The following is a 44,437-nucleotide window of genomic DNA, read 5'->3' as shown; positions in this document are numbered from 1 at the left end:
TGGGGACGTGTGAGCATAAACGAATATCGTAACAGCAATGCCAAACCTTCCTAACAAATCAATGAACTTTGCGCCTTCGGCGCCGGACAGCCTAACGGCTGCCCGGTTATTGAAGCGTTATCTCTTATGAATAAACTACTAAGCATCTTACTGTTTTTGTTATCTCTTTCTGCTCACGCCCAGATGGAGCCCCATCAGTTATGCTATTCAATATCTAGCTATATAAATCTCGATGATGCTGCGATTAGTGAGCTGCAGTCTGTTACAGATAAGTATTACCAAAAAGCTTTTGCACAAGCTCCTGAAATTGCAAAGGGCTTTGCTAAACTTCCAGACAATTGGTTAAAACAATCTTTACTAGCAGGTTTAGCTACATGTTATCTCGAAGGAATCAATGTTGAGATAGACATGGAAAAAGGAAAGCAATTACTTTCTGAAGCAGCCGCAATTGGTAGTAAAGAAGCAGCACATAGGCTTGCCAGCATACGTATGTTGATGTCCCCTGATCCAGAAGAGAAGCGTCTAGGGTTTGAATATCTTAATCATGAATTTGCAGAAGGTTCTGCTTATGCTGCCGGGAAGTTAGGATGGGCTTATCAGCACGGGTTTGGTGTTACTCCAGATATAAACAAGGCTTTAGAGCTATATCATTATGCTGCTGAGAAGGGGATGACCTACTGGCAATATTTACTCGCGCACGCATATGAAAAAGGATATTTAGGGCTTAAGGTAAATCACGATAAAACTAGCTATTGGCTCAACGATGTACCCAAAGTTCATATAGCAAAGTACGAGTGCTGGGTTGCAAACTATTATGAGAATGGAACATTTCCTCAAAATGAGGAAGAACATCAAAAGTATAGTGAAAAATGCTATTTAGATAACAAGTAAAGGCAACTGACGCATTCTGCGCGGTTGCTTTGAGCGTTAGGGATCAACACCATGTACAAAAAAATCTTAATCTTATCTTTGTTTTTTGTAACCTCACTATCCAGAGCCGATGAAATAATGAATGCTTTAAATGCAATGGATAGCCTCATTAGGGAGACCGGAGATCCAAAGGTCTTCGCTGAGAGTGTTGTTGAAAAGATAAAGAGCGATGAGTGCCGAGATCTAGTGCCGCTTATTCATAAGCAAAGTAAATATTTCAATGATTCAGAGTATTTTTATGCTAAGTGCGTATACCAGTCCCGCCAGTTTGGGAAAATTATAAATACTGAGTATGGGCCAATTGGGTTTGCCCCACTTGGACCAAACGGTAAGCCTCCTCTGCTACCATCACAAAAGGTTTATGTTCAAATCGAGCTAAATGGAAAGGTGCAAGAGAGAGGCATATTCATCAACTTTCTTCCTCTAAATGGGAAGTTTGAAATTGTTGATATCGACTTTATATTTGGAAAGGCTAGATAAGTCCCTAACAAGAAAAGGCAGCATCGCCACTTCGTGGCTGGACGCGCTAACGCGCGCCGCTGCTTTGGGCGTTATAAGCCTTAGGAAGTATGGAAGAATCTATTAGGCATCTGTATTCATTACTGTGCAACTGTGAATACGACAAAGTTCATTGGCTTACCTCAGGAAACCGTTTGTCGGTTGAAGAAATGGCGTGGGCTATATCAGAATATGGAGAAAAACTTATTCCGTATCCTGAACAAGTAAATTTGGACATAATTGAAATTTCAAATTCAGCGTTAAAGTCGTGGAGTGTTACGGCTCCTGTATACACCCATGTAGAAGGGCTATCAGATCTTTCTATCGAATTAACGGTAACCCAAAATGCTCAGGGTAAGTTTACTCTATCGCTGGATGATATTAGGGTGTTGTAGCGGCTTATAAAAAGGCGTTAAAGTAATCGGACACAAAATGCTGGCTGTGTTCGCTTCGCTCATAAGTTTAGTCAGCTATTTTTGTGCCGCTTAACGCGGCGTTAAGTGTACTCTATGGACTGGCACAGAAAACCGATATCTCAATTTCTTTGCAATAAGTTCCTTCAATCTATAGAGGGAATCATTGTTCTTATTTTCTGGGCAATTTATGCAGTGTTCTTTATCTTTGCAGAGGTGGCACCAAAGACTATTTTTCTATCCAGCGCAGAAGCCAGTAGTGCAAAATTCACGGCTGTGTCATACCCACTTATTTTGTTTATATGGTATTGCCGCATATGTGGTAGTGACGATTTTCGAAGTAGTCTTTCTAATACACTGTGGGTAGTTGTCGGTGGCCTTCTACCTTTCTGGTTGGTTTATGGGTAATCGTACACTTAACAAAAACATTAAAGATCACCCTTCGGGCTTGGACCGTCGCTACGCTCCGGCCCTTTATGTAGGGCGTTATGTGACAACCAAACTAATCAATAGGAAATATTGATATGAAAGCAAATGGTAAATGTCTCTGCGGTTCGGTAGAACTAGAAGCGGAGCTATCCTCTACTGAAGCAGCTGCGTGTCATTGTAGTATGTGTAGAAATTGGTCTGGAGGTCCGATGATGGCCATTGAGTGTGGTGACTCTTTGAAAGTATCAGATGAAGCTTCGGTTATTAGGTATCAATCATCTGAGTGGGCAGAAAGGGGGTTTTGTGCGAAGTGTGGAACCCATCTGTTCTATTTCCTAAAACCGGCTAATCAGTACCACATTCCAGCAGGCTTATTGGATATTGAAGCAGAGTACAAGTTTAGTCATCAGATTTTCATTGATGAAAAACCTGAGTACTACAATTTTTCCAATGAAACTCAAAACATGACAGGTTCCGAAGTGTTTGCACATTTTGAGAGTGAGCAGTAAGCACATAACAAGCGCAGGTTACGAAAAACCTTTTCGTTCCTTCGTCACTACAAGTTTTCCGCAACTGCGGGCGTTATGCATAGGTAGAGATCGGAGATGAAGAAAGGAGAGCTAATATTTTTCTGCGGAAAGATGGGGGCCGGAAAATCCACGAAAGCGAGCGAAATCTCGCAGGATAGAAATGCGGTGTTGCTTTCTGAGGATGAGTGGCTTGAGTCGCTCTATCCCAATAAAGTTAGTTCATTGTACGACTATGTTAAATATTCAAATCTGATTAAACCCCAAATTAAAAAGTTGGTACAGTCGATTTTAGCTACTGGAACAGATGTAGTAATGGACTTCCCAGCCAATACCATTTCACAACGAGAATGGTTTCGGGAAATTTACGCAGAAGTTGGTGCGCCGCACCACATGGTGTATCTCGATATACCAAATAATATTTGCCTTGAGCAAATTGCCCAAAGGCGTATTGATCAACCACAGCGGGCTGCTACAGATACTGTGGAGATGTTTGAGGCTGTTACAAAGTTTTTTGCGGCACCAAAGCCAGAAGAGGGCTTTAACATAACCAAAATTGTGCAAAATGTATAACAATGCGCACAAGCAAAGCTGCGCCGCTTTGCTAGGTGTTAGGGGGCTAGAAAGCATGAAGCCAAAAGAGGGAGTTGAACCAAGTCTACTTCATCTGGAAATAAAAAGGGTGTGCCGACTAATTGCGGCTCGTCAATATAACTCATTCGTGAAATGCCCTCCGCGCCATTAATTCTTTAACTGCGCCTTAGAAGGAGTAACATACAGGCCTTCATTTCAAAACTAAGTGATTACCATGACAGTTGACCTGAATAATCATTACGGCCTAAGTCCTACGCATAGTGAAGTGGTCGAAGCGTGTAAAATTATTGAACCATGCGATGCCCTGGACATGGGCTGTTCCAATGGGCGTAACACTTTATACCTGAGCCAGCTTGGCTTTAACGTTGTCGCAGTAGACAACAACCCCAACGCGATTAATATGCTGCAGCACATTGTGAGCGAACAGGATATAGCCAACATTCAGGCGCAGGTGTACGACATCAATAATTCCAGGCTTGGTGTGGATTATGGCTTTATAGCCTGCACTGTCACCCTGATGTTTCTAAACCCAGATCGTATCGAGGCGGTGATTGCCGATATGCAAGAGCGTACTCTGCCCGGTGGTTATAACCTGATTGTTTGCGCTATGAGCACTGAAGAATACCCATGCCCGGTCCGCTTCCCTTTTACCTTAACCAAAGCAGGGCAGTTGCGTGAGGCTTACGAGGGGTGGGAACTGATTAAGTACAATGAGGACGTAGGCACCATGCACAATGGCGTACAGTTGCAGTTTGCGACCATGTTGGCGCGGAAACCTGCCTAGTTAAATGTGCCACCTAACCGGCGCAGTCAGCACCCGTAGTAAGCTGCGCCAAACCCTTAATTCTTAGGAGCTGTAAACAGGCATCATGACGCGAAAAACATTATCGTTGAAAGTCAAAAGAAATAAAGCCGCAAAACCCGTCGATAAGGTGGTCAGAGAGGTCGTTCATGATGACCCACAAAAGCGTTTTTTAAATGGCATAGCTGTCCATCCTTCACCTTGTATTCGCCTGGAATCAGGCTCTCAGCAAGCGACTATGCGAGCGATGGATCTGATCACGCCCATAGGCATGGGGCAGCGGGGGTTAATTGTTGCTCCACCGGGTTCCGGTAAAACAACCATTCTGAAGCATATTTGTCAGTCAGTTGGGCAGGCTTATCCCGAGATAAAGCTATATGCGTTACTCATCGATGAGCGACCGGAAGAGGTGATTGATTTTAAGCGTAGCGTGTCGGCACAAGTGTATGCCTCGTCTTCGGATGAGCGTTATGAGCAACACGTCCGGGTGGCCAATGATCTGCTCAACACCGCCCGCAAGGAGGCCGGCGAAGGTCACAATGTGATGATTGTTATCGATTCTCTGACAAGGCTCTCACGGGTACATAATGCCGAGCGAAAGAGCAGCGGTCGTACTATGTCCGGCGGGCTTGACGCCAGGGCTATGGAGATACCCCGGAAATTGTTCGGTGCTGCCAGAAAGATTGAAAACGGAGGCTCGCTTACCATTTTAGCGACTGTACTGGTTGATACCGGCAGTCGGATGGATCAGGTGATATTTGAGGAGTTCAAGGGCACGGGCAATATGGAAATCGTGTTATCAGGCGAGTTGGCTAATAAACGCATTTTTCCCGCACTTGATATTGCTAAAAGCAGTACGCGCCGTGAGGAGTTGCTTCTGAATTCGAAAGATATCGCCAGTGTAAGAACGCTGCGAAGGGGGCTTACTAGCCTAAAACCTGCAGAGGGTGCCAGAAAACTTGCTGAGTTATTAGCGCAGTACCCGACGAATGCAGAACTGTTGAGTTCTTTGTCGCCAAATAACTAAATACAATGATTCAAAGCCCGTACAGCTAATGTGTTTTAGAAGCATGCAGGGAGGGCTTGCTGGTCATTACAATTAAGAAGGTTCTTCTGGTTTGTTCAAGTCGGGAACCGGTGGTGTTTCTTTGATGCTGACGTGTGCTGAGCGTTGTTAGGATTGCATGAACTAATCTGGAGGAGTCCAGCCTCCTTTAATATGTTTATTACTCCATTTAGCAATTTCCTAAAGAATCGATAAGGTTTCTTTACCTTACTGTGTTAACAAATATTTATATCTCTTGGGTCTCGATTGATACTGCTTTTTTTAACATATTTTCGGATTCAAGCTATTTTTAATAGCTCTGCCAGCCTGTTTGTCGGTATTTTCTCGGGTGAATTAGCGAGTTCGCTGTATGTCTCTCAGGTTTATTCCAGCTTTATGGTTCAAAAGCGTTCAGCGTTGCAACAACCGGCTATTCCGGTAGAATCTTCCGCACTATAACTACACAACATTTCGCTTAATATCTAATAATAGAACAGGAGTCGCTTGTGGAACTCGCATGTCTTGACCTGGAAGGTGTACTGATCCCTGAGATCTGGATCGCTTTTGCTGAAGAAACCGGAATTGAAGAGCTTAAAGCGACTACCCGCGATATTCCCGATTACGATGTGCTGATGAAACAGCGTTTGCGTATTCTGGATGAGCATGGTCTGACTTTGCCACAGATTCAGGCGACTATTGATCGTTTGTCTCCATTGGAGGGGGCCCGTGAGTTTATCGACTGGCTGCGTGAGCGCTTTCAGGTCGTGATTCTGTCTGATACCTTCTATGAGTTTGCTTCCCCGTTAATGAAGCAACTGGGTCACCCAACCCTGCTGTGTCATAAGCTGGAAGTGAACGATGGAGGCCGTATTACGGATTACACATTACGTCAGGTTGACCCTAAGCGTCAGTCGGTACGAGCATTCCAGTTGCTGAACTACCGTGTAATCGCCGCCGGCGATTCCTACAACGATACGACGATGCTTACCCAGGCTGAGTCGGGTATTTTGTTCCATTCCCCGCAGAACGTTATAGACGAGTTTCCTCAGTTCCCTGCGGTGCAAACCTTTGAAGATCTGAAGAAAGAGTTTCTTAAAGCCAGTAATCGTGATCTGTCTCTATAAATAGGTTATGCAGTCTGGCTTTTCTGTATTTTAAACGGTAACTTTGTTGCCGTTTTTTATGTCTTAAACATGGAGTTGTTAAATGTCTCAAGGAAAAGTGATCCTCTCTCTGGCGGTATCTGCTGTTTTACTACAAGGCTGTGCAGGTAGTGCAAATCACGAAGTAATGACTGCGTATAATGCGTCCGATGAATCTCTAAGCTGTGAACAGCTTAGTTACGAGCAGGCTCGGGCTCAGACAGTGATTAATCAGGTGAATGAAGATAAAGATGATGTCTCTGGTGCAGATATTGTCGATGGTATTTTCTGGTTTCCGTTCAATCTCATTGCTAAGAATATGAATTACGAAGATGCTTTGGAGGCTGCTAATGCCCGCATAGCGCGTCTTGATTCATTGCGTAATAGTAACAACTGCTCAGATGAGCAAATGGCTGAAGTCGAAAAAGGCCTGGAAGCAAAATTGACAGAATTAAAAGATCTTAGGGATAAAGATCTGATTTCTGAAGAAGAGTATAAAAAGGCCCGTAAAGATGTTCTTTTTAATGGCTGATGCCAGCTTTGAAAGTTAAACGTTTTTAAAAGCCCCGAATAACGGGGCTTTATATTCTGGCGGTATTCAATCGCTGTTTAACGTCCTTCTGTTGAAATAGCCCTGGTTAGCTAAAATCTTCATCGAGTAGCTGTCTTAATAGCTCGTCTATCTCTTCTGTGCTGTGATCAGCCGCATGTTCACTCCATTCTTCATGGATCTCTTCGAGACGCTTGTCATGCTGTTGGCGTAGTTTGCGCCGCATAGCGCCTGCAATATAACGGGTTTTCTCTTTTTTAGTTTGTAGATTCAGTCTGGGTACTTCAGTGGGGCTGCCATCTTTATCGACCGCAATCATGGTAAGAAAGCAGCTGTTGGTGTGACGCATCGTACGTTCATGAATATTTTCGGACATCACCTTAACACCCACTTCCATCGATGAGCGGCCGGTGTAATTTACCGAAGCGTAAAAAGGTGACCAACTCGCCGACATTGACGGATTCTTTAAAATGAACACTATCGACCGACAGGGTCACTACATAATGGCCGCTGTAATGAGCGGCACAGGCATAGGCAACCTGATCAAGAATCTTGAGCAGAGCACCGCCATGTACCTTGCCTGAGAAGTTGGCCATGTCAGGTGTCATCAACATGGTCATAGAGATGGAATCGTCATTTCGGGTGACAAAGTGATCGCTCATAGGAATCCCTTTTACTATTTACAACCAGTGTAGATAGCAGGGTGATGATCAGAGAGGCAAGTTACCCAAATTGGCAAGCACCGCATTTGTTAATGCGGTGCCATATCGCTAGGAGAGGGATTTTCCAGTTACTGGTAAGGTTTGAGTCAGTATCTGGCGCGCCGTACTGCGGTGGTTTAGCTACTTTGGAATGTTTTTTCCAGCGGGCGTAGTAGATTGTTTACTTTATTGTAAGTTTCCTGATATTCATCGGCTGTTTCAGAGTCGGCAACAATACCTCCGCCTGCCCAGCAGTGAATTTTATCGTTTTGACAGAGTAAGGTGCGAATCGTGATGCTGGTATCCAGTTTCCCACTGAAGCTCAGGTAGCCGATAGAACCGCAATAGATACTGCGTCGGTTAGGTTCCAGCTCATCAATGATCTGCATCGCTCTGATCTTCGGTGCGCCGGTGATAGAACCGCCGGGAAAGCTGTGCTCAAGCAGATCGATCGCTGTATTGCTGCTATCCAGTTGGCCGACAATAGTGCTGACCAGATGATGGACGTTGGCATAGGATTCAACCGCGAAGAGCTTAGGTACCCGCACACTGCCATGCTGACAGACTTTGCTGATATCGTTGCGCATCAGGTCCACAATCATCAGATTTTCTGAACGGTCTTTCTCGCTATCCTGTAGTGCTAATTTAAGCTGCGCATCGGTGGCCGGGTTATCGCCTCTGGGGCGGGTGCCTTTGATCGGTTTTGTGGTCACTTTAGCGCCGCTGACTTCCAGAAACTGCTCAGGGGATAGCGAAAGTATCGCGCCTTTGGTGGTTTCAATATAAGCGGAATAGGGGGTGGGAGCATGCTCTCTTAAAAGCTTGTAGGCTGCCCAGGCATCACCTTCATAATCAGCACTGAAGCGTTGAGCGAAGTTTACCTGATAGCAATCACCTGCCTGTATATAGTCGGCGATCTTAGCCAGTGAGTCATAGTATTGTGCTTCACTCATATTACTTTCAAACAGTGAACGCAAAGCAAATTCTGAGTTAGCTTTAGTGGTCGTCAGATCTGGCGTGATAAACCGTGCTAACAGTGCTTGTGCCTGGTGCTTATCGTGCATTGGCGTGGTGACCAACTGAGTAGTTTTCAGCTCATGGTCGATAATCAGTGCCCAACTGTATATGCCCACCAGCATATCAGGCAGATCGATATCCCGCTGGGTTTGCTCTGGCAGTGTTTCCAGTGAGCGGCCAAGGTCATAAGAAAAATAGCCCAGAATGCCCCCGCAAAAAGGCAGTTCAGTCAGCTCTGGCTGTTGAGGTGTGGGGCAGCGCTGTTGATACTGTTCAAATAGTGTTTGCAGATGACTGAACGGATTGCCTGATAATTGCTGCTCTTCACCGTTACCGCTAATCAGTGTTTGGTTGTCTGAATAGCTCAGCTGTGCAGCGGGATCTGCAGACATAATGTCGTAACGGCCATAGCGTCCGGCTGGTTTGCCGCTATCGAGATAGACCGGTGCAGGCAGGTGGCGTATCGCTTCAAAATACCGGGTGCTGTATTCCAGATAAGGAAGTGAAAAAAGTCTGTACACTCAACAAGCCTTAGTAATGCCTTTAACTACCTGGCAGAGCTTTGTTTAGCAAAGCTCAGTCTGATAAAAACCAATTCAACAAAGTCATATCAGGTGGCGAAAGGTCGGTCCGAAAATAGCCTGAATACAGACTGTTCTGAAAAACGGATTGTAACCAGCCATACCGGTGAAAGCGAGGTGCAACTGTGTTATTTATCCCTGTTAAGGAATATTATTTTGCTACAGGATACTATGCGCGATTATCATCTGGCTTGCCCCAGTGCGACCTGACATTCCATATTAAGTAAGAAGATACTTAAGCTTATGAAACACCCTTACACTATGACTCAGCATCAGCTTAAACTCGCTGATCAGAATATTTCATACCGGCTGTATAAGAATCCGACAGCTGAATCATCCCGCCGACTGGTTATGCTGCATGGTGCCGGTGTTGCAGGCCTTGATACCTGGGGGGCGATGGTGCCGATGTTGACCCAGTGGTCTGAAGTGTTGGTGCCGGATCAGCGCGGTACCGGGTTGACCCGGTACCCGGATGGTGAAGAATATGAGTTCAGCGTTACAGAGCTGGTTAACGATCTTAGTTCGTTGGTGGACCATCTGGGCTGGTGGCAGTTTGATCTGGCCGGTTACTCCATGGGGGGAATGGTCTCGCTGATCTATAAACAACGTTGCCACGATAGGGTGCAGAAACAGTTTCTGATGGAAGCTGCGGTGTTGGATCGTCCCTGTTGGGATTCTACGGTTGTGCTGAGACATCAGTACAGTGCTGCGGCAAATCACCTTAAAGGTCCCGATGCTGATAGGGGTATCAAAACCTTTTTAGATACAATTTCGCCGAACCGTAAAATTACGCCAGCGGTCGAGTTGTTGACAATCCAGCGTCTGGGCGCCCGGCCTTTAGGCTTTGCCAATGCACTTCATTGTGTTACTGAAGCGATCAACAGTATAAACCGTGAAGAACTGGTTGCCGCTCAGGGGGATGTTACCAGCTTTATCGGGGGCTACAGCGTCGATCTGATGCATCAGTATCATCGGGAACTGGCGGAAAGATTGCCAAACTGGCACTACTTTCTGGTACCGGGTACCGATCACTCCTTACCTTTTCAAAAGCCCCGCCAAATTGCCCGCATAATGGCTGCAGAGTTGCAGCGATACCTCTCCTGAGAGAAGCCTGAATGAGTCATTATTACAGCTAAAAGCCCCGTTCTACGGGGCTTTTTGGGTTGTGCTTGCGCTATTAGGATATACCCCTATACTTTTGTAGCATGTCGACAGTTTAAACCATTAGTATTGTTGACGAGTCTAAAAAAGGGTTGTATTGTTAGTCTCAGTTCAAGATTGTCGACAATCCACAAAGAGGGATGCAATGACAGAATTAGCAGAGATTAACGATAGCAGTACTGAGGCACTAACCCTGGCAGATAAGGTTTGTGGTCAGCTGGTTACTGCGATTGTCCGGGGGGATATTCCGCCGGGTCAGAAGATCAGTGAGCCAGAGTTGGCTCGTACTTACGGTATTAGCCGTGGTCCTCTGCGCGAAGCTATTCGTCGTCTTGAAGGTTTACGTCTGGTTGTTCGTATTCCACATGTCGGTGCAAGAGTTGTATCACTGTCTCCGGAAGAGCTGATCGAGATCTATCGTATTCGTGAAGCGCTTGAAGGTATGGCGTGTCGCCTTGCTGCTGACAATATGAACGAAGCTGAGATCGCCAGCTTGCGTGAACTGTTATATCAACACGAAAAGAATATCGAACAGATTGATGGTCGCGCTTACTTTCAAAAAGAGGGCGACCTTGATTTTCATTACCGAATCGTTCAATCCAGCAAAAACTCAAAACTGTTTGAACTACTTGGTGGTGAACTGTATCACCTGGTACGTATGTACCGTTATCAATTCAGCGTTTCTAAATCACGTCCGCAGCGAGCCCTGAAGGAACACCATCGCATTCTTGATGCGATTGAAGAGAGGGATGGCGAGCTGGCAGAACTGCTAATGCGTCGTCATATCAGTCGAGCACGCCGGAACATTGAAGAACGTCTGAATCCAACGAATAAAGAAGAGAGGGAGTAACCCATGAGCAAACTGACCGCAGGCGGCCGTTTCCGCAAAGCACTGGCTGAATCTAACCCATTACAGATCGTTGGTACGACTAACGCATACCATGCAATGATGGCTGAGCGTGTAGGCCACAAAGCTATCTACCTGTCAGGTGGTGGTGTTGCTAACCACTCTTACGGTCTGCCTGATCTGGGTATGACCTCAATGAATGATGTTCTGGCTGATGTAGGTCGTATCACCAGTGCTGTTGAAACGCCACTGATTGTTGATATCGATACCGGTTGGGGTGGCGCATTCAATATCGCTCGCACGGTTAAAGAGATGACTAAATATGGTGCTGCTGGTTGCCATATTGAAGATCAGGTAGCGCAGAAGCGTTGTGGTCACCGTCCTAATAAAGAGATCGTTTCTCTGGAAGAGATGGTTGACCGTGTTAAAGCCGCTGTAGATGCCAAGACCGATGATGATTTCTTCGTTATTGCCCGTACCGATGCGTTCCAGATGGAAGGTCTGAATGCTGCGGTAGAACGTGCTCAGGCATGTCTGGAAGCTGGTGCTGACGGTATCTTTGCTGAAGCTGTTCACACCCTGGATGACTACAAAGCCTTCTCAGATGGTATCAATGGTTCACACCTGTTAGCTAACATCACTGAGTTTGGAGCTACCCCGCTTTATAACACTGCAGAGCTGGCAGAAAACGGCGCCACGATGGTGCTGTACCCACTGTCAGCATTCCGTGCTGCTAACCTGGCGGCACTGAATGTATACGAAGCGCTGCTGCGTGACGGTGATCAGAAAGCCGTTGTAGACACTATGCAGACCCGGATGGATCTGTATGACTTCCTGAACTATCACGACTTTGAGCAGAAGTTAGACGCATTGTTTGAGGAAGGCAAAAACAAGTAATTAAAGCTATTGCGCTTGGAAAGAGGGTGTTAAACATTCACTCGATATGCTCACTTACAAATGTAAGCTCCGCTATCTCCTGAACGTTTGCCTACTTTTTCCTTCGCTCATCACGCTTTAAGAATTACAGCTACTGCATTAGGTCAGTAGTAGAACAACATAACCAGATCGAAAAAAATACTGTAACGGGCTGCCAATTTGTTGTTACTAGCCCGCAAGCAGAAAGGAGAGATAGGATGGCAGAAGCTAAGAAATTAAGTGGTGCAGGTCTGCGTGGTCAGTCTGCTGGTGAAACCGCACTTTGTACTGTTGGTCAGACCGGATCGGGTCTGACGTACCGTGGTTACGATATTAAAGAACTGGCTGATAAAGCCCAGTTTGAAGAAGTAGTTTACCTGCTACTGTACGGCAAGCTGCCAAATCAGGGTGAGCTTGATGCCTATAAAGCCCGCCTGAAAGGTATGCGTTCTCTGCCGGACGCTCTGAAAACAGTATTGGAACAGATTCCGGCTGACGCGCATCCGATGGATGTTATGCGTACCGGTTGTTCAATGCTGGGCAACCTGGAAACTGAAACGGACTTTGCCGATCAGCACGATCATATCGATCGTATGATGGCTGCATTCCCAGGCATCATTAACTACTGGTACAACTTCAGCCATAACGGCAAGCGTATCAATGTGGAAACTGATGCGGATTCTATCGGCGAGCAGTTCCTTTGGACGCTACACGATAAGAAGCCTGAACCTCTTCACGTTGAAGTAATGCATGCCTCGCTGATTCTGTATGCTGAGCATGAGTTCAATGCATCTACCTTTACTGCACGTGTCTGTGCATCAACACTGTCCGATATTCATAGCTGTGTTACAGCTGCAATCGGTTCCCTGCGTGGACCGCTGCACGGTGGTGCTAACGAAGCGGCAATGGCGATGATTGAAAACTGGCGTTCTGCTGAAGAAGCTGAAACCGAAGTTATGGGCATGCTGGAACGTAAAGATAAGATCATGGGCTTTGGCCACGCGATCTATCGTGAATCAGATCCACGTAATGCGATCATCAAAGAATGGTCTAAGAAACTGTCTGAGCAGGTAGGTGATGAATACCTGTATGACGTCTCTGAACGTGTTGAAGCGGTTATGTGGCGTGAGAAGAAGTTGTTCTGTAACGCTGACTTCTTCCATGCATCTGCTTACAACTTCATGGGTATTCCTACAGCGTTGTTTACGCCGATCTTCGTTTGTTCACGTGCTTCAGGCTGGGCCGCTCACGTAATGGAGCAGCGCGCTAACAACCGTATTATCCGTCCATCTGCGGATTACACTGGTCCTGATACTGCCGAGTGGGTTGATATCGCTGATCGCGCCTAAGCTGATCTGCCAGGCTCAGTTCTGAGCCGCCTACAGGGAAGGGGGTAACCCCTTCCTGGATTCAAATTTCAAAATACAGGTGTTATATGAACACTGAATACCGTAAATCTTTAGCCGGTACCGATCTTGATTACTACGACACCCGTGCGGCAGTCGATGCGATCCAGGCCGGTGCTTACGCGGCATTGCCGTACACTTCACGTGTTCTGGCCGAGCAGTTAGTGCGTCGCTGTGATCCAGCGGCACTGACCGACTCCCTGAAGCAACTTATCGAACGTAAGCAGGATCTGGATTTTCCATGGTATCCGGCTCGTGTAGTTTGTCACGATATCCTCGGTCAGACCGCACTGGTTGACCTTGCAGGTCTGCGTGATGCTATCGCTGATCAGGGTGGTGATCCATCGGAGGTCAATCCGGTTGTACCTACTCAGTTGATTGTTGATCACTCTCTGGCAGTTGAAGCACCGGGATTTGATTCGGATGCCTTCCAAAAGAACCGTGATATTGAAGATCGTCGAAATGATGACCGTTTCCACTTTATCAACTGGACTAAAAAAGCATTTAAAAACGTCGACGTGATTCAGCCAGGTAACGGCATCATGCACCAGATCAACCTGGAGAAGATGTCTCCAGTGATCCAGGCGCGCGATGGTGTTGCTTTCCCTGATACCTGTGTTGGTACCGACAGTCATACCCCGCATGTTGATGCGCTGGGTGTAATCGCGATCGGTGTCGGTGGTCTGGAAGCCGAAACCGTTATGTTGGGTCGTCCATCTATGATGCGTCTACCGGACATTATCGGTGTTGAGCTGATCGGTAAGCGTCAGCCGGGAATCACCGCGACGGATATTGTTCTGGCAATCACTGAATTCCTGCGTAATCAGAAAGTTGTTTCTTCTTATCTGGAATTCTTCGGTGAAGGCGCTAAGAACCTGACCATTGGTGACCGGGCTACTATCTCTAACATGACACCGGAATTTGGTGCTTCTGCCGGTATGTTCTATATCGACGAGCAGACGATCGATTACCTTAAGCTGACTGGCCGTGAGCAGCAGCAGGTAGCATTGGTAGAACAGTATGCTAAAGAGACAGGCCTTTGGGCTGATGATCTTGCAGAAGCGAAGTACGAACGTGTGCTGACCTTTGACCTGTCATCTGTATGCCGCAATATGGCGGGGCCTTCTAACCCGCATCGTCGTCTGCCGACCTCTGATCTGGAATCACGTGGTATCGCAGTTGATCTGGATAAAGCGCAGGCTGAAGAAGCTGAAGGCCTGATGCCTGATGGTGCTGTTATCATCGCTGCCATCACTTCCTGTACTAACACCTCTAACCCGCGCAATGTTGTAGCGGCTGGTTTGATTGCGCGTAACGCCAATAAGCTGGGTCTGGTGCGTAAGCCATGGGTTAAATCTTCATTTGCCCCAGGTTCTAAGGTTGCCAAACTGTACCTTGAAGAATCCGGTTTACTGCCAGAGATGGAGAAACTGGGCTTCGGTATCGTTGGTTATGCCTGTACTACCTGTAATGGTATGAGTGGTGCGCTGGATCCTAAGATTCAGCAGGAAATCATCGACCGCGATCTGTACTCAACTGCAGTACTGTCAGGTAACCGTAACTTTGATGGCCGAATCCATCCGCATGCTAAGCAGGCGTTTCTTGCCTCGCCACCGTTGGTAGTCGCCTACGCAATTGCAGGTACTATGCGCTTTGATATCGAGAAAGATGTGCTGGGTAACGATCAGAATGGTAATCCGGTTACGCTGAAAGATATCTGGCCGAGCGATGAAGAGATTGATGCAATTGTAGCCTCGAGTGTTAAACCTGAGCAGTTCCAACAGGTGTACATTCCGATGTTCGATCTTGGTAATGATGAAAGTGAGCAGATCAGCCCGTTGTATGACTGGCGTCCACAGACTACCTACATCCGCCGTCCTCCATACTGGGAAGGCGCTCTGGCAGGTGAGCGTACTATGAAAGGTATGCGTCCGCTGGCAGTGCTGGGTGACAACATCACCACTGACCACCTGTCGCCTTCAAATGCGATTCAGGCGTCCAGTGCTGCGGGTGAGTATTGTGCCAAGATGGGCTTGCCGGAAGAGGACTATAACTCTTACGCAACTCACCGGGGTGACCACCTGACGGCACAACGTGCCACTTTTGCAAACCCTAAGCTACTGAACGAAATGTGTCGTGATGCGAACGGTGAAGTGAAGCAGGGCTCTTTGGCACGTATTGAGCCAGAAGGCACTGAGAGCCGCATGTGGGAAGCGATTGAAACCTATATGGAGCGTAAGCAGCCGCTGATTATCGTTGCCGGTGCCGACTATGGTCAGGGCTCGTCCCGTGACTGGGCCGCTAAAGGTGTACGTCTGGCGGGTGTTGAAGTGATCGTTGCTGAAGGTTTTGAGCGTATTCACCGGACTAACCTGGTGGGTATGGGTGTATTGCCAGTTGAATTCAAGGCCGGTGAAACCCGCGAAACTTATGCTATCGATGGTACTGAAACTTACGACGTTAAAGGTGAGATAACCCCGCGTGGAGATCTGACTGTTGTCGTTAACCGTGCTAATGGTGAGACGGTTGAGATCCCGGTGACCTGTCGCTTAGATACTGCTGAAGAAGTGCATGTATATGGTGCTGGTGGTGTTCTACAACGTTTCGCTCAGGACTTCCTGGAAGCGAACGCTTAAGGGCTTATTAGTAGCGTCTGATGTTTTCTGGGGCAGGTTACCTGTTGTCCTGAGGCCCGGTCTAACGACCGGGTGTCAGAGAAGTAGCCTGCTCCGGATCTATTTTATTGATTAATTTAAAGTCTTAATAATGTCATCTAAATAGTTAATATTATTAATGTTTTAGGTTTTTATTCGTGAGTAGAGTAGCTGTTGTATTGTTGCTCAGAGACACAGGATTAAATGATATGGCTTTCGTACCACAGATTAAAATTCCCGCTACTTATATGCGTGGCGGAACCAGTAAAGGTGTTTTCTTCCGTCGTCAGGATTTTCCTGAAGCTGCCCAACAGCCAGGTGAAGCCCGTGACAAAATTCTGATGCGAGTGATTGGTAGCCCTGATCCTTACGGTCAGCAGATTGACGGTATGGGTGGTGCAACATCCAGTACCAGCAAAACAGTTACCCTGGATAAAAGTGATCAGCCAGATCATGACGTGGATTATCTGTTTGGTCAGGTAGCGATCAATAAGCCCTTTGTTGACTGGTCTGGTAACTGCGGCAATCTGACTGGCGCGGTGGGTGCATTTGCGATCACCAATGGTCTTGTTGACGCTGATCGTATTCCTGAAAACGGTATCTGCACTGTGCGTATCTGGCAGAAGAATATCAAAAAGACCATTATCGCCCATGTGCCTATTACCAATGGTGAGGTGCAGGAGACCGGTGATTTTGAGCTGGACGGTGTGACTTTCCCTGCGGCGGAAGTGGTGATTGAGTTTATGGATCCAGCTGATGGTGAAGGCTCAATGTTCCCAACCGGAAACCTGGTTGATGATTTGGAGGTTCCGGGAATCGGTACATTCAAAGCGACTATGATCAATGCCGGCATCCCAACCATCTTCCTTAATGCTGAAGATATTGGTTATACCGGTACTGAGCTGCAGAAAGATATCAACTCTGATGCGGCAGCCCTGGAGCGTTTTGAAACTATTCGTGCTTACGGCGCAGTTAAGATGGGCCTTATAAACGATATATCAGAGGCGGTTGCCCGCCAGCATACTCCTAAGGTCGCTTTTGTCGCGCCCGCTACAGCCTATGAGTCATCCAGCGGTAAGCAGATTAATGAATCTGATATAGATCTCTGCGTCCGAGCGCTTTCCATGGGTAAGTTGCACCATGCGATGATGGGGACCGCTTCTGTTGCTATCGCAACGGCTGCTGCAGTCCCAGGGACTTTGGTTAATCTGGCCGCGGGTGGAGGAAGTCGTGAAGCGGTTACTTTCGGTCACCCTTCAGGCACTCTGAAAGTCGGAGCGGCAGCTGAGCAAAAAGCCAATGGCGACTGGACTGCAAAGAAAGCGGTTATGAGTCGTAGTGCCCGTGTCTTGATGGAAGGTAACGTACGTATTCCTGGCGATACTTTTTAAGGATGCTCTATAGAAGTCTGGAAACCGGATAACGGCGTTAAAAATCTTCTCAGAATGCTCATTTACAGTTGTAAGCTGTGCGTCTTCGAAAATTTTTGCCTTGTTCTTCGGCATCCAGTCATTCTCTATAACAACCTTAATGTTTAATTTGTATTAACGCAGAGTTTTTACAAAGGAACTCTGATCTACCGGGTAGTTTGAATATCCTGTAGGTCTACCGATGTCGAAGTGGCAGTCAGACACTCTGATCTCCCTATCAAGAGCGGAGTGTTTCACTTCACGCCTTAGGCCCCATATGTATATATGGGGCCTTTTTTTATGTTTCTATTGACCATCGGTTAGCAATTCGGGCTAAATCGGATCATCAGATTTTAATGACTATCAGAACGCAAATATGACCAAAGAAAGTTCTTCCGGCTCAGTGCTCATCGGGCTGACCAATCCTAAAAGCCCATCAAATATCGGATCAGTAATGCGGGCAGCAGGTTGCTACCGGGCCGATGCCGTTTTTTATACCGGTGAACGTTATGCCCGGGCGGCTAAGTTTCATACTGATACAAAAGACAGAAGCCGTGAAATCCCTCTGTCCGGCGTGGATTGCTTACTTGATATCGTGCCAGAAGGGGCGAAGATCGTATGCGTTGATCTGGTAGAAGGAGCTACGGCTCTGCCTGATTTTAAGCATCCTGAAGAGGCTGTTTATATCTTCGGCCCAGAAGACGGCACTATCAGTCAGCGGGTTATAGATCGTGCTGACGCGGTAGTTTATGTACCTACCGTTGGTTGTATGAACCTGGCCGCATCGGTCAATGTTGTGCTTTATGATCGACTGGCTAAATCAGCGATGACTGAAGCTAGTGATGATCTTATACGCAGTAGTCGGGATATCAATAATAGGGTGTCCGTTCGCAAGTAGTGTTTCTAAGTTAAGAGCTCAAAGAGGTTGATATGATTGGCAGCTGCTTATGTGAACAGGTCCGTTTTGAGGTTAGGGGCCACCTGCCTGATTTTTATCAGTGTCACTGCTCAAAATGCCGTAAGGTGACCGGCTCATCTAAGAATACCGGTACACTGGTGGAAAACAGCCAGTTTAGCTGGCTTAGCGGCGAGCCACTGGTGCGCCTGTATGTCAAAGATACAGGCTATCATTCCGCTTTTTGTTCCTGTTGCGGCAGTGTTATGCCAAACCCTTTGCGAGATGGTAGTGGTTACTGGATACCTGCCGGAGCACTCGATGTTGACCAGTCAGATGCTGGGCTGAAGGTAGCTATTCATCTGTGTGTTGCTGATAAAGCGATCTGGGATGAGGCTGGAAAAACACCTAAGCAGTATCGGAATTGTCCGGATATTCGCCAGCTCAGAGATGATTTAAGCAAATAAAACAACTGTTCGAGAATAGCGGTTTTCTGGTCTAAGCTGATTTCAGGTTATCAGCAGGCAGGAGGCCATCTATGCTATTTATTACTAACCGTGAGCCGCAAGGTTCAATTCTTACCAAGAAAAATCGAAGCTATCAATTTGATCTGAGTAAAAATGCCCCCTCTAACTCGATCTATTTTTGTGAACGTACCGATGAAGATAGTTATGTAGAGCTTGGTTCCAAGCAGCTTATGAGTCGTTTAAAGGAGTCCGGCTCAAAACAACTATTGTTCTATATTCATGGTTTTTCAAATTTACCTGAACCGGATATATTCCCCCGCGCACAAAAGCTACAAAAGTACTTCGATAACGCTGAACCGGATCTGATCGAAGTGGTGCCTATTATCTGGCCTTGTGACGATGATCCGGGGATTGTAAAAGATTACTGGGATGATCAGAAATCTGCAGATAACAGCGCAATATCATTGGCCAGGGCGTTGCAGTTTTTTATGGACTGGCGCAACTCCGCACCGGATGAGGATGCTATCTGTTTAAAGCGAATTAATGTTCTGGCTCACTCAATGGGCAATCGCGTGTTACGTGAAACTATGAGGGCCTGGAATAAGGACTATCTGGCGGATGGTGTGCCTTTGCTATTTCGAAATACTTTTCTGGTAGCTGCGGACATTGTGAATGAATCCCTTGAAGAGGGGCAAAGTGGTCGTCTTATCTGTCAGTCTTCCCGAAATGTATCAGTGTATTTTGCATCCGATGATCTGGCGCTGAGAGCAAGTAAAGCCGCAAATCTTAAGAGCAGGGTTGCCTCAAGGCGGCTTGGCCACAGCGGGCCTGAAGATATGCGTAAAGTTCAAACTAACGTATATGCTATCGATTGTGATGATCTTAATACTCGTTATGATTTCCCAAAAGGGCACTCTTATTTTCTTGATAATGGGAGAGGCCAGCCGGGTAAAATTTTTAAACATATGCTGGAATCCATCAAAACCGGCCGGGTGAAAGTCAGTAATGAGCCCCGCCGTACACATATTCTTAAGTAGAGCTGCGTCATGAATGCTCCACAGTCTGATCTGTACGCCTATATTGCTTTGTTAGTTGAAAATATTGCTCTATGGGAAATTATGTTGTTTGTGGTTCTGATCTGGCTGGCTCGTCAGCCAGATCTGCTAAAGCGTATTTCGCATTTTAAATTTGGCGGTTTGGAAATTGAAATGCAGGCGTTAAAAAATGAAGTTGAAAGCAGCCAGAGTCAGTTGGAAGAGTTAGAGACAGAGCTACAACATGAACGTCGTTTATTTGGCGAGTTACTGGACGGTTTTGATGCAAATGCACCGGTAGCAGAGCTGGCTGAAACCCGTGGTATGCTCAGAGCTCATGCCCGGGCAAGTGGCAATATTGATGAGCTTAGAGATTGTCTGAATAAGCCTTGTTCCGCTGAAGAGATGTATGCCACAGCCGTCATTTTTCGAGAGTTGCGGCCTGTTATCCTGATTCCTGAGCTTTCTGAGTGCCTTGACAGGCTGGCGAGTCAGGATGATCTTGGCGGGATTCGGCTCAATACCGTATGGACCCTGACCAGCGCTTTACACCGAACGCTGATAGCCGCAATTCGTGATAATGTAGCCCCTGGGGTGTCTGTTGCTATTCTTAAACGAACAGAGCAAATGTTAACCAGGCTTGAGCTGAATCCGAGGGTGCAGGCGGATTCACCTGAAAGACCAGAGAGGGGCATCAGGGGGCCAATAAAACACGCCAGGGAATGGATCAAGAGAGGGCTTAAAGATGCAGATTGACGCAATAAATGATCTACAGGGCCAGTGTCTTTGTGGTGGGGTAGATGTCAATGTAAAGCAGGCTTCGATCCATCTGGGTGCCTGCCACTGTCGTATGTGTAGAACCTGGGGCGGTGGGCCGTTACTGGCACTTGATTGCGGCACGGTTGTTGAATTTACAGATACTCAGCATGTTAAAGTTTTTAACTCGTCAGAATGGGCTGAAAGGGGTTTCTGCTCAAGTTGCGGGACACACCTCTTTTATCGGCTTAAAGAAAGCGGGCAATATATAATGCCTGCAGGGCTATTTGATTTTCAACAGGTCGATCTGCAACAGATGGTTTTTGATCATCAGGTATTTATTGATCAGAAGCCGGCGTATTATGAGTTTGCTAATCAGACCAAAAATATGACCGGCGCAGAACTTTTTGCAATGTATGCGCCTGCTGATGAAAATCAGTTTTAATAACCGGGAACTACCTGATGAATGAACATGAAAAGCTTAACTACGTAGAGTTTGGTTCAAATAATCTCGAGGCAACCAAGGCATTTTTCACAACGGTATTTCACTGGTCTTTTACCGACTATGGGCCTGACTATATCGCTTTTAATAATCAAGGTCTTGAAGGTGGATTCTTTTATTCAACACAGCCGGCCAGGCAGGAAAACGGTAGTGCGCTACTGGTGTTTTACAGTAATAAGCTCGAGTTAACTCAAACTAAGATCGAACAGAATCAGGGGATTATCTGTAAAGCAGTGTTTGATTTTCCTGGTGGGCGTCGGTTTCATTTTATCGAACCCGGTGGTAATGAGTTTGCGGTCTGGTCCGATCACTAATGTAGTGCTGCTTCTGTTTGTTCCGGTCAGCTTTTTCAAGGCTGACCGGTATCAAGAGCTGATTATCTTGTCGAAACTATATTAAGCAACTGCATGAAACACTAATCAGATGTACTGGCTAAAGCTTCGCAGGACCACTTTTATCCATTGATCTTGTGTCGTTCTGGTGAGCTGATACGCTACTCTGTATTAACATCAGGCTGTCTTCCGCAAAACCGGTACCGGCTTCTTTATAGAAATTAAATACTTTGTCTATACCTGCTTTTAACAGCTGCTTTCTGTCATCTTCGAAGCGGGCAATGGCCGCCACAGCACCGGTATAGCCGGCACTTCGTAGCTGAAAAGTAATATTACGAATATCATCTATTGCGGGAAGGGCGAGTAATATTAAACGTACTTTTGAAGTATCAAATGCTTCCCAGAAATCGGCATCTTCTCCATCGCCGACAATTACACTCATGCCCATTTTCTGTAATTCCGCAACTCGTCTCTGGTCGGAATCAAGCCCGGCCACCCGATTGTCTACCATATTCTGCAATGAACGATAGGCGCCTTTACCAACACGGCCCAGACCGATGACCAGAATGTCTGCATCAGCTGGTTGATTAATCTGATCGGCTGTCAGGCGTTCTGTATGCTGGAATCTTCGCAAGGGCTGTTTATATTTTGTGTAGAGTTGGTGTGCTCTGGGATATATGGCACTGGTGGCGATAAAGGACAAGGAAACGGCTAACGCCATAATGACCAGCCATTCATTACTAAGCCAGCCAGAGTCTACACTGAGTGCAGCAACAATAAGGCCAAATTCACTAAAGTTACTCAGTGCAAGCGCTGCCAGGTAGGAGGTTCGGCTACGTAACTTCAGGCGAGTGAAGAGAATAAAGAACAGAACAAACTTAACCGAGATTAGTAGTGCGATGAGTAAAGCAATGGCAAACATCGACCAGGTAGGCAGAGCGGTGAAGCCAATTGAGAGGAAAAAACCTATTAAAAATAAGTCTTTAAAACTTAGCAATGACTTGGTCAGCTCAGTCGCTTTACTGTGTTGGCTGAGTAAGATACCGAAAACCAGAGCCCCTAAGTCACCTTTGATGCCTACCAAATGAAACAGTTCGTAGCCCCCTAATGCAAAGAAGAACCCTGTCAGGGGCAACATCTCGCCGTGTCCTGCACGTTCAAGAAGTTTGCCAAGCAAGGGGCGCGCAAATATAAGGCCAAATAGTAGGAGAGCCCATAAAGAGGGGATTTTGCCGGTAGCAAAAACAAGAAAAATAACGGCAGCGATATCTTGCATAACCAGTACACCGATAGCCAGCTGTCCATGACGGGTTTTAAGTTCGCCGTTTTCTTCAAGTAATTTCACGATACAAACGGTGCTGCTAAAACTGAAAGCAAAGCCTAGCAGCGCTGCTGTTGTCAGGTTAGCAGTTGAAAAGAAAGGCAGTGCGATACTGGCCAGTAGCAATGTTAGACCGCCAAACAAAACAAACCAGAATGACATATGGCTGACGGTGGCGAACCAGATTTCCCGTTTCAGCAGATCTTTGACGTTAAGTTTGAGGCCGATAGTGAAGAGCATCAGTGTAATGCCCAGGTCGGCAAGAATATCGAGGCTGGGGCTGGGTTCAATACCCAGGTAATGAAGTACAAAGCCGGCTAGAAGAAAGCCGATAAGTGGCGGAAGGCCCGTTAGTTTAACGGTGAGTCCGCAGAAGTAGGCAAACAGTATCCAGATAAAATCCATATAATAAGTGCTTGTTTTAACTTATTTAATTGACTCTATGCTAGCATTTAAACCAGTGGGAATTCTATCAGTTGTTCACCAGTTTCTGTACATTCGAGATACCAACCGGTTTTATCCCAGTCACCCAGGACAATTCGGCGTCCCGTTTTTATCTGATGCACTGCCGGACGATGGGTATGACCGTGAATCAGCAGGTTTATGCCTGCATCTGTCATTGCCTCTGATACGGCGGTAGGGTTCACATCCATGATCGCCATGCTTTTCTCAGCGTTCTTCTCTTTACTGGCTGAGCGCAACTGCTGTGCGACTGCTAATCTCTCGCTAATCGTTTTAGAGAGAAATGCCTGTTGCCACTGCGGGTTACGAAGCTGATGGCGCAATGCCTGATATTCAGTGTCGTCGGAACAGAGTTGATCGCCGTGCATTAACAGGGCTTTACTTGAAGGAAGGTCAACAATCTCAGTTTCATTCAGTATGTTAATACCGGTTAATTCTGAGAACGCAGGTCCTATCAGGAAGTCACGATTACCATGCTGAAAAAACAGTTTTGTACCAGCTGAACTGAGTTGTTTCAGTGCAGAGATAACGGGCTGTTGGTCAGGGGGGATGGCATCATCGCCAATCCAGGCTTCGAACAGATCACCCAGAATATACAATTGATCGGCGCCGGCGGCCTGGTTGGATAGGAAATGCAAAAGCGCCTGGGTTAAATCCGGGCGCCCTTGGTGCAGATGTAGATCTGATATAAACAGAGTGCGCATTATCAGGCGTCGTCTGCTTCCACAATTTCAGCTGAATTGATAATAACGTCTTCAGCAGGTACATCCTGATGGCCGCCGCGGAAAGTCGTAGAAACCGCTTTGATCTGATCAACAACATCCATACCGTCGGTGATGTTTGCGAATACAGCGTAGCCCCAGCCTTCCATTGTTTTAGCAGTATGATCCAGGAAAGTATTATCGTTAACGTTGATAAAGAACTGCGCAGATGCGCTGTGCGGATCCATGGTACGGGCCATTGCCAGTGTGCCACGTTTGTTACTCAGGCCGTTATCTGCTTCGTTTTCGATATTAGCACCGGTCTCTTTGCTGACCATGCCAGGTTCGAAGCCACCGCCTTGCACCATAAAGCCATCAATAACACGATGGAAAATTACGCCGTCGTAGAAGCCGTCTTTTACGTAGTTTTCGAAATTAGCTGCGGTCTTCGGTGCTTTTTCATAATCCAGTTCGATAGTGATATCGCCGAAGTTAGTGTGCAGTACGATCATACTTCCGGTTCCTTTGTTTTATCTTTTAATTGTGGACGAGATTATACTAAAGAATTACCACGAATGAACCTACTAAAAAATTAATCCAGTTTTGAATAAATTCTGAACAGGCCGTCGGACGTAACTTCCTCATTAATTTTACCTTACTTATGGTTGTCTGCAGACCATCTGTCTATAATATCGGCCTACTCGATTTCAGACGGAAGTTAAGACGCCTTTATGAGCAATAACGACGCCAATAACGCTGCAACACAGCCAACAAATTTTATACATCAGATTATTGAGCAGGATCTGGAGCAGGGACTCGAGAAAGTAGTCACCCGTTTCCCGCCTGAACCTAATGGCTATCTGCATATTGGCCATGCGAAATCGATCTGCCTGAATTTTGGTACTGCTGAAAAATATAACGGTGAATGTAACCTGAGATTCGATGATACAAACCCATCGAAAGAGGATCAGGAATACGTTGATGCGATAAAAGAAGATGTTCGCTGGCTGGGTTTCAACTGGGCCGGTGAAGTCCGTTATGCGTCTTCTTATTTTGATACTTTCTATAGCTGGGCACAGCACCTTATTCGTGAAGGTAATGCCTACGTTTGTGATCTGAGTGCCGAGCAGGCCAGTGAATACCGTGGCTGGGCAACAAAGCCAGGTAAAGATAGCCCGTATCGTGAGCGTTCTGCTGAGGACAACCTCGATCTGCTTGAGCGGATGAAAACCGGTGAATTTGACGAAGGTAGCAAGGTGCTGCGGGCCAAGATTGATATGGCCTCACCGAATATGAACCTGCGCGATCCTATTCTGTATCGTATTCGTAAAGAATCACACCATCAGACCGGTGATAAGTGGTGCATCTATCCTAACTATGATTTTGCTCATGGTCAGGAAGATGCAATCGAAGGGGTTACGCACTCAGTATGTACCCTGGAATTTGCCGATCACCGACCGTTATACGAGTGGTTCATTGAGCATCTGCCGGTACCTAGTAAACCGCGTCAGTATGAGTTTGGTCGCCTGAATATTAATTATACGGTTACCAGTAAGCGTAAGCTGAAGCAGTTGGTCGATGAAGGTCATGTGAGTGGTTGGAATGATCCACGTATGCCGACCATCTCAGGTATGCGTCGCCGTGGTTATAGTGCTCGCGCTGTACGAAACTTTTGCGATAGTCTGGCGGTAGCTAAGACTGACGGTATTGTTGATATGGCACAGTTTGAGTTCTTCATCCGTGAAGATCTGAATGACAATGCAGCCCGTGCTATGTCGGTTCTGAACCCGTTGAAACTGATTATTACCAACTTCCCAGAAGGTGAAGTCGAGCGGCTTACTGCGCCGGTTCATCCACAAAAGGATATGGGTACCCGTGAACTGCCATTTACCCGTGAACTTTATATGGACCGCGGAGATTATAATGAGGACTCGACTCTATCCCGTAAGAAGTTCAAGAAACTGGTGCCAGGGGACTTCATGCGCTTGCGCAGCGCGTATGTGATTAAAGCGACCGGTGTGGTTAAAGATGACAGCGGCGAAATCACAGAAGTTCATGCTGAACTGATTCCGGGCACTGTTGGCGAAAATCCACCTGAAGGTATGAAGCCTCGTGGAGTTATGCACTGGGTATCTGCAACTGAAGGTAAGCAGGCAACTGTACGTGTTTATGATCGCCTGTTTAATGTAGAAGCGCCTGATAAAGGTGAAGGCAACTTCCTGGATAATATTAATCCGGACTCCTTCACTGAAATGACTAATTGCTGGGTTGAGCCGGGATTGGTCAATGCTGCGCCGGAAACTACTTTCCAGTTTGAACGGGAAGGTTACTTTGTTGCTGATCGTTTCGAGCACAGTGCTCAAACTCCGGTCTTTAACAAGACGATCGGTTTACGGGATACCTGGAAAAAATAAGCTTCTACTGAAGCAGTTGCATTAACCGGACTGTTTTTGACATAAAAAAGGTCGCTATTGCGACCTTTTTTATTGGAATCCTAAAGCTGTTTGAAAATCAGATATAGGTAGGAACCTTGATGCTGTCATGCTTCATATGCAGTGTCAGGCCCAGTGATGCCATACCGGTATCTTTAAGAATCTCGGAAGAGAGTGGCAGGAATTCATCTTCCTCATAGTTAGCGTGTAGCAGGTAATGCTCAGCCAACTTCTGCGTAGCATTCTGATCAAGGCTGGCAGCTTTGCCTTTAGCCAGCTTCTTCATATCGCCTTCAATGTTTTTCCACTGCTTTTCAAGGCTGCGGTGTTCTTTAGTCAGGCGCTGAACCATCGCTTTTGCCTGAGTAAGTTCGTTTCCGGGACTGGCGCAATCGATTACTACATGAAACAGTTCCTGCTCTTCTTCATGATGGTGAGTCAGAACTACATCTTTAAAGAACCGAACAAATTTGTCGGCCGCAGCGGAATCCTCTGCACTTACCGGGTCGGTAATCTGTTTTTTACCAAATTCTTTCAGCGCCTCAAAGTTTTTAATGATGTTGATATGGCATTGTGAGTAATCATCGATTGGGCTGTCTTCTGTAGTCATCATATACACCTTATAAACTGGAAGGGGTTGCCCCACTGTCACATATAGACGGTTAACGGGTGATGTTAACTGTATATTAGTAAATAAATATCCCGTTAGAGTCGTTGCTTAATCATATACATTGTACTACATAATATTTTTGACAACGATCAATAATGTATCGCATTAGCCTTGCCAATCGTATTTATCGCTGGATAGTTACTCAAAAGGCATAAAAAAACGGCCCACAGGCCGTTAATAGTAGATGTTCAGGAAACTAACATAAAAACTTATGCCGGGCTGTTGTCGGCTTCCATGACGCTACTGAATTCACCTTTAGCCATCTGACCAATCTCTTTATCGATAAAGAACAAGCCTTTGCCATCTTCACCAATAATTTCAATTTTATCCAGAATACCCTTAAACAGCTTTTCCTCTTCGTGCTGTTCAGCCACGTACCATTGTAGGAAATTAAAGGTTGAATAGTCCTGATTGGTAAAAGCGGCGTGTGCCAGACCATTTATCTCACTGGTGATGAGGCATTCATGTTCATACACTTTTTCGAACAGGTCTTTGATGGAGTCGAACTCTTCGATAGGGGCTTCAATAGCGCCAATTCGCGCCATGCCACCGGTTTCGTTAACGTAGGTGAACAGACGTTTCATATGCTGCATCTCTTCATCTGCATGAAGAGCTAAAAAGGCAGCGCAACCCTCAAAACCCTTTGATTCAGCCCAAGAGCTCATCTGCAGGTACATATTTGATGAGAAGAATTCCAGGTTGATCTGATTATTGAGTTTTTCAAGCATTGAACTACTAAGCATTATGACTCCGCTTAAGTGGGTTGTTATATAGATACCGGCTTACACAGCCATTTTTTACCATCGGACGAACGTGCACATTTACTGCAAACATACTGGCTGTTTTTGGTGACCGCAGCGATCTCATCAAAATGTTTAGAGATCATCTCTTTGTTCAGCTTACAAAGGCTTTTTGCTTTCAGTGTGCTAGCCATAAATTATACCTGCAATTGTATTCAGCTGATGGGATTTATAACGGAATTATCTGTTTTTGTAAATGATAATGATTAGCACTAAGGGTTTTGTAGAGCCAGATCAATAACCGGGCTGTAAATATTAATATAACAACCCGGTCAGTCAGGTAGTTTGGCGTTGATTAATCCGGTGTGGGTCACTCAGCCTCTGGTTGTTCTGGAATGGCCGCTTCTTCCCAATCCATCTCAGCCATCTGCTGATAGCGTTTATAACGCTCGCTAACTTCATGCTGGGCTTTTTCTAGGAATGCCTGAGCTTCCTTTGGATGTGCTTTGAGAAGCGAGTTAAAGCGGGTCTCGCTCCGGGCAAACTCTGCGTAAGGAATAGAGGGTGGCTTAGAGTCCAGTTTAAGAGGATTCTTATGTTGATCTGCCAGACGAGGATCGTAACGGAACAGTGGCCAGTGTCCGCTTTCAACCGCAAGTTTCTGGTGCAGGTGATTATCTTTCATCTCAAAGCCGTGAGCGATACAGGGAGAGTAGGCGATGATCAGGGAAGGGCCGTCATAAGCTTCGGCTTCTAAAAAAGTACGTAGTGTTTGTACATCTTTCGCTGCATAAGCGACGTGAGCAACATAGACATGTTCATAGTCCATAGCGATACGGGCCAGATCTTTCTTGGCCAAGGCTTTACCTGACGCTGAAAATTTAGCGACCGCACCCACCGGAGTGGCTTTAGAGGTTTGACCGCCGGTATTGGAATAAACCTCGGTATCCAGAACCAGGATATTGACGTTGCGACCAGATGCCAGTACATGGTCAAGCCCGCCAAAACCGATGTCATAAGCCCAGCCATCGCCACCAATAATCCAGACGCTCTTGCGACTAAGCTGATCGGCAAGGTGGCGCAGCTCTATCGCCTGGGAACCAAAAACCTCATTGTCACTGAGCGCATCCAGATCAAGCTTTAACTGCTCCACCGATTGCCGTTGTCGCTCAATACCCGCTTCATCTGCTTCTGGTTCGGTGATAATCGCGTTTACCAGTGCCGGGTCCAGCTGATGCCTTAGTTGACTTAACAAAGCCATCGCATAGTCGCGCTGCTTATCTAGCGCGACCCGCATACCCATCCCAAACTCTGCATTATCTTCAAACAGTGAGTTATTCCATGCCGGGCCGCGACCATCGGCGTTTTTAGTCCAGGGGGTGGTGGGTAGGTTGCCACCGTATATAGAGGAACAGCCGGTAGCATTTGCTACCAACATACGATCACCAAACAGCTGGCTAGCCAGGCGTATATAGGATGTTTCACCACAGCCAGAACAAGCGCCGCTAAATTCAAACAGGGGCTGTAACACCATTGACCCCTTAAGAGTCGCGTTTTTTAAGGTAGTGCGATCAAATTCTGGCAGGGAAAGGAAAAAGTCCCAGTTGTCTTTTTCGCTGGCAAAAGTCTGCTCCCGGGGTACCATATTAATCGCTTTATGATCGGGCTTTTGCTTGTCAGTGATCGGACAGATATCAACGCAGAGAGTACAGCCGGTACAATCAGCCGGTGACACCTGATAGCTTATGTAACTGTCATCGGGGAAATCTTTGGCACCTTTAACAGGCACAGCTTTAAAGCTGTTAGGTGCCTGCTCTAACAATGATTTATCAAATATTTTACTGCGAATGACGCTATGGGGGCAGACCAGCACGCATTTGCCGCAGTGAGTGCATAGTTTCTCATCCCAGAGCGGCAGCTCCTGAGCCAGGTCTCGTTTTTCAAAGGCGGTGGTTCCGGTGGGCCAGGTACCATCAACAGGGAGTGCGCTAACCGGGATTTTATCACCATGGCCGGCGATAAGTTCTGCGGTAAGCTGGCGCACAAAGTCGTTAGCATTATTAGCATCCAGCTGATGCATCGGGATACGGCTGGTAGCCCGCTCAGGTATGTCAATCAGGTGTAGATGCTTAAGACTTTCATCGATCGCTTTAAGATTGAGTTCGACAACCTTTTGATTGCTTCCGTAGCTTTTAACAACTGCTTCTTTAATCCCGTTGATGGCCTGTTCTTCAGGCAGAATACCGGAGATATTAAAAAAGCAGCTTTGCATGATGGTATTAATACGTTTACCCATACCGCACTCGGCGGCAAGTCGGTACGCATCGATGGCAAATAAACGAATCTTTTTACTGATAATTTTTTTCTGAACGGATTCGGGTAGGGTATCCCATACTGCCGTTGGTGCTGCGCTACTGTTTAATAGAAACACTGCACCGGATTTGGCCTTGTCCAGCATGCGGTAAAGACTAAGGAAACGGGGCTGATGGCAGGCGATAAAGTCGGCCTGACCATTTTGTATTTCATAAGCAGAATGGATGGGGTGTGGGCCGAAACGCAAGTGAGAGACAGTGACCGCGCCAGATTTTTTCGAGTCGTATACAAAGTGCCCCTGAGCGTAATAATTGTCCTGTTCGCCGATAATTTTGATACTGTTTTTGTTGGCGCTGACGGTACCATCCGCGCCTAGCCCATAGAATACCGCCTGATAACTATTGTTATGGGCATCGGTAATATAACTGGCATCAAACTCGATACTGGTATGCGTCAGGTCATCATCAATACCCACGGTAAACAGGTTTTTACTACTGTCTTTTTCGAGCTCATTAAACACACCGCGGATCATCGCCGGGGTAAATTCTTTTGACGATAAGCCGAAGCGTCCGCCGATGAGCTTGGGCAGCTGCTCAGCCTTGATCTGTTTATTCAGCAGGGCCTGCATGAACGCTGTAGAGATATCTTTGTATAAAGGCTCACCATCGGCACCAGGTTCTTTAGTGCGATCAAGCACAGCTATATTTTTTACGCTATCGGGTATGGCTGCCAGTAATCTTGCAGCATCAAAAGGTCGGAATAACCGGACTTTGAGTAAACCGGTTTTCCCTCCTTTGCGGTTTATAAAGTCAACGGTTTCGGCTGCAGTATCGGCACCTGAGCCCATTAGGATGATGATAGATTCTGCATCAGCAGCGCCTTCATATTCATATAGCTGATACTGTCGTCCGGTAATTTCCGCAAAGCGATCCATAGTCTGTTGGACTATGGTGGGGAAGGCATCATAAAAGGGGTTGCAGGCTTCACGGGCCTGGAAAAAAATATCAGGGTTCTGAGAGGTTCCTCTGACCACCGGGTGGTCCGGAGATAGTGCCCGGTTACGACAGGCGCGTACCTGCTCCATATCGATCAGCTGCTTGAGCATGCCAGGGGTTACCATTTCCACTTTGCTGACTTCATGACTGGTTCTGAAACCATCAAAGAAGTGCAAAACCGGTACCCGTCCTTCTAACGTTGCCATCTCTGCGATGGTGGCCATGTCCATGACTTCCTGAACGGTAGTGGATGCCAGCATGGCAAAACCGGTAGCCCGGGTGGCCATAACATCACTATGGTCGCAGAAAATTGATAGTGCATGGGTTGCCAGTGAGCGGGCAGCAATATGAAAAACCGTTGGCGTCAGTTCGCCTGCGATTTTGTACATATTAGGGATTTTAAGTAGCAGCCCCTGGGAGGCGGTAAAGGTGGTTGTTTTAGCGCCGGCCTGTAACGCGCCATGTACTGCACCGGCAGCACCACCTTCGCTTTGCAGTTCGATAACATCAGGCACAACACCCCACAGGTTCTCCTGGCCTTCAGCGCTCCAGCTGTCGCTCATTTCTCCCATAGGGGAGGCCGGGGTGATGGGGTAAATCGCGATTACATCATTCAACTGGTGGGCAATATAAGCTGCGGCTTCATTGCCATCCATCATACGTGTCTGTTGGATGTTCATGGTGTTGCTCCTGAACAAGCTTAAAAATATGAATATTAGTTTGTTCTGATTAAGCCTGTTATAGCTCAATTATTGAGACGGATAACTGCGCTGGATCAATAATATTTTCGTCCTGTATTCAGCCAGAACATCTTTAGGGAGCCTACGAACAAGTCCCGAACGCCTCTGGCTTTCAGAGAGATTCAAGTTCAAGGCAGCGATTACAGGCATGCTGGTTGCCTGTCGAAAATCGTTAACGAAGAATTTGGATCGCTCTGGCAGCCCCGTAGGGTGGGCACTAAAACGACTTTCTGCATTGTCACACAGCTTTAAAAGGACTTGTCATTCCACTGCGCTGTCTTTCGCGTATCTAGCCGTTTAAATGCCCACAGAGAAAATTTGGGACTTATTCGCAGGTTCCTTGGTCGTACAGGATAAAAAGTATTTTGGATTAGGTAGACACTAAACGGCTGATTTCATTTATAATATGCAGCTAATTTTTCACTGAAGTACAAGCGAATTCTGATGCTGCAGATCTACAATACACTGACCAAAGAGAAAGCCCCGTTTCAGCCAATGGAAGAGGGCAAGATCAACATGTATGTATGCGGGATAACCGTCTACGATTTCTGTCATATTGGTCATGCCCGTGTGATGGTTTCTTTTGATGTTATAACCCGCTATCTGCGTGCCCGTGGCTGGGATGTGACTTACATCCGAAATATCACCGATGTTGATGACAAAATCATTAAGCGAGCGGGTGAGAACGGCGAAACACCTGATCAGCTGACCGATCGTATGATTGATGCGATGCATGAGGATGAAGATAAGCTTGCGGTATTGCGTCCTGACCAGGAACCTCGTGCAACCCGGCATATGCAGGAAATTATCGAGATGGTACAGGTACTTATCGATAAAGGTTATGCCTATGCTGCTGCAAATGGCGATGTTTACTACCGGGTCGAGAAATTTGCCACCTATGGCCAGCTGACCAATAAAAACGTTGAGGAACTTCGTTCCGGTGCCCGTGTTGAGGTACAAGACGCCAAAGAGAGTCCGCTGGACTTTGTGTTGTGGAAAGCGGCTAAAGCAGGAGAGGTTAGCTGGGAGTCACCATGGGGTGCTGGCCGCCCTGGCTGGCATATAGAATGTTCTGCGATGTCGAAGTGCTGTCTGGGAGACACTTTCGATATTCACGGTGGTGGCCCTGATCTGCCATTCCCTCATCATGAAAATGAGATTGCGCAGTCAGAAGCGGCCAATGGTGTTAAGTTTGTTAATACCTGGATGCATGCCGGCGCAGTGCGGGTTAATGCTGAGAAGATGTCTAAGTCACTGGGTAACTTCTTTACTATTCGTGATGTATTGGATAAATACGATGCCGAGGTAGTGCGTTACTTCCTGTCTTCTGTGCATTACCGCAGCTATATCGATTACTCCGAAAATAGCCTGAAAGAAGCCCGTAGTGCCCTGGAACGTTTTTATCAGGCGCTTAATGGTGTGGAAGCCCAGGCCGCTAAGCTTGATAACGATTATGAAGATCGCTTCAATGCCGCGATGGATGATGATTTCAATACACCTAAAGCGATGGCTGTACTGTTTGAACTGGTTAACGAACTGAATACTGCAAGCCGTGAAAAGACGGCTCAGGCCCCGGCACTTGCGGCTCAGTTGAAACAGCTGGGCGGTATTCTTGGCCTGCTGCAACAGGAACCTGAAGCCTTCTTGCAGGGGGAAAGCAAAGAGGGTGAAATTACACCGGAACAGATCGAAGCGCTTATTCAGCAGCGGGCTGACGCTAAAAAGGCGAAAGATTTTGCCACATCTGACAAGATCCGTGATGATCTGGCCGCTCAGGGGATTATCCTGAAAGACAGTCGTGAAGGGACAAGCTGGTTTCGTGAGGCATAAAGCCTCATAACCGAAGTATCTTGGTAAGGCGTATCAGTATATTTGTACTTTCAAAGGCAGCTCAAACAGCTGCCTTTTTAATGTTTAGGATCGAAAATGAGTCAACTGCCAACCCTGGTCATTTTTTGTAAGCGTCCTTTGGCCGGTCAGGGAAAACAGCGCATAGCTGCGACCTTGGGTAAACTACCTGCGCTTGAGATAGCGACCGCGTTGCTCGATTGTGCGCTGGAAGATGCTGAAGCCTGGCCTGGTAAGCTGGTCTTATCTCCGGCGAGCGCTGCAGACCAACAATGGGCAGCAGGCCTGTTGCAAAGGGATTGCAGGGTAGTTCCCCAGTGTGAAGGTAATCTTGGCAAGAAACTGAATTATATCGATCAGTTGTTACGTCTCGAAGGTGATACCAGTCTGCTATTTATTGGTACTGATGCTCCGGAACATAGCCGGTCACACTATCAAGAGCTTATCGGTCTGTTTACTGAAACCGATATGCTATTTAGTCCTGCTGCCGATGGGGGAGTAACAGCCATGGGGTGTAATCAACCATGGCCTGAGCTTTCTGGTTTGCCCTGGAGTACTCCGCAACTGGGTACTGATCTGGTCGCGGCCTGTCAGTCTGAGGGCTTTCAGGTTGCTTTCAGTTCAGCTTGTTACGATGTGGATACTGCTGCAGATCTGGCGCGCCTTCAAGTGTCGATTAAACATGATGCTAGACCGGCCCGACAGCAACTGTTACAAAGAATAGAAAGTCTACTAGATTGAATTTTAAGGGGTTTATATGGAACTGATTCGAAGTCGTGACTGGTATTCAACTTCCGACGGATCAGATCGGGGCTATATAAGGCCCCATTACTTAAAAGAGTTATGGTTTCATACCGGTACCGCTTGTAATCTGAGCTGTGACTTTTGTTTTGAAGGCTCCGGGCCGGGCGATAAGCGCCTGGATCTGATAAAGCTGGATGATGTCACTCCATATATTCATAGCGCTCTGGAATTGGGTGTTCAGCAATTCTCCTTTACGGGAGGCGAGCCTTTTCTGGCTAAAGATCTGATAAAAATCCTGAAACTGGCCTCTCAACATGCTCCCTGTCTGGTGCTGACGAATGGCACTGATGCTCTACAGAAACGACTGCATCAGTTGGATGAGCTGAAAGGTAGCAAGTTTCCGATTAGCTTTCGTGTCAGTATTGATGCTCCGATCGCAGAGGTACATGATGCCGGGCGTGGTGAAGGGATGTTCGATAGCGCCCTGAAGGGAATGAAAGCCCTTTATGACCGGGGATTCCATGTTTCGCTTGCCAGACAGATGGCTGATGGTGAAGATACTGCGGCTATCGAAAAACTTTATCGGGATGTATTAGTTAGCCGGGGGCTACCTGCGGATATGCATTTTGTTGCTTTCCCAGACTTTCTGCCACCGAATAGTGATGGCTCAAGCCCGGATATCAGTACTCACTGTATGACTCAGTATCATACCGAAGAGAGTCGCAGTAGTTTTATGTGTGCTTTCAGTAAGATGGTCGTTAAGCAGAATGGTAAGATGAGGGTATATGCCTGTACCCTGGTGGACGACGATCCGGAGTACGATTTAGGGGATGATCTGGGTCGGGCACTCGAGCAACAGATCAGTATGAAGCATCATCGGTGTTTTTCTTGCTTTAAATATGGTTCTTCATGCAGCGAGTCATAGTCTGGTCAGTGCCTGGAGCCGTTTTAGCGGCGTTAAAATTTCGATCAAAATGCTCACTTACAGCCGTGAGCTGCGCTTTTTCACTCAATTTTGCATTGCTAAAACGACTCCATTTCACTGACTTTGGTTATGATAGTTTTCGATGCTGAATATATCGGTCGTAATTCCTGTTGGTCCCGCCGAATCTGATCTGGGCCCAATGCTCAACAGACTGACATATTTGCGTCAGGCTAAAGAGATCGTCTTTGTTTTCTGTCCCGGTTCTGAGGGACTGAAAAGCCAGCTTGATCCTTATCTGTGTGATCGTGTTAGATATTTGGTTTCTGAGCAGGGACGTGCAGTTCAGTTAAATCTTGGTGCCGACTCTTGTAGCGGGGAATTCATCTGGTTCCTTCATCTTGATAGCCAGGTAGCTAATAACCATTGGCAGATGCTTAATCAAAGTCTGCAGCGCTGGCCTGAACGGCTGCACTATTTCAATCTTAAGTTTGAAGCAGATGGCCGTGGTCCGATGTGGTTAAATAGCCTGGGCGCTAATCTGCGGTCAAAATACCTGGGCTTACCATTTGGCGATCAGGGCTTTTGTATCTCCCGTAATAAGTTTGATCTTTTGGGCGGTTACCCTATCGATGCAGCTTATGGTGAAGACCATCTGTTTGTCTGGCGCGCACACCAGAAGAGAGTCAGATTGGCGAATACCGGATCGACACTCACCACCAGTGCCCGTAAATATTCTGCTGTTGGGTGGGGGCGGCTCACCTTTAAGTATCAACTATATTGGATTAAACAGGCGTTGCCGCAGTTTTGGTTGCTGTTAAAAGGTAAATTCTCCATTTAATAAGAGAGAGATATGATCACTAATGACGAGGCTTATGTCCTGATTCGCAAGGTCGTAGGTAGTGAGGATAAGGTAAGTATCTATCTGGATGATTTCGGCCCAGTCTGTGTCGCTAATTTTGGATATGTTACACCTGAAGCGACCGCAGTCCCGGTAGTTGCTGAACCTGTTAGTCTGGTCAGCCAAACGTCATTAGAGGATATGTTAAGCGATGAAATTGAAGTTGCTGATTGTTTCGATATTCCTATTGGGTTAGGGCCTCTGCTTATTGATAAGCGTGATAGTGAAATCTATGAGACCGGATCTGCGGTTATTTTCCCCTCAGAGTATTATGTTCAGTCTTTTCTTGCCTGTGGTGATCCTTGTGGTGAAGCTACGGCGAGAATAAAAGTGACTAACAGTCTAAGTACTGATCTATTAAGAGATACCGCTGTTATGATTCATCGTTGTTCCGATGTGAGTATTTCAAAGGCTCTGTTTGGCTTAAGAAAAATGAGCAAAGGAGATATTTTTGAATTTACGGCTAACTCGCCATCGCAAGCTTGTCAGCTTGCTATTCAACTTCGTCAGGCGGGACTTCTGGCGATACAGTGTTGGTGTAGTGGTGGACAGGAGTCTATAGATAAAATGTTTAGCAACGATACTGTTTTAACCTCAGAACGCTTACATGAGTTTGACCAGTTACTTTCAAGCTATCAGATTTAAAGCCAAGAATAACCTTAAGGATCGCTATCCATGTGGGATAAATTCTCAACCCTAAAACAGCTCATAGGCTTCATGTTGCCATATCGCAGATACTGGATCGGGGCGATGATCGCACTGTTGTTCACTGCGGGTATTACGCTGGCTATTGGGCAGGGTGTGAGGCTGGTAATCGATAATGGCTTTGTTGCGGGGTCTGTTTCACAGTTAAACCAGGCTATTGCGATGCTGGTGGTTATGGCTGTTCTGATGGCCTGCGGTACGTTTATACGCTTCTATCTGGTTTCCTGGCTGGGAGAGCGGGTAACCGCTGATATTCGTCAGTCGGTTTTTGATAATGTTATTAGCCTGCATCCCAGCTACTTTGAAACAAACCGTAGCGGCGAAATCATGTCGCGTCTGACCACCGATACCACCTTACTTCAGTCGATTATTGGCAGTTCTTTTTCAATGGCGCTGAGGAGTATAGTGACCACTTCTGGTGCTCTGATCATGCTGTTTGTCACTAATATTAAGCTGTCGATGATTATTGTCGCCGGCGTGCCTCTGATACTGTTGCCGATTCTTATATTTGGTCGCCGGGTACGGGCACTGGCTCGCAAAAGCCAGGACAGTATTGCTGACGTTGGCAGTTATGCAGGTGAGGTGATACAGCAGATTAAAACCGTGCAGAGCTACACTCAGGAAACCCATGAAAGCCGGGCTTTCGGGGTAGAGGTAGATAGGGCATTCAAAGTTGCACAGCACCGTATCCGCCAGCGAGCGATGTTGATGGCGATGGTCATATTATTGGTGTTCGGTGCTCTGTCAGGCATGCTCTGGGTGGGTGGCTATGATGTTATTACCGGTGCGATGTCTGCAGGCGAACTAGGGGCTTTTGTGTTTTATGCATTAATAGTGGCGATGGGTGTCGGTACTCTGTCTGAAGTGTATGGTGAGTTACAACGGGCGGTTGGTGCCACTGAACGACTAATGGAGTTGCTGCATGCTGAGAGTGAGATTAAGGCACCGAACTCTGGGTCTGTAGAGCAGATTCCAGTTGCAGCATCGCTGAAACCTCAGTTGTCGTTTGATGAGGTTACTTTTAATTATCCATCACGTCCCGATCAAACAGCGCTTGAGGAGTTTTCACTGACCTTAAGCCAGGGAAGTATAACGGCCTTGGTTGGCCCGTCAGGTGCCGGAAAATCTACTGTATTCGAACTTCTATTGCGTTTTTATGATCCGGCAAAGGGGCAGGTTTGTTTCGATGCTATTGATCTGCGTGAATTTAATCCACGTGAGTTGCGACAGCAGATGGCGTTGGTCTCTCAGCAGCCTGCATTGTTTACCGCGAATGTGATCGACAATATTCGCTACGGCAGGCCTGACGCGACTGAAGAGCAGGTTATTGATGCCGCAAAGGCTGCCTATGCTCATGAGTTTATTGAGCGTTTGCCTGATGGCTATGAAAGTGATCTTGGAGAACAGGGCGTGCGTTTATCCGGTGGTCAGAAACAGCGTATTGCTATTGCCCGGGCAATTTTGAATGATCCCCGCATACTGCTGTTAGATGAAGCTACCAGCGCGCTCGATACTGAGAGTGAGAATAAAGTACAGCTAGCGCTGGATACGTTAATGGAAGGGCGTACCACAGTGATTATTGCGCATCGCCTTTCGACTATATTGCATGCCGATCAGATTGTAGTACTAGATCAGGGCAAAATGGTTGGGATGGGCAGCCATAATCAGCTATTACAAAGCTCTGAACTGTATTCGCGCTTGGCAAAGCTGCAGTTTAAGAGTGATGCAAAGAGCCAGGATCGCATCCTGTAATCAAGTAGAGCGTTGAGAATTAAATAAAAGGGGCCTACAGGCCCCTTTTATTTAATATAGATTACTTATTTACCCTGATAGTTAGGGGTGCGCTTCTCGACAAAAGCGTTAACGGCTTCAAGGTGGTCTTCGGTGTTGTGGCAGATACCCTGCATTAGCGCGCAGTGCTCAAGGAATTCAGGTAGCTCCATTTTCTGAGCCGTTTTCATCAGACGTTTAGTCATACGTAGTGCCTGGGGTGGCTTTTCTGCCATACGGCTAGCCAGTTCCTGAGCCTTTTCCAGCAACTGCTCAGGTTCTACAACCTCCAGCAATATACCCAGCTCTTTTGCTTCATCAGCACCGATTACGCGCCCGGTGAAGGTTAGTTCTGCGGCTTTTTGATAGCCGATCAGGCGTTGTAGAAACCAGGCTCCGCCATCGCCAGGAATGATGCCCAGATTAACAAAGGTTTCGCCTAACAGTGCTTTTGTAGAGCCGATACGCAGATCACACATACAGGTCAGATCAAAGCCTGCACCGATAGCGGGACCATTGACGGCAGCGATTACCGGAATGTCGATTTTTGCCATCGCCAGCGGAATACGCTGGATGCCCTGACGATATTTGTTTTGTACCTCGTAAACGTCACCCGCGAAGGCGCCGTCTTTGTGCTCACCGTCCCGCTCGCTCATCTCTTTAATATTGCCGCCGGCAGAGAATGCACTACCATCACCGGTAATGATCAGAACAGACACTTCTGGCGTGCGGTTAACCCACTCAGCCACATTGACCAGATCATCAATCAGTCCGGTGCCGGTCAGTGCGTTACGCACATCATGGCGTTGAAAGGTAAGGGTGGCTACGCGGCTGTCTAAGGTCAGAGTACTGTCATTAAGAACAGGGTATTGCAGTGTGTCAGTCATCTTCATTCCATGGCGATTGTTAGAGTATCGGACTGTTATTACAACTCAGCCTCTTATAAAGCATAAAAGTGTATCAGATCTGCTGGTGTGGCACAGCGAATTAGTCAAGTTGTTGTTCCATAATGGATAGCCAGCCAGATAGTATTTTCAGTAGGGGATGTCCATTCAACCCGGTGTTTTCGGTGCGCTGGAATATGAAGATACTGACCGGTAACGAGTTCGACCGGTTCACTGTCGGGATAGCCTATACGGGCAGACCCTTGTATTACCAGAACCCATTCATGTCGATCCTGATCGTACCAGCCATTATCAGGTGAGTGGTGGCCGCGGGAGACGATACGCTCAATTTTAAGCTGATCATTCTCAAGTAGGGTAGTGAACAGCTCGCCAGGAAGCTCTCCCGGAATATTTGTCAGCAGGTTTTGCATTACTTTATCTCTTTAATTCGTTTCAAAAAGAGTAGACCAAAACAGGAAATTAGCAGCAGATTGATTACAGGTTAACGAATTCCTTGCCGATCAGACGTACCCATATCAGCTGATGTTCCTTAATATTGCGACTTTTTCACTATAGCGCTTGAGAGCGGGCGTTTCACACTATGGTAGTGATCTTGATAAGAAACAGATTGATGCTGTGTTAACGTAGCGATAAATGATCCGTTGGCGGATCTATAGCATTTTAGCTACCAGGTTGTAGAGACCTGTTATTTCACAATATTTTGTAGGATTTGTCTGATGACACTTGAGCGTAAACGTATCGGCGAAAAACTCAGTCGTATAGTAATACATAACGAAACGGTTTATCTGTGCGGTCAGATTCCTGTTGATCTCAGTGCCGATTTTGTCGGTCAGACAAAAGCGGTCTTAGCCAGTATTGAAAATGATCTGGCTGAGGCAGGAACCGATAACAGTAAGATGCTCTCTGTACTTATCCATGTTAAGGATAATAGCGATGTTAGTGTCTTTAATGATTTGTGGAATGCCTGGTTGCCGGAAGGCTGTGCGCCGGCAAGAACCTGTGTTCAGACAACCATGGCCAATAGTGATGTGTTGGTTGAATTAACCGTTATCGCAGCGCTGTAAACAGGAACAGATAAGGAAGTATCGGCATGACAATTATTCGCAAACGTAGTACTCAAAAAGTAAGCAGAATCGTGATTCACAATGACACGGTATATCTTTGTGGTCAGGTAGCGCTGGATATGAATGAAGATATTATAGGTCAGACCAAATCAGTGCTGGAGCGGATAGATGATCATCTTGCCGAAGCCGGGTCCGATAAAAGTAAGATTCTGAGTGCTTTGATTCACATTAAACACAATAAAGATGTTGCTGCTTTTAATGAACTTTGGAATGAGTGGCTGCCTGAAGGCTGTGCGCCAGCAAGAACCTGCGTAGAGTCAGTTATGGCTCGCGATGTTGTGCTAATTGAAGTGACCGTGACTGCGTCAGTGTAATAAGCCAGTGCTTCGTTTGTCTCTGGTCCCATTCACCAAATGGGATGCTATCTGATCAGGCCATATTCTGGTTAAGGAAACACAAGATAACTGCCTGATCAGCACTTTAAACTAAACCGTCTTATTATATTTTAACGCTGCGGTAAGTATTATTCCTAAGCCCGTCAGGAGTGCTGCGAGCAGGTAACCTGAAGTGAAAGAGCCACTCGCCTCTGCAAGATAACCCGCCAGTGTAGGTCCGCCGATCTGTCCTACACCGAAAAAGAAAGTGACATAACCGAACACTTTTCCCGCTTGAGAGGGTGGCAGCATATCACTCACCATTGCAGCAACGATGGCTGGGATGCTAAACGCGGTAAGGCCGAACAGTATCATGGATAGATACAGAGAGTAGCCACCTAGCTGTAGCGCGACTAACAGATATGAAACCGTCTGAATGCTATAGACAGTGATAAGTCCGGTTTTTCGGCCAAAATGATCGGATAGCCAACCGAATAAGGCACCGGAGAAGACGCTGAGAATACCTATCGACATCCATAGCAGACCCGCTTTTGCTTCACTGAAACGATACTCTTCGACCAATGTGGTGACAATGAAGGTCGCGTAGATAACGTGGGTAAAGCCAAACACAAAGTAGATAGCACCAATGTGGGCGATCAGATTTAACCCCTTACCCCGAACTTCATCAGTCTCAGCTTTAGGTGTTGTGCCAGAGTCGCTATCGCCATAGGGTCTTATCGATAGTAGCTTTGGATTGTTGCGAATCAGTGCAGCGATAATCAGCGTAAGTAGGGCGATCACCACAGCAAATGAAGCCCAGCCAATACGCCAGCCTGATTCACTCCAGTGACTATTGAGCCAGGGAATCAGTAACCCGCTGGCCATAATGCCTAACCCGTTACCAACGATCATGTAACCTGCTGCACGGCCACGGTATTTCTTAGAAAACCAGTGGGCGACTAATGTCATTGCGGTGATGTTGGCAGCACCACTTCCAATACCAGTAATAAAATACATCAGAACAATAAGCCAAAGCACATCACTTTGACTCACAATCAGCATACTGACGGTTATTAAAGCCAGTCCGGTAACGATGGTTTTTCGCTCACCGAGTCGGGTAATCATTTTGCCGCATAGAAATACTGAGAGCAGGTAACCTATGAAATTACCGGTACTGATAAAGCCCATCTCTGAATAGCTCAGCTGCAAAGTTGCACCCATTGAGGGTAGCAACATACCCAGCGCAAACCGCCCCAACCCCATACAACAGAACAGGGTAAGCATGCCGGAAAAGACAATGATCCAGGCATAATGAATTTGGCGTGTATCAGCGGGTATTTCTGAGTTTGTTAACATATAAACTAATTGTTCTCGGTTATCCCTCTAAGTGCTTAAGCACTGTATTGCTAAATACCAGAATAGAAGGGGGTGAAGAGGTGTTACTGCTGCCAAGTTGAAGGCTCAGATAATACAGCCCCGGCACCTGCCGAGTAAAATATGATTTAGTCGTAGAGTTAACTTTAAAAAAAACAGAGTGATAATCCGACTATTCATTGGTATTAGCCAAAGGGTATTAAAGGATCGGAGTAACACTTTTAGATTCCCATTGGCGGACGCCAATGCGAGGTAAGCGTAACCAGCAATGTTCCATTGCGCCTGAGAAGCGAAACCGACGTCTGATCAGGTTGCACGATGGAAAGGTTGAACTAACAACTTTGGCCTGATCTGACAATAAAAGAGCAGGACGCCAATGCGAGGTAAGCGTAACCAGCAATGTTCCATTGCGCCTGAGAAGCGAAACCGACGTCTGATCAGGTTGCACGATGGAAAGGTTGAACTAAGAACTTTGGCCTGATCTGACATAAAAGAGCAGGACGCCAATGCGAGGTAAGCGAAGCCAGCAATGTTTCATTGCGCCTGCAGAGTGCAACCGACGTCTGATCAGGCTTCGTGGAGGTAGTGAAGAACGCCGAATATCAGCCTGATCTGACAAAAAGAGTCAGTCATTGCGCCAGTGAAGCAAAACCGACATCTGATCAGGTATTAGCAGAGGATGAATAGTACGCCTTACATGAGCCTGATCAGATATATCTAAGAGAGTTAGCCTGTAATCAATTCCAGACATGAAGCTTCAAGATCGGCATCATAATAGGCCATGCCTAATTTACCTAAATACTCCATGCGGTCTGCTTTCATCAAATCTATTTGTGGTGCACCGAACCCATTTGCCTGATAGATACCCGCAAGGTGGGCCATAAAGTTCTCACCTTCTTTGACTAGCAGTAAGCTTGCTGCACCTACATCGGGTTTTACTTTGGCATTCAATGCTTCGGGCAGGTTTGCAGCAAACACAACAGGCTGCTCGTCACCTTCAACCCGCACGCTGCGGTCTCGTACGGTCTGTTCAGCCCAGTAAAAAGCCAGCTCTTTACTTTGTGTCAAAAAAACCGGTTCAATCGATTCTGTGTACTTATTACCGATAGTTGCCATGGTTTTCTTGGCTGCTGCTTTCAACGCTTTATCACCGGAGCGCTTCAAGCCTTGCTCTTTGATAGAGTCGACCAGCGCGGATGAAGTACCGTGGTACCAGATATTACTCGTCGTAAAGCCTTGTTCGGTTAACAAATCGTTAGCATCTTTAAGAAAAACGGGTGTATCAGTCATATTCGAAATCACTTAATCAGTTTGCAGTAGAAAGCAGGTAAGGGAGCCTACAAGCAAGTTCCTAAATTCTAACGTAAAAAACCATTCGATTCTTTCGTAGATTAAGTTCCTCTGACAATTTATTTATAAAAAAAGCGGCGCCTTAAACAAGGGGCCGCCTTTTTATCTGAAGTTAAGATGTACCCTGGTACAGAGGAAGTAATATCAGGGCACTTCTCTTAAAACTAATTCAGCTTAACCGAACTGGTTAGAGGTGTTTTTCGCACCGCCAGCTTTCAGAGCGTTCTCACCAGCAAAGTATTCTTTGTGGTCGTCGCCCATGTCAGAACCAGACATGTTCTGGTGCTTAACACATGCGATACCCTGACGGATCTCTTCACGCTGTACGTTCTTAACGTAACCCAGCATACCTTGCTCACCGAAGTACTCTTTTGCCAAGTTGTCTACAGACAATGCAGTAGTGTGGTAAGTCGGCAGAGTGATCAGGTGGTGGAATACGTTCGCTTCACGTGCAGTGTCAGCCTGGAACGTACGGGTACGTTCGTCAGCTACAGCAGAA

At 46.7% G+C, this 44,437-nt stretch carries 42 protein-coding genes and 2 pseudogenes; 30 read left to right on the top strand and 14 right to left on the bottom strand.

The genetic code is table 11. The features are described from left to right. The first annotated feature begins 126 nt into the window (after positions 1-126). From EHS89_RS20645 to EHS89_RS20605, 9 genes are all read left to right on the top strand, one after another. Positions 127-891, top strand: coding sequence for a tetratricopeptide repeat protein (locus tag EHS89_RS20645; protein ID WP_124928067.1), 765 nt, complete (start codon positions 127-129; stop codon positions 889-891). A 51-nt stretch (positions 892-942) separates the two neighbouring features. Continuing rightward, positions 943-1,410, top strand: a complete 468-nt coding sequence (locus EHS89_RS20640) for a hypothetical protein (protein WP_124928066.1) — start codon at positions 943-945, stop codon at positions 1,408-1,410. A gap of 89 nt (positions 1,411-1,499) precedes the next feature. Next, positions 1,500-1,823, top strand: coding sequence for a DUF7668 domain-containing protein (locus tag EHS89_RS20635; RefSeq protein WP_420808877.1), 324 nt, complete (start codon positions 1,500-1,502; stop codon positions 1,821-1,823). A gap of 542 nt (positions 1,824-2,365) precedes the next feature. After that, the gene (locus EHS89_RS20630; protein ID WP_124928064.1) at positions 2,366-2,779 is read left to right on the top strand and encodes a GFA family protein; all 414 of its coding nucleotides are present in this window, start codon (positions 2,366-2,368) and stop codon (positions 2,777-2,779) included. A 96-nt stretch (positions 2,780-2,875) separates the two neighbouring features. After that, positions 2,876-3,370, top strand: coding sequence for a P-loop nucleotide/nucleoside kinase family protein (locus tag EHS89_RS20625; protein ID WP_124928063.1), 495 nt, complete (start codon positions 2,876-2,878; stop codon positions 3,368-3,370). A gap of 235 nt (positions 3,371-3,605) precedes the next feature. Then, complete coding sequence (tehB, locus tag EHS89_RS20620; RefSeq protein WP_124928069.1) at positions 3,606-4,175, top strand: tellurite resistance methyltransferase TehB; 570 nt, start codon at positions 3,606-3,608, stop codon at positions 4,173-4,175. 85 nt (positions 4,176-4,260) lie between these two features. Beyond that, entirely contained in the window at positions 4,261-5,220 is a 960-nt protein-coding gene (rho, locus tag EHS89_RS20615) for a transcription termination factor Rho (RefSeq protein ID WP_124928062.1), read from the top strand. Positions 5,221-5,744: 524 nt separating this feature from the next. After that, positions 5,745-6,362: a bifunctional phosphoserine phosphatase/homoserine phosphotransferase ThrH gene (thrH, locus tag EHS89_RS20610; protein WP_124928061.1), complete on the top strand. Its 618-nt coding sequence runs from the start codon at positions 5,745-5,747 to the stop codon at positions 6,360-6,362. 82 nt (positions 6,363-6,444) lie between these two features. Then, on the top strand, positions 6,445-6,912 hold the full coding sequence (locus tag EHS89_RS20605) for an SHOCT domain-containing protein (protein WP_124928060.1): 468 nt from the start codon (positions 6,445-6,447) through the stop codon (positions 6,910-6,912). Positions 6,913-7,018: 106 nt separating this feature from the next. Here the strand turns inward: EHS89_RS20605 and EHS89_RS20600 are convergent. Both EHS89_RS20600 and pabB read right to left on the bottom strand, forming a co-directional pair. After that, positions 7,019-7,592, bottom strand: a pseudogene (locus EHS89_RS20600) (acyl-CoA thioesterase). Between the two features lie 176 nt (positions 7,593-7,768). Beyond that, on the bottom strand, positions 7,769-9,169 hold the full coding sequence (pabB, locus tag EHS89_RS20595; RefSeq protein WP_124928059.1) for an aminodeoxychorismate synthase component I: 1,401 nt from the start codon (positions 9,167-9,169) through the stop codon (positions 7,769-7,771). Positions 9,170-9,472: 303 nt separating this feature from the next. Here pabB and EHS89_RS20590 point away from each other — a divergent pair, with 303 nt between their 5' ends. From EHS89_RS20590 to EHS89_RS20535, 12 genes are all read left to right on the top strand, one after another. After that, the gene (locus tag EHS89_RS20590) at positions 9,473-10,333 is read left to right on the top strand and encodes an alpha/beta fold hydrolase (RefSeq protein ID WP_124928058.1); all 861 of its coding nucleotides are present in this window, start codon (positions 9,473-9,475) and stop codon (positions 10,331-10,333) included. A gap of 202 nt (positions 10,334-10,535) precedes the next feature. Further along, a complete protein-coding gene (locus tag EHS89_RS20585; RefSeq protein ID WP_124928057.1) occupies positions 10,536-11,240 on the top strand; it encodes a GntR family transcriptional regulator in 705 nt (234 codons plus the stop codon). Between the two features lie 3 nt (positions 11,241-11,243). Next, a complete protein-coding gene (prpB, locus tag EHS89_RS20580; protein ID WP_124928056.1) occupies positions 11,244-12,134 on the top strand; it encodes a methylisocitrate lyase in 891 nt (296 codons plus the stop codon). 236 nt (positions 12,135-12,370) lie between these two features. Beyond that, positions 12,371-13,501, top strand: a complete 1,131-nt coding sequence (prpC, locus tag EHS89_RS20575; protein ID WP_124928055.1) for a bifunctional 2-methylcitrate synthase/citrate synthase — start codon at positions 12,371-12,373, stop codon at positions 13,499-13,501. Positions 13,502-13,587: 86 nt separating this feature from the next. Next, positions 13,588-16,194: a Fe/S-dependent 2-methylisocitrate dehydratase AcnD gene (gene acnD, locus EHS89_RS20570; protein WP_124928054.1), complete on the top strand. Its 2,607-nt coding sequence runs from the start codon at positions 13,588-13,590 to the stop codon at positions 16,192-16,194. A 227-nt stretch (positions 16,195-16,421) separates the two neighbouring features. Then, the gene (prpF, locus tag EHS89_RS20565) at positions 16,422-17,603 is read left to right on the top strand and encodes a 2-methylaconitate cis-trans isomerase PrpF (RefSeq protein WP_124928053.1); all 1,182 of its coding nucleotides are present in this window, start codon (positions 16,422-16,424) and stop codon (positions 17,601-17,603) included. A gap of 394 nt (positions 17,604-17,997) precedes the next feature. Beyond that, on the top strand, positions 17,998-18,519 hold the full coding sequence (locus EHS89_RS20560) for an RNA methyltransferase (RefSeq protein WP_124928052.1): 522 nt from the start codon (positions 17,998-18,000) through the stop codon (positions 18,517-18,519). 32 nt (positions 18,520-18,551) lie between these two features. Further along, positions 18,552-18,983, top strand: coding sequence for a GFA family protein (locus tag EHS89_RS20555; RefSeq protein WP_124928051.1), 432 nt, complete (start codon positions 18,552-18,554; stop codon positions 18,981-18,983). Between the two features lie 71 nt (positions 18,984-19,054). Further along, positions 19,055-20,020 carry an alpha/beta hydrolase gene (locus EHS89_RS20550; protein ID WP_124928050.1) on the top strand — a complete coding sequence of 322 codons (966 nt, stop codon included), beginning with the start codon at positions 19,055-19,057 and terminating at the stop codon, positions 20,018-20,020. Between the two features lie 9 nt (positions 20,021-20,029). After that, a complete protein-coding gene (locus EHS89_RS20545) occupies positions 20,030-20,773 on the top strand; it encodes a hypothetical protein (RefSeq protein ID WP_124928049.1) in 744 nt (247 codons plus the stop codon). Beyond that, positions 20,763-21,218 carry a GFA family protein gene (locus EHS89_RS20540; protein WP_124928048.1) on the top strand — a complete coding sequence of 152 codons (456 nt, stop codon included), beginning with the start codon at positions 20,763-20,765 and terminating at the stop codon, positions 21,216-21,218. The genes EHS89_RS20545 and EHS89_RS20540 overlap by 11 nt, the downstream gene beginning before the upstream one ends. Before the next feature lie 17 nt (positions 21,219-21,235). Continuing rightward, the gene (locus tag EHS89_RS20535) at positions 21,236-21,589 is read left to right on the top strand and encodes a VOC family protein (RefSeq protein ID WP_124928047.1); all 354 of its coding nucleotides are present in this window, start codon (positions 21,236-21,238) and stop codon (positions 21,587-21,589) included. A gap of 118 nt (positions 21,590-21,707) precedes the next feature. Here the strand turns inward: EHS89_RS20535 and EHS89_RS20530 are convergent, their stop codons facing one another. The 3 genes from EHS89_RS20530 to EHS89_RS20520 are packed head-to-tail and all read right to left on the bottom strand — an operon-like array spanning position 21,708 to position 24,603. Then, a complete protein-coding gene (locus EHS89_RS20530) occupies positions 21,708-23,333 on the bottom strand; it encodes a cation:proton antiporter family protein (protein WP_124928046.1) in 1,626 nt (541 codons plus the stop codon). Positions 23,334-23,380: 47 nt separating this feature from the next. Then, positions 23,381-24,094, bottom strand: coding sequence for a UDP-2,3-diacylglucosamine diphosphatase (locus EHS89_RS20525; protein WP_124928045.1), 714 nt, complete (start codon positions 24,092-24,094; stop codon positions 23,381-23,383). A gap of 2 nt (positions 24,095-24,096) precedes the next feature. Further along, positions 24,097-24,603, bottom strand: coding sequence for a peptidylprolyl isomerase (locus EHS89_RS20520; protein WP_124928044.1), 507 nt, complete (start codon positions 24,601-24,603; stop codon positions 24,097-24,099). Positions 24,604-24,822: 219 nt separating this feature from the next. Here EHS89_RS20520 and EHS89_RS20515 point away from each other — a divergent pair, with 219 nt between their 5' ends. After that, complete coding sequence (locus EHS89_RS20515) at positions 24,823-26,505, top strand: glutamine--tRNA ligase/YqeY domain fusion protein (RefSeq protein ID WP_124928043.1); 1,683 nt, start codon at positions 24,823-24,825, stop codon at positions 26,503-26,505. A gap of 97 nt (positions 26,506-26,602) precedes the next feature. Here the strand turns inward: EHS89_RS20515 and EHS89_RS20510 are convergent, their stop codons facing one another. The 4 genes from EHS89_RS20510 to nifJ form a co-directional block, all read right to left on the bottom strand. Then, on the bottom strand, positions 26,603-27,136 hold the full coding sequence (locus EHS89_RS20510; protein ID WP_124928042.1) for a hemerythrin domain-containing protein: 534 nt from the start codon (positions 27,134-27,136) through the stop codon (positions 26,603-26,605). A gap of 266 nt (positions 27,137-27,402) precedes the next feature. After that, on the bottom strand, positions 27,403-27,936 hold the full coding sequence (gene ftnA, locus EHS89_RS20505) for a non-heme ferritin (protein ID WP_124928041.1): 534 nt from the start codon (positions 27,934-27,936) through the stop codon (positions 27,403-27,405). A gap of 23 nt (positions 27,937-27,959) precedes the next feature. After that, positions 27,960-28,127, bottom strand: coding sequence for a hypothetical protein (locus tag EHS89_RS21175; RefSeq protein WP_170167562.1), 168 nt, complete (start codon positions 28,125-28,127; stop codon positions 27,960-27,962). A gap of 176 nt (positions 28,128-28,303) precedes the next feature. Further along, positions 28,304-31,921, bottom strand: coding sequence for a pyruvate:ferredoxin (flavodoxin) oxidoreductase (gene nifJ, locus EHS89_RS20500; protein WP_124928040.1), 3,618 nt, complete (start codon positions 31,919-31,921; stop codon positions 28,304-28,306). 504 nt (positions 31,922-32,425) lie between these two features. On the opposite strand from nifJ, the gene cysS reads away from it, so the two are divergent. The 6 genes from cysS to EHS89_RS20470 all read left to right on the top strand — a co-directional run bounded on the left by cysS (position 32,426) and on the right by EHS89_RS20470 (position 38,853). After that, entirely contained in the window at positions 32,426-33,811 is a 1,386-nt protein-coding gene (gene cysS, locus EHS89_RS20495; RefSeq protein WP_124928039.1) for a cysteine--tRNA ligase, read from the top strand. A gap of 96 nt (positions 33,812-33,907) precedes the next feature. Beyond that, positions 33,908-34,570, top strand: coding sequence for a TIGR04282 family arsenosugar biosynthesis glycosyltransferase (locus tag EHS89_RS20490; RefSeq protein ID WP_124928038.1), 663 nt, complete (start codon positions 33,908-33,910; stop codon positions 34,568-34,570). A 16-nt stretch (positions 34,571-34,586) separates the two neighbouring features. Further along, positions 34,587-35,498: a radical SAM protein gene (locus EHS89_RS20485; protein WP_124928037.1), complete on the top strand. Its 912-nt coding sequence runs from the start codon at positions 34,587-34,589 to the stop codon at positions 35,496-35,498. A gap of 142 nt (positions 35,499-35,640) precedes the next feature. Then, positions 35,641-36,336, top strand: a complete 696-nt coding sequence (locus EHS89_RS20480) for a glycosyltransferase (protein WP_124928036.1) — start codon at positions 35,641-35,643, stop codon at positions 36,334-36,336. A gap of 12 nt (positions 36,337-36,348) precedes the next feature. Further along, complete coding sequence (locus EHS89_RS20475) at positions 36,349-37,041, top strand: hypothetical protein (protein ID WP_124928035.1); 693 nt, start codon at positions 36,349-36,351, stop codon at positions 37,039-37,041. Positions 37,042-37,071: 30 nt separating this feature from the next. After that, positions 37,072-38,853 carry an ABC transporter transmembrane domain-containing protein gene (locus EHS89_RS20470; protein WP_124928034.1) on the top strand — a complete coding sequence of 594 codons (1,782 nt, stop codon included), beginning with the start codon at positions 37,072-37,074 and terminating at the stop codon, positions 38,851-38,853. A gap of 65 nt (positions 38,854-38,918) precedes the next feature. Here EHS89_RS20470 and EHS89_RS20465 read toward each other — a convergent pair whose 3' ends face one another. Further along, entirely contained in the window at positions 38,919-39,758 is an 840-nt protein-coding gene (locus EHS89_RS20465) for an enoyl-CoA hydratase-related protein (RefSeq protein ID WP_124928033.1), read from the bottom strand. Positions 39,759-39,862: 104 nt separating this feature from the next. After that, positions 39,863-40,186 carry a cupin domain-containing protein gene (locus tag EHS89_RS20460; RefSeq protein ID WP_124928032.1) on the bottom strand — a complete coding sequence of 108 codons (324 nt, stop codon included), beginning with the start codon at positions 40,184-40,186 and terminating at the stop codon, positions 39,863-39,865. A gap of 306 nt (positions 40,187-40,492) precedes the next feature. Between EHS89_RS20460 and EHS89_RS20455 the strand changes: the two genes are divergently transcribed. Together EHS89_RS20455 and EHS89_RS20450 are read left to right on the top strand one after the other, a co-directional pair. Next, a complete protein-coding gene (locus tag EHS89_RS20455) occupies positions 40,493-40,840 on the top strand; it encodes a RidA family protein (RefSeq protein ID WP_124928031.1) in 348 nt (115 codons plus the stop codon). A 26-nt stretch (positions 40,841-40,866) separates the two neighbouring features. Continuing rightward, positions 40,867-41,214 (top strand): RidA family protein, encoded by a 348-nt coding sequence (locus EHS89_RS20450; protein ID WP_124928030.1) that lies wholly within the window; start codon positions 40,867-40,869, stop codon positions 41,212-41,214. A 111-nt stretch (positions 41,215-41,325) separates the two neighbouring features. On the opposite strand, the gene EHS89_RS20445 is transcribed toward EHS89_RS20450, so the two are convergent. From EHS89_RS20445 to EHS89_RS20435, 3 genes and pseudogenes are all read right to left on the bottom strand, one after another. Then, positions 41,326-42,570 (bottom strand): MFS transporter, encoded by a 1,245-nt coding sequence (locus EHS89_RS20445; protein ID WP_244937412.1) that lies wholly within the window; start codon positions 42,568-42,570, stop codon positions 41,326-41,328. A 744-nt stretch (positions 42,571-43,314) separates the two neighbouring features. Next, a complete protein-coding gene (locus EHS89_RS20440; protein ID WP_124928029.1) occupies positions 43,315-43,878 on the bottom strand; it encodes a hypothetical protein in 564 nt (187 codons plus the stop codon). Between the two features lie 234 nt (positions 43,879-44,112). Next, positions 44,113-44,437: pseudogene (locus EHS89_RS20435) on the bottom strand (isocitrate lyase); the annotation flags it as partial.

The sequence above is a fragment of the Amphritea balenae genome (assembly GCF_003858655.1).
Taxonomy (GTDB): domain Bacteria; phylum Pseudomonadota; class Gammaproteobacteria; order Pseudomonadales; family Balneatricaceae; genus Amphritea; species Amphritea balenae.
This window is presented reverse-complemented; position numbering and strand designations above follow the sequence as displayed.

Bases quoted from the DNA above. Each gene is read 5' to 3' on its own strand.
- EHS89_RS20645 (WP_124928067.1), top strand. From the start codon at position 127: ATGAATAAACTACTAAGCATCTTACTGTTTTTGTTATCTCTTTCTGCT.
- EHS89_RS20640 (WP_124928066.1), top strand. From the start codon at position 943: ATGTACAAAAAAATCTTAATCTTATCTTTGTTTTTTGTAACCTCACTA.
- EHS89_RS20635 (WP_420808877.1), top strand. From the start codon at position 1,500: ATGGAAGAATCTATTAGGCATCTGTATTCATTACTGTGCAACTGTGAA.
- EHS89_RS20630 (WP_124928064.1), top strand. From the start codon at position 2,366: ATGAAAGCAAATGGTAAATGTCTCTGCGGTTCGGTAGAACTAGAAGCG.
- EHS89_RS20625 (WP_124928063.1), top strand. From the start codon at position 2,876: ATGAAGAAAGGAGAGCTAATATTTTTCTGCGGAAAGATGGGGGCCGGA.
- tehB (WP_124928069.1), top strand. From the start codon at position 3,606: ATGACAGTTGACCTGAATAATCATTACGGCCTAAGTCCTACGCATAGT.
- rho (WP_124928062.1), top strand. From the start codon at position 4,261: ATGACGCGAAAAACATTATCGTTGAAAGTCAAAAGAAATAAAGCCGCA.
- EHS89_RS20605 (WP_124928060.1), top strand. From the start codon at position 6,445: ATGTCTCAAGGAAAAGTGATCCTCTCTCTGGCGGTATCTGCTGTTTTA.
- EHS89_RS20590 (WP_124928058.1), top strand. From the start codon at position 9,473: ATGAAACACCCTTACACTATGACTCAGCATCAGCTTAAACTCGCTGAT.
- EHS89_RS20585 (WP_124928057.1), top strand. From the start codon at position 10,536: ATGACAGAATTAGCAGAGATTAACGATAGCAGTACTGAGGCACTAACC.
- prpB (WP_124928056.1), top strand. From the start codon at position 11,244: ATGAGCAAACTGACCGCAGGCGGCCGTTTCCGCAAAGCACTGGCTGAA.
- prpC (WP_124928055.1), top strand. From the start codon at position 12,371: ATGGCAGAAGCTAAGAAATTAAGTGGTGCAGGTCTGCGTGGTCAGTCT.
- acnD (WP_124928054.1), top strand. From the start codon at position 13,588: ATGAACACTGAATACCGTAAATCTTTAGCCGGTACCGATCTTGATTAC.
- prpF (WP_124928053.1), top strand. From the start codon at position 16,422: ATGGCTTTCGTACCACAGATTAAAATTCCCGCTACTTATATGCGTGGC.
- EHS89_RS20560 (WP_124928052.1), top strand. From the start codon at position 17,998: ATGACCAAAGAAAGTTCTTCCGGCTCAGTGCTCATCGGGCTGACCAAT.
- EHS89_RS20555 (WP_124928051.1), top strand. From the start codon at position 18,552: ATGATTGGCAGCTGCTTATGTGAACAGGTCCGTTTTGAGGTTAGGGGC.
- EHS89_RS20550 (WP_124928050.1), top strand. From the start codon at position 19,055: ATGCTATTTATTACTAACCGTGAGCCGCAAGGTTCAATTCTTACCAAG.
- EHS89_RS20545 (WP_124928049.1), top strand. From the start codon at position 20,030: ATGAATGCTCCACAGTCTGATCTGTACGCCTATATTGCTTTGTTAGTT.
- EHS89_RS20540 (WP_124928048.1), top strand. From the start codon at position 20,763: ATGCAGATTGACGCAATAAATGATCTACAGGGCCAGTGTCTTTGTGGT.
- EHS89_RS20535 (WP_124928047.1), top strand. From the start codon at position 21,236: ATGAATGAACATGAAAAGCTTAACTACGTAGAGTTTGGTTCAAATAAT.
- EHS89_RS20530 (WP_124928046.1), bottom strand. From the start codon at position 23,333: ATGGATTTTATCTGGATACTGTTTGCCTACTTCTGCGGACTCACCGTT.
- EHS89_RS20525 (WP_124928045.1), bottom strand. From the start codon at position 24,094: ATGCGCACTCTGTTTATATCAGATCTACATCTGCACCAAGGGCGCCCG.
- EHS89_RS20520 (WP_124928044.1), bottom strand. From the start codon at position 24,603: ATGATCGTACTGCACACTAACTTCGGCGATATCACTATCGAACTGGAT.
- EHS89_RS20515 (WP_124928043.1), top strand. From the start codon at position 24,823: ATGAGCAATAACGACGCCAATAACGCTGCAACACAGCCAACAAATTTT.
- EHS89_RS20510 (WP_124928042.1), bottom strand. From the start codon at position 27,136: ATGATGACTACAGAAGACAGCCCAATCGATGATTACTCACAATGCCAT.
- ftnA (WP_124928041.1), bottom strand. From the start codon at position 27,936: ATGCTTAGTAGTTCAATGCTTGAAAAACTCAATAATCAGATCAACCTG.
- EHS89_RS21175 (WP_170167562.1), bottom strand. From the start codon at position 28,127: ATGGCTAGCACACTGAAAGCAAAAAGCCTTTGTAAGCTGAACAAAGAG.
- nifJ (WP_124928040.1), bottom strand. From the start codon at position 31,921: ATGAACATCCAACAGACACGTATGATGGATGGCAATGAAGCCGCAGCT.
- cysS (WP_124928039.1), top strand. From the start codon at position 32,426: ATGCTGCAGATCTACAATACACTGACCAAAGAGAAAGCCCCGTTTCAG.
- EHS89_RS20490 (WP_124928038.1), top strand. From the start codon at position 33,908: ATGAGTCAACTGCCAACCCTGGTCATTTTTTGTAAGCGTCCTTTGGCC.
- EHS89_RS20485 (WP_124928037.1), top strand. From the start codon at position 34,587: ATGGAACTGATTCGAAGTCGTGACTGGTATTCAACTTCCGACGGATCA.
- EHS89_RS20480 (WP_124928036.1), top strand. From the start codon at position 35,641: ATGCTGAATATATCGGTCGTAATTCCTGTTGGTCCCGCCGAATCTGAT.
- EHS89_RS20475 (WP_124928035.1), top strand. From the start codon at position 36,349: ATGATCACTAATGACGAGGCTTATGTCCTGATTCGCAAGGTCGTAGGT.
- EHS89_RS20470 (WP_124928034.1), top strand. From the start codon at position 37,072: ATGTGGGATAAATTCTCAACCCTAAAACAGCTCATAGGCTTCATGTTG.
- EHS89_RS20465 (WP_124928033.1), bottom strand. From the start codon at position 39,758: ATGACTGACACACTGCAATACCCTGTTCTTAATGACAGTACTCTGACC.
- EHS89_RS20460 (WP_124928032.1), bottom strand. From the start codon at position 40,186: ATGCAAAACCTGCTGACAAATATTCCGGGAGAGCTTCCTGGCGAGCTG.
- EHS89_RS20455 (WP_124928031.1), top strand. From the start codon at position 40,493: ATGACACTTGAGCGTAAACGTATCGGCGAAAAACTCAGTCGTATAGTA.
- EHS89_RS20450 (WP_124928030.1), top strand. From the start codon at position 40,867: ATGACAATTATTCGCAAACGTAGTACTCAAAAAGTAAGCAGAATCGTG.
- EHS89_RS20445 (WP_244937412.1), bottom strand. From the start codon at position 42,570: ATGTTAACAAACTCAGAAATACCCGCTGATACACGCCAAATTCATTAT.
- EHS89_RS20440 (WP_124928029.1), bottom strand. From the start codon at position 43,878: ATGACTGATACACCCGTTTTTCTTAAAGATGCTAACGATTTGTTAACC.